Here is a 55,147-nt window from a genome sequence, read left to right as displayed (position 1 = left end):
CGAGGGGTGCGAACGGCCACGCGCTCGGCGCGGAGGACTCCACCTCCGGTCCTGCGGACGGGCGGGCGGGAGCAGGCTCGGGCGGGGGCGTGAAGGTGACGGGGATCACCGCATCCGGGTGCCCTGCCTGCTGATTGGCCTCCTGCGCCTGTTGCATGGCGCGCAGTTCGCGGCGCGTCAGCGTGCGCTCCGGCGACGGAGTCGGCGCGGCGGCCGGAACCGAAGCCGCCGGAACCGCCGCTGCCGGAACAGAGGGAGCGGCAGTCTCCTGCTTCACCACGGCGACAGGAACCGTCACAGGCTCCGACTGGGATGCGTCGGTCGACTGTTTGAACAGCGCGTCGTCCGCCTGCGCCTCCGCGACAGGCGCAGCAGGCGCAGCAGGCAGGTCGAAAGCGTTGCCGAACGTCGGCAGGTGCGGACGACTCGGCGGTGTGACGCCCGGCTCCTCGAACGCGGACGCGGGGATCGCGGGCGGCTCTGCGCCGTCCACTGTCTCTGCCGCGTCGCGACCGGACGAGAACGTGTACGGCGTCGTCATGGTCGGGATCTCCCCGGCCGGTGTCGGCTCTGCCGTGCCTGCACGACGGGACGCCTGACCGGCGGCCTGTGCCGCTGAACGCTCGTTCTCACGCGCCTGTCGCCGTGTCTGTGGCGGCGGGTCTTGCCACAAAGTCATGCCACACTCCGATACAGATGGTGTTTGGAGATGTATTGAACAACCCCGTCCGGCACCAAGTACCAGACCGGGAATCCCCTGCTCACCCGGGTCCGGCAGTCGGTTGACGAGATCGCCAAGGCCGGAACTTCCAACAAGCTTACGTCCTGCGCTGGCAATCCAGAAATACTCAAGTCATGTCCCGGACGACTCACAGCGACGAAGTGAGCGAGGTCCCAGAGCTCCTGCACATCCCGCCAACTGAGGATCTGCGCGATGGCGTCCGCCCCGGTGATGAAGAACAGCTCCGCGTCCGGCCGCGACTCGTGCAGGTCGCGGAGGGTGTCGATCGTGTACGTCGGACCCTCGCGGTCGATGTCGACGCGGCTCACGGTGAAGCGGGGATTCGAGGCGGTCGCGATCACCGTCATGAGGTAGCGGTGCTCCCCCGGGGTGACCTCGCCCTTCTGCCACGGGTGGCCGGTGGGGACGAAGATGACCTCATCCAGGTCGAACGACTGGGCGACCTCGCTGGCCGCGACCAGGTGACCGTGGTGGATGGGGTCGAACGTGCCGCCCATCACGCCGATGCGTGTGCGACGCTTCTCCGTCAACTGCATTCGTCGCGCAGAGGTCAGTGACCCTGGGTGGGGTGGCCGGAGCCGTGGTGCGTGGCGCCGGGTGCGCCCGCGTGCGATGCGGCACCGGGGCCCGCCTTGTGGCTGTGGCGGTTCGCGACGTCGCGGTACGACCAGATGACGAAACCGAGGACGGTGAAGATCACGATCGCGATCGCGCCGTACGCCCATGTCGGCATGGGGAGTTCAACGTGCGTTTCGGCCTCGGCCAGCAGCAGCGTCAGGTGAGTCATCGAGTTTCTTCCTTTCCGAAGGCGCGCGAACGCCTGCGAATCAGTCTAGTGGCGTGTCAGGCCCTGATCTGCCCTGACCCGCGGACGATCCACTTGGTGCTGGTCAGCTCCGGCAGTCCCATCGGGCCGCGGGCGTGCAGCTTCTGCGTCGAGATGCCGACCTCCGCCCCGAAGCCGAACTGGCCTCCGTCCGTGAACCGGGTGGATGCGTTCACCATCACCACCGCCGAGTCCACCTCGGCGAGGAACCGGTCGGCGTTGGCCAGGTCGTTCGTGATGATCGACTCCGTGTGCTGGGTCGAGTAGCGGCGGATGTGGTCGATCGCCTCGTCGAGGTCGTCGACGACCTTCACGGAGATGTCCAGGCTCATATGCTCCGTCGCCCAGTCCTCCTCCGTGACGGGAACGGCCGCTGCCGAGTATCCGATGGCGCGCTCGTCGGCGTGCACGGTGACACCGGACGCGGTCAGCGCGGCGAGCACGGGCGGCAGCAGCCGGTCGGCGGCGGCGCGGTGCACGAGCAGGGTCTCCACCGCGTTGCACACGCTCGGGCGCTGCACCTTGGCGTTCCGCACGATGTCGACGGCCCAGTCCTCGCGGGCCGACTCGTCGAGCACGATGTGCACGACGCCTGCGCCGGTCTCGATCACCGGAACGGTCGACTCCGTCACGACCGTGCGGATCAGGTCGGCACTCCCCCGCGGGATCAGCACGTCCACGTATCCGCGGGCCTTCATGAGCTGGGTGGCGCCGTCGCGGCCGAACTCGTCGATGGTCTGCACGGCGTCGGCAGAGAGGCCGACGGAGCCGAACGCATCCTGGATCACCTCGACCAGCACGCGGTTCGTGTTGATCGCTGCGCTCCCTCCGCGCAGCACGGCCGCGTTCCCGCTTTTGAGCGCCAGCGCTGCGATGTCGACTGTGACATTGGGGCGCGCCTCGTAGATCGCGCCGACGACGCCGAACGGCACCCGCACCTGCGTGATCGACACGCCGTTCGGCAGGTGGCTGCCGCGCACCGCCTCCCCGACGGGGTCGCTCAGCCCGACGACCTCGCGCACGGCGTCGGCCAGTGCGTCCAGGCGCGCCTCCGAGAGGGTCAGACGGTCGAGCAGCCCGGTGCTCAGCCCGTTCTCCCTGCCGTTGGCGAGATCGAGCTCATTCGCCTGCAGGATGCGCGGAGCCTGCGACCGCAGCCCGGCCGCGACGGCGAGCAGTGCCGCGTTCTTCGCATCCGTGTTCGCCGTGGCGAGCGCGATGGACGCCTGCTTGGCTGCTGCGAGCTTCTCGACAAGCGAGAGGGGTTCGGTGATGGTGTCGACCATGCGTCAAGTTTAGGACGCGGTGACCGCATCCCGTGCTGGTGCGAACCAGGTGCCGACGGCGACGCCTGCCAGCGCCTCGGAGACGTTGGCGGTGGCGGTCAGGATGACCGCCGTGCCGTTCTCCGCGGCCTGGCGGGCGGCGGACACCTTGGTGAGCGCGCCGCCGGTTCCGACGCCGGACAGCCCGGTCGAGCCGATCTCCACACCCTCCAGGGCGTCGTCGTACTCGACGACGTCGATGCGTTCCGCACCCGGCTCCTGCGGAGGCTTGGTGTATAGCGCATCCACGTCCGAGAGCAGCACGAGCAGGTCGGCGTCGACGAGCAGCGCGACCAGCGCCGCGAGCCTGTCGTTGTCACCGAACCGGATCTCGTGCGTCGCGACCGTGTCGTTCTCGTTGACGATGGGCAGGATGCGCAGGTCGAGCAGCCGTTCCATCGCCCGCTTGGCGTTGATGCGGTGCGTCGGCGTCTCCATGTCGCCCGCGGTCAGGAGCACCTGGCCGGCGACGATGTCGTACCGGTCGAGGCTGTCCTGGTAGCGGTAGATGAGCACGTTCTGCCCGACCGCCGCCGCCGCCTGCTGGGTCGCCAGGTCGGTCGGGCGCTCCTGCAGCGCCAGATACGGGATGCCCGTGGCGATCGCACCGGACGACACCAGGATCACCTGGGTGCCGCGCCCGTGCGCCTCGGCGAGAGCATCGACCAACGGACCGATCTGCCCGGCGTTCTCCCCGCTGATGGAGGACGAACCCACCTTGACGACGACGCGTCGCGCTGTGGGGACCTGGCTGCGGTCGTCGATGGTCATTCCGAATCGGTCTCCCTGTTCTGGTTGCCCTGCGCGCCGTCCGCACTGTCGAGCGCTTCCACAGCGTCGGCGTAGTCGTCATCCTGCCAGAGCCCTGCCTCGCGCTCGCGCAGCAGCTCTGCGCGGGCCTCCGCCTTGGCGTCCATGCGGTCGAAGTAGTCTTCGCGGCGCTGGTTGCGGGTGGGGCGGTCGTTGCCGTCGAGGCGCACGTCCGTTCCGCGCGGCGAGGTGATGAGCTCCGCGGTGGAGGTGAGCGTCGGCTCCCAGTCGAAGACGACGCCGTTGTTCCGGCCGATGACCACGGTGGAACCGGCGACGGCTCCCGCCTTGAACAGCCGGTCCTCGACGCCGAGCTTCGCCAGCCGGTCGGCGAGGAAGCCGACCGCTTCGTCGTTGGCGAAGTCGGTCTGCGCCACCCAGCGCTCCGGCTTCGCACCCAGGATGCGGTACACAGGGCCGTCGGAGCCGCCCTCGACCTTGACCACGAAACCGCCGTCGTCCACGGCCTGCGGGCGGATGACGATCCTCGGGCGCTCCGCTTCCGCGGCGGCCTGCGCGACGCGCGACTCCTCCACAAGCTCTGCCAGGGCGAAGGACAACTGGCGAAGACCCTCGTGGCTCACGGTCGAGATCTCGAACACGCGGTAGCCGCGGGCTTCGAGGTCTGGCCGGACGAACTCGGCGAGCTCGCGCGCCTCCGGAACGTCGATCTTGTTCAGCGCGATGAGCTGCGGACGGTCGAGCAGCGGCGTCTGACCCTCCGGGACCGGGTATGCGCCCAGCTCGCCCAGGATCACGTCGAGGTCGCTCAGCGGGTCGCGGCCGGGCTCCAGCGTCGCGCAGTCGAGGACGTGCAGCAGCGCGCTGCAGCGCTCGACGTGGCGCAGGAACTCCAGGCCGAGGCCCTTGCCCTCGCTCGCGCCCTCGATCAGACCGGGGACGTCGGCGATGGTGAACCGGGTGTCGCCGGCCTGGACGACACCGAGGTTCGGGTGCAGCGTGGTGAACGGATAGTCCGCGATCTTCGGCTTGGCGGCAGACAGCGCGGCGATCAGGCTCGACTTGCCGGCGGACGGGTAGCCGACGAGCGCGATGTCTGCGACCGTCTTGAGTTCGAGGAGGACATCGCCCTCCCAGCCCGGCGTGCCGAGCAGCGCGAAGCCGGGAGCCTTGCGCTTCGGGTTGGAGAGCGCTGCGTTCCCGAGACCGCCGATGCCGCCGGGGGCGACGACGTAGCGCATCCCCGGCTCGTTCATGTCGATGAGCTCGACGCCGGACGGGTCTTTGACCACGGTGCCGACGGGCACGGGGAGCTCGAGCTCCTCGCCCAGGTGCCCGCTGCGGTGGTCGCCCATGCCGAAGCCGCCGTTCTGGGACGAACGGTGCGGAGCGCGGTGGTAGGCCAGCAGCGTGGTGACCTGCGGGTCGGCCACGAGCACGATGTCGCCACCGTTGCCGCCGTTGCCGCCGTCCGGACCTGCCAGCGGCTTGAACTTCTCTCGCCGGACGGAGACGCACCCGTTGCCGCCGTTACCGGCGCGCAGGTGCAACGTCACGTGATCCACGAACGTTGCCATGGGGGTCCCTCGATTCCTGACTTCTCAGTCTGTAGACGACTTCTCAGTCTGTAAATGGAGAAAGGGCGGGCCGAAGCCCGCCCATCCTCGAATGCTGGTGCGTGGTGCGGGGCTTTACGCCTCGGCGGCCACGATGTTGACGACCTTGCGGCCGCCCTTGTTGCCGAACTCGACCGAGCCGGCAGCCAGAGCGAACAGGGTGTCGTCGCCGCCACGCCCGACGTTCACGCCGGGGTGGAAGTGGGTGCCGCGCTGGCGGACGATGATCTCGCCCGCTCCGACGACCTGGCCACCGAAGCGCTTCACGCCGAGGCGCTGTGCGTTCGAGTCACGACCGTTGCGAGTCGAGCTCGCTCCCTTTTTGTGTGCCATCTGCTTCTTCTCCTAAGCCTGAGGTCGATCGGCTACTTGATGCCGGTGATCTTGACGCGCGTGAGGTCCTGACGGTGCCCCTGGCGCTTCTTGTAGCCGGTCTTGTTCTTGAACTTCTGGATCACGATCTTCGGGCCACGGAGGTCGTTCAGGACCTCAGCGGTGACCTTGACCTTCGCCAGCGACCCGGCGTCGGACGTGATCTTGTCGCCGTCGACAAGCAGCACAGCAGCCAGCTCGACGTTGCCGTTCTTATCGGCCTTGATCCGGTCCATCGTCACGATGGTGCCGACCTCGACCTTTTCCTGCCGGCCTCCGGCGCGCACAACTGCGTAAACCACTTTTACGTACCTTTTCTTCGGGGAACAGCTCCCCTCGGCTCGATGAGCCGCGGACCTGGTCCTGTCTGTTTACTCTTCAGGAAGTTACTGGCGAGTCCGTCTCCGTCGCAGTGTGCAACGGATCGGCTCTCAGAAAACCATGATGGTCGAGCGGGATACGCCCGACACACACCAACGGTCAACTTTACCCGACGACCCATCGATCGTCAATTCAACGAGAGGGCTCCGGGACCGATCGGCGCCATCGACGGCGCCGGTTCCTACAATCATTGTATGACGGTCCTGATCGATCCCCCGGCATGGCCCGCCCACGGCATGTTGTGGTCGCACCTGGTCAGCGACGCGAGCCTGGACGAACTGCACGCCTTCGCGGCCGCCAACGGCATCGCACCGCGCGCTTTCGACCTCGACCACTACGACGTGCCGGACAAGCGCTACGACGAACTGGTGGCGGCAGGAGCGACGGCCGTGGACGGCAAGGAGCTCGTCATCCGGCTGCGCGCGAGCGGACTACGCGTGAAGGCGCGGGATCGAGTGCGCAAGCACTGACCCCGCGCCTTCGGACGCTCAGGGATGCGGTCGGTTACTCGGCCTGCTCCGAGCGGGTGATCTCCGGCGCGGTGTCGCCTCCGACGATCGCCGCGGTGCTGACCCTGCGGCTGCGGCCACGGCCCTGACCCGGCTGCTTCGGCTGCGGGAGCGCGTCGAGCACGGAGTCGAGCAGCAGCTCGGCTTCCTTGGTGGGCGTGCGGCGCGTCACGGGCGCCGCAGCGGGCTCCGGCAGCTCGATGATGGGCACGGCCGCCTCGGCGGGCTCGCGTCGCGCAGCGGGGCTCTCAGCGGCTGCTGAACGCTCGGGAGCTGCCTCCGCCGCAGGCGCTGCCGCCCGCTCGGCGGGCGCCGACTCGGCGGGCACGGACTCGCCGACCGACTGCTCTGCGTCAGCGGCCTTGGCCCTGTCGCGCTTGCCGTTCTTGCGGCGGGACTTCTTCGGCGCATCCTGCTGCTGCTCGTCGGCCACGTGCTTGCCGTGAGCCGCCTCGGTCGCCGCTGCGTCCGCATCCACCGGCTGCTGGTGCTCGTCGTGCGGGTGGGCGAGCGTCGACGCAGCGATCTGCGCGAGCGCGTTCTTGGCGTCGTCGGTGATCGCGTGCGTCACGCCGGTCGGCGTTCCGCCGTTCCCGTTCGAGCCGCCGTTGCCGTTCGAGGAGCCGTTGCCGTTTCCGTTGCCGTTCGACGAGCCGTTGCCCGAGCCACCGGACTGCTGGTTGCCCCGACCGCGACGGCGCTCGCTCTGCGGCTGCTGCTGCGGCGTCTGACGGTGCTTCACGACCGGGTCGTGGTGCACGATCACGCCGCGGCCTGCACAGACCTCGCAGGCCTCGCTGAACGTCTCGAGCAGTCCGAGGCCGAGCTTCTTCCTCGTCATCTGCACGAGGCCGAGCGAGGTGACCTCGGCGACCTGGTGCTTGGTGCGGTCGCGGCTCAGGCACTCGATCAGGCGACGGAGCACGAGGTCGCGGTTCGACTCGAGCACCATGTCGATGAAGTCGACGACGATGATGCCGCCGATGTCGCGCAGGCGGAGCTGGCGGACGATCTCCTCCGCAGCCTCCAGGTTGTTCTTGGTGACGGTCTCTTCGAGGTTGCCGCCTGACCCGACGAACTTGCCGGTGTTGACGTCGACCACGGTCATGGCCTCCGTGCGGTCGATCACCAGCGAGCCACCGGACGGCAGCCAGACCTTGCGGTCGAGCGCCTTCTCGATCTGCTCCGTGATGCGGAACTCGTCGAACGCATCCCGGTCGCCCGCATACGCCTCGACGCGGTCGAGGAGGTCGGGAGCCACCTGGCGCAGGTAGTTCTCGATGGTGCTCTGCGCATCCTGGCCGGCGATGATCAGCTTCTGGAAGTCCTCGTTGAAGACATCGCGGACGATCTTGATCAGCAGGTCCGGCTCGCTGTGCAGGAGCGCGGGAGCGCCGACGGTCTCGACCTGCCTGCTGATGTCCGCCCACTGCGCGGTGAGGCGCGTGACGTCGAGCGTCAACTGCTCCTCCGTCGCCCCCTCGGCGGCGGTGCGCACGATCACGCCGGTGTTCTCCGGAAGAACCTCCTTGAGGATCTTCTTGAGGCGAGCGCGCTCGGTGTCCGGAAGCTTGCGGCTGATGCCGTTCATCGAGCCGTTCGGAACGTAGACGAGGTAGCGGCCGGGAAGCGAGACCTGGCTGGTCAGGCGGGCGCCCTTGTGGCCGACAGGATCCTTGGTGACCTGGACGAGCACGCGGTCGCCCGGCTTGAGCGCCAGCTCGATGCGGCGGGGCTGGTTGCCGGTCTCCGCAGCATCCCAGTCGACCTCGCCGGAGTAGAGCACGGCGTTGCGGCCGCGCCCGATGTCGACGAACGCCGCCTCCATGCTGGGCAGCACGTTCTGCACGCGGCCGAGGTAGACGTTGCCGATCAGCGACGCCTCCTGCGACTTGGCGACATAGTGCTCCACGAGCACCTTGTCCTCGAGCACGCCGATCTGGATGCGGCCGCCCTTCTCGCGCACGATCATCTGGCGGTCGACGGACTCGCGCCTGGCGAGGAACTCCGCCTCGGTGATGACCGGGCGGCGGCGACCGGCGTCGCGACCGTCGCGGCGGCGCTGCTTCTTGGCTTCGAGACGGGTCGAGCCCTTGACCTTCTGTGGCTCGGTGATGAGTTCGGGCTCACGCGGCGCCCTGACCTTGACGACGGTGTTGGCCGGGTCGTTGGAGCCGGAGCGGTTCTCCTCGCCTGCGCGACGGCGCGAGCGGCGGCGGACCGTGCTCGGCTCGTCGTCGTACTCGTCGTGCGGGAGCGGGGGCAGCGGGATGATGTCCGGCGCCTGGAACAGCAGAGTCGTCGGCGGGAGGCCGGGAAGCGACGCGTCTGTGCTCGACGCGTCGGTGCTCAGCGCGTCGGTGCTCAGCGCGTCCGCGCCTTCGGCATCGGCGGCGGCAGTGGCCGCTGCGTCGGAAGCTGCCGGCACGGCGTCCGCGGCCGCATCCAGTGCGCTCTGCGTGGTCACGGCCGGCTGACCGGCGGGGAAGGGACCCGCGCCGATGATGTCGTCGTGGCCGTCGTGGGTGATGTTCTCGTCCATGGGTGTTCTCTCCTGGACGGCAGGCTCGGTCGAGGCGTGCCCGGCCACCGTCGGCGCGGAGGACGCAATGGCCTCACGCGAATCGTTCGCAGGCACGGCGGAGGCGCTCTTCTTGGCGCTCTTCCTGGAGCCGAAGAGGCGCGATCGCTTCCTGGGCCCCGCTTCCGATCCGTTGTTCTGCGTGTTGTCAGTATTTTCGTTTTCCACCATCGCTGGTGCACTCCTCGACCGGCGGCGGTCTCCCGCGCACCGGGTACTTTCATGAGGGCAGCGGACGCGTTGCGCCCGCCACCGCTAATCCTTCACGCGTGCGGTCGGCTCGTGGCGCGGTCCGCAGCGATCTCATTTCGTCTTACGTTCGTTGTGCGTCGACCACTTCGGCCGACCGTTCTGGGCGTCGCAACGCCCTCAAGCCTTCGCTGGCGTCTCTCCGGCACGTTGCCGGAGAACCAGTTGCAACGATTATCGCATGACCGTACCGGGAACGCGGTTGCCTCCCAGGTCGACACGCGAACGCTCATGCCATAATCCGACTGTGTCAGTCACTACAGCCGAGCGCCGCCCGACCGTACTCGCCATCTTCCTGATCGTCGCAGGGGCCGTCGGGCTCTGGGCGGCGTTCATGCTCACGATGGACAAGTTCCACCTCCTCGAGAACCCCGATGCGCAGTTGTCGTGCAACTTCAGCCTGCTCGTGGGGTGCACCAAGAACCTCAACTCCTGGCAGGGCTCGCTGTTCGGGTTCCCGAACCCGCTTCTCGGCCTGATCGGCTGGACGGCGACCATCGCCGTCGGCGTCGGCATCCTGGCCGGCGCACGTTTCGCCAAGTGGTTCTGGATGCTCTTCAACCTGGGCGTCATCGGTGCAATGGCCCTCGTGATCTTCCTCATCACGCAGTCGATCACTGTGCTCAACGTGCTCTGCCCCTGGTGCATGGTCACCTGGCTGGTCACCATCCCGACGTTCTGGGCGGTGACCCTCTACAACCTCAAGACGGGCAACATCCCCATCCCGGAGTCCGGGCGTGTCTTCTTCGGCAAGCTCTACTCCTGGGTGCCGCTCATCACGGTGATCTCGTACGCCATCGTCGCGATCCTCGCCCAGATCCAGCTCGACTGGATCAACAACGTCTTCGTCTAGCCCCTGACGCCATCGAGCCCAGGCTTTCTCACCGAAAGAACGCGTCTTACGGTGAAAAAGCCTGGGCTCGATTGCGTGGGGCGTGGGGGTCAGGCGAACCAGAGGGCGAGCTCGCGAGCGGCGGACTCGGGCGAGTCTGAGCCGTGCACGAGGTTCTGCTGCACCTTGAGTCCCCAGTCGCGGGCGAAGTCGCCGCGGATGGTTCCGGGGGCCGCGGTGGTGGGGTCGGTGGTGCCCGCGAGCGAGCGGAAGCCCTCGATCACGCGGTTGCCTGCGAGGCGGATCGCGACGATGGGGCCGGACTCCATGAACTCGACCAGCGGCTCGTAGAAGGGCTTGCCCTCGTGCTCCGCGTAGTGCGCGGCGAGCAGGTCGCGGTCGGCCTGCAGCATCCGGATGTCGACGAGCGAGTAGCCCTTCGCCTCGATGCGGCGCAGGATCTCGCCGGTGAGGTTGCGAGCGACGCCGTCCGGCTTGACGAGCACCAGGGTCTCTTCGACGGGGGTGGTCATGGATTCTCCGTTCCGTTTGCGGTCGCGTTCGCGGCCTTTTTGTTGCGGTCGATGCGGGCGCCGGCGATCATGCAGTACGCCCACATGGCCGTGAAGATGGCGCCGACGATGAAGAAGGCCGGCACGAGGAAACCGGCGGCGACGACCACCAGTTGCACGAACCAGCCGAGCACGATCCCCAGCGGGGAGCGCAGGGTGCCCATCGCGACGATCATCAGGACGACGACCACCGCTCCGCCGCCCAGAGCGACGGCGGCGGGAAGCGATCCGAGCCCGAACAGCACCAGGGCACCGAGGAAGACGACGAGCAGTTCGAAGCCGAGCACGATGGAGCCGAGCATTTCGCGGACGGTGCGCTCGCGCCGCGGCTTCCGCGCGGGAGCCGCCTTGTCGGCGGCGGGCCCGTCGGCGCCGTCCTGCTGCGCTCCGCTCACGCGCCTGCCTGCTTCCACTCGGCGGCGTCCGCGATGGCCATCGCGTCGCCGACGAGCACGATCGAGCCGGTGACGACCACGGCGCGCCTCGGTTCCTCTGCCGCCCATTCGCGGGCGGCGTCGAGCGCCTCGCCGAGGTCGCCGTAGACGATGGTCGCCTCGTCGCCGACCTCGTCGAGCACGATCTCCCCCAGTTCGTCGGCGGGCAGAGCACGGTCGGACCGCGGCTCCGTCACGTAGAACTGCGTGGCGACGGGCGCGAGGGCGCGAACGATGCCGCGCGCGTCCTTGTCGGCCAGCGACCCGAACACGAAGGTCAGCTCGTCGAAGTCGAAGTAGCGGCGCAGCGCGTCCGCGAGGGTCTGCGCGCCCGCCGGATTGTGGGCCGCATCCACCAGCACGGTCGGGTCGACGCCGATGAGCTGAAGCCGCCCCGGCGAGGTGGCCGTGGCGAAGCCCTCCTCCAGCAGGTCGGCTTTGAGCGGCTGGGTTCCCCTGCCGAGGAAGGTCTCGACGGCGGCGACGGCGACGGCCGCGTTCTGCGCCTGGTGGTCGCCGTAGAGCGGCAGGAACAGCTCGTCGTACGTCGCTGCCCTTCCCCGGATGCTCACCAACTGACCGCCGACGGCGACCGAGGTGGATGCGACGTCGAACGCGCCGGGCTGGGTCGAGATGGTGGACTCGGTGAGCTCTGCGGCGTTCTTCAGCTCGGCTAGTGCATCCGGCGTCTGCGCTGCGCTCACGACATCGGCCGCCGGCTTGATGATGCCCGACTTGGTGCGCGCGATCTCCGCGACCGTGTCGCCGAGCGCCTTCGTGTGGTCGAGCGAGATGGGCGTGAACACTGCCACCTGGCCGTCGCCGACGTTGGTGGAGTCCCACTCGCCGCCCATGCCGACCTCGATCACGGCGACGTCGACGGGCGCGTCGGCGAAGGCGGCGTATGCCAGCACGGTCAGCGCTTCGAAGAACGTGAGCGGTGGATGTCCGCCCTCGGCGAGCTCGCTGTCCACGATCTCGATGTACGGCTGGACATCCTCCCAGTTGCGCACCAGGTCTTCATCCGAGATGGGCTGACCGTCGATCACGATGCGCTCGTTGAAGCGCACCAGGTGCGGGCTGGTCAGCAGCCCCGTTCGCAGTCCGTACGCGCGCAGGATGCTCTCGATGATGCGGCTGGTCGACGTCTTGCCGTTCGTGCCGGTGATGTGGACGATCGGGTACGCGCGCTGCGGGTCGCCCAGCAGCTCGACAGCGCGCCTGGTCGCATCCAGTCGCCGCTCCGGCGCACCCTCTCCGATGCGCGCGAGCAGCGCCTGGTAGACGGCGTCTGCCGCGTCGCGGAACTCGTCCTCGGGAATGCTGTCGCTCATCAGACCGTCACCTCCGCTTTGGCCACGCCCACCGTGAATGCGCCCGCATTCGCGAACTGCCCGGCGGCGAAGCTCTTCCTGAACTCGCCGTCGACCTCGGCGACACCGCCGGACGCAATACCGACCACCGTGGCGAGCGTCTCCGCTCCGATGTCCACAGAGGCAGCGGCGCGTTCAACGGCGAGCCCGTCGCCCTGGTCGTCGAAGCTGAGCGACAGTTCGATCCTGTCGCTCACGTCGAGCCCAGCGGCCTTGCGGGTGTCCTGCACCGCCCGGACGATGTCGCGCGCCAGCCCCTCCGCCTGCAGCTCGGGCGTGGTCACCGTGTCCAGCAGCACGAAGCCGCCGTCCGGCAGCAGTGCGAGCGCCGCGGTGGACTCGCCGTCCGCCTGCGCCGTCTCCAGCACCAGCTCGTACTCGCCGTCGGCCAGCTCGAAACCGCCCGCGGTCACCACGCCGCCGCTCTCCGACCAGTCGCCGGAACGCGCGGCCTGGATGACCTTCTGCACGTCCTTGCCGAGGCGCGGCCCTGCCGCGCGGGCGTTGACGGTCAGCCTGCTGGTGATGCCGTATGCCGCCGCGCTGTCCTCGTGCAGCTCGACCAGCTCCACCGCCTTCACGTTGAGCTCGTCGCGCAGGATGCCCTCGAAGGGCCGCAGCGCATCCGCGTTCTCGGCGACGATGGTCAGCGAGGCGAGCGGAAGGCGGACGCGGAGCCCGGCCTGCTTGCGCAGCGACAGCGTGGTCGAGCTGATGCCCCGGATGCGGTCCATCGCATCCACCAGGGCGTCGTCTGCCGGGAACTCGGCGGCGTCGGGCCAGTCGGTGAGGTGCACGCTGCGTCCGCCGGTGAGCCCCTGCCAGACCCGCTCGGTGACGAGCGGGAGCAGCGGAGCCGCAACGCGCGCGACGGTCTCCAGGACGGTGTAGAGCGTGTCGAACGCTTCTGTGCCGCTGCCTGCCGCATCCACGCCCTGCCAGAACCGGTCGCGCGAACGACGCACGTACCAGTTGGTGAGGATGTCGGCGAAGTCGCGCAGCTTGGCCGCGGCGAGCGTGCTGTCGAGCGCCTCCAGGTCGGCGGTGACGTCCTCGACCAGGTCGCGGGTCTTCGCCAGCAGGTAGCGGTCGAGCACGTCCGTCGAGTCGGTGCGGCGCTTCGCCTCGTACCCGGTCGCGTTCGCGTAGAGGGAGAAGAAGTACCAGGTGCTCCACAGCGGAAGCAGCACCTGGCGAACGCCCTCGCGGATGCCCTCCTCCGTGACGATCAGGTTGCCGCCGCGCAGCACAGGGCTCGCCATCAGGAACCAGCGCATCGCATCCGAGCCGTCGCGGTCGAAGACCTCGTTGACGTCCGGGTAGTTGCGCAGCGACTTCGACATCTTCTGCCCGTCGCTGCCGAGCACGATGCCGTGGCTGATCACGTTCGTGAACGCCGGACGGTCGAACAGCGCCGTCGACAGCGTGTGCAGCATGTAGAACCAGCCGCGGGTCTGCCCGATGTACTCCACGATGAAGTCGGCCGGGTTGTGGCCGTCGAACCACTCGCGGTTCTCGAACGGGTAGTGCACCTGGGCGAACGGCATCGACCCCGAGTCGAACCACACGTCCAGCACGTCCGGGATGCGGCGCATGGTGGAGCGGCCGGTGGGGTCGTCCGGGTTCGGCCGGGTGAGGTCGTCGATGAACGGACGGTGCAGGTCTGGCTCCCCCGCCGCGTTCGTCGGCACCGTTCCGAAGTCGGCTTCGAGCTCGGCCAGCGAGCCGTACACGTCGATGCGCGGGTACGCGGGATCGTCGCTCTTCCACACCGGGATCGGCGAGCCGAAGTAGCGGTTGCGCGAGATCGACCAGTCGCGGGCGTTGCCCACCCACTTGCCGAACTGGCCGTCCTTGACGTTCTCCGGCACCCAGTTGATCTGCTGGTTGAGCTCGCCCATCCGGTCGCGGAAGTCGGTGACCCGCACGAACCAGCTCGACACCGCCTTGTAGATCAGTGGGTTGCGGCAGCGCCAGCAGTGCGGGTACGAGTGCTCGTAGCTCGCCTGGCGCAGCAGTCGCCCGTTCTCGCGGAGCAGCTTGGTGAGCGGCTTGTTCGCCTCGAAAACCTGCAGGCCGGCGACGTCCTCGACCACCGGCAGGAACCGGGCGCCGTCGTCCACCGAGATGATGACGGGGATGCCCGCCGCCTCGCAGACCCGCTGGTCGTCCTCGCCGTATGCCGGAGCCTGGTGCACGATGCCGGTGCCGTCTTCGGTGGTGACGTAATCGTCGACCAGGATGCGCCACGCGTTCTGCGTGCCGTACTCCTCGGTGTCCGCGTAGTAGTCCCAGAGCCGGTCGTACGTCACGCCCTCGAGCTCAGCACCGCGGATGCGGCGGCTCACGGCGGCCAGCGCATCCGTCGCCGACTCGTAGCCGAGGTCTTTGGCGTAGTTGCCGACGAGGTCGACCGCGAGCAGGTACTCGCCGCTCAGCACCTCGTCGTCCGGCTCGCCGTGCGCGTCCGCCGCCCCGTTGGGACCTGCGGGCACGACCGCGTACTCGATGTCGGGGCCGACGACCAGCGCCAGGTTGGTCGGCAGCGTCCATGGCGTCGTCGTCCAGGCGAGGGCGCGCACTGCTGTGAGGCCGAGCGCCTCCGCCTTCGCGCCGGTCAGCGGGAAGGTGACGGTGACCGTCTGGTCCTGACGCATCTTGTAGACGTCGTCGTCCATCCGGAGTTCGTGGTTGGACAGCGGGGTCTGGTCGCGCCAGCAGTACGGGAGCACGCGGTAGCCCTCGTAGGCGAGGCCCTTCTCGTGCAACTGCTTGAACGCCCAGATGACCGACTCCATGAAGGTGACGTCGAGCGTCTTGTAGTCGTTGTCGAAGTCGACCCAGCGCGCCTGGCGGGTGACGTACTCCTGCCACTCGCGGGTGTAGTGCAGCACCGAGTCCTTGGCGGCCTGGTTGAAGGCCGCGATGCCCATCTCCTCGATCTGGCTCTTGTCGGTGAGCCCGAGCTGCCGCTCAGCCTCCAGCTCTGCCGGCAGACCGTGGGTGTCCCAGCCGAACCGGCGCTCGACCTTCTTGCCGCGCATCGTCTGGAAGCGCGGGAAGACGTCCTTGGCGTACCCGGTCAGCAGGTGGCCGTAGTGCGGCAGGCCGTTGGCGAAGGGCGGGCCGTCGTAGAAGACCCACTCCGGCGCATCCCGCCGGTTGTCGACGGATGCGCGGAACGTGCCGTCCTCTTTCCAGAACGCGAGCACGTCGGTCTCGATGTCCGGGAAGCTCGGGCTCGGGCTGACGCCCGGCTGGGCATCACGCGCCGCCGATGCGCTCGCCGACGGTTCTTCCGGGGACTTGGGGTACGGCATCTCACTCCTGGCAGGTCGTTCGTCTGCACGAGGACGCCGGACGTGTGACTCGTCCGCCGCGGTACCACCCCGCTTGCCGCGGCCACTCTCGGTGTGGCTGCGACCGCTCTTTCGTTGGCTGTGACGGGCCAGACCCGTTCGGTTCTACTGGGCGCCCCTCGCGGTGCGCTGTTCTTCCGAAGACTCGCCGGTGATCGCCGGGTCGATGTCTGTACCCACGATTCTAACTGGTTTACGAGCGGATTTCGGGCTGTTCGTCGAGCGCGGACGCGTACCCGGCGCAGACGGGTCCGACCGCCGCTGCGATGACCGGCGCGAGCGGTCCCCGTCGCACACCGCTGCGCGCCCACACGGCCGCTGCGGCGCCGGCCGCTCCGATCACGGCGGTCGCGATGGCGCGCGGGAGGAGCGCGTCCCTGTGCTGGCCGAGGCGCGTCGCGAGGAACGCGCTCAACTGGCGCACGAGCGCGAGAAAGCGCGGGAGGGCGGACGCCTCCAGCTCGCCGTCGGTGCCCATCAGTTCGTACTGCGTCACAGCGAGCGGCAGACGCGCAGGGCCGAACTCGCCGGCCAGAGCGGTGACCGCATCCAGGACGGCCGTCATCGGCGGCGCATCCGGATCGGTCTCGGCCAGCATCCGGTCGAAGCCGCGCAGGCTCTCGTCCACCTCCAGCCAGAGCAGGTCGCTCTTGGCGCCGAAGTAGTTGAAGAAGGTGGCCCTGCTCACCCCTGCGCGCCGGGCGATGTCGTCGACGGTCGTGCCGTCGTATGTCCTTTCCAGGAACAGCTCGCCCGCCGCTTCGGCGATCATCAGCCGCGAGGATGCGCGGGGTCGCCCGGAGCGGGAATGGTCGCCCTGCGTCATGCGTTACCTCCTCACGCCTATTATTGGACCCGGTCCATATATTAACCCGACCGAACATCTCCCGTCAGAAGAGGAACCCCGTGACCACCGACACCATCGTCCGCAGCGAGACAGACCGCCCAGGCATCACCCCGGGCACCGCGCGCAGGGTGACCATCGCCTCGTTCGTCGGCACCTCGCTCGAGTCGTACGACTTCTACCTGTTCGCGTACTTCAGCGCGTTCTTCGTCGGCCCGCTGTTCTTCGCGCCGCTCGGCGTGTTCGGCGGCGTGCTCGCCGGGTTCCTCACCATCGCGGCCGGCTTCGTCATCCGGCCCATCGGCGCGATCGTCTTCGGCCACCTCGGCGACCGGATCGGCCGCCGCCCGACGCTGCTGATCACCATCCTGATGATGGGCATCGGCACCGGGCTCGTCGGCGTGCTGCCCACATACGCCACCGCCGGCTGGTTCGGAGCCATCGCCCTCGTCGTGCTCCGCCTCGTGCAGGGTCTCAGCCTCGGCGGCGAATGGGGAGGGTCGATCCTGCTCGCGACCGAGTACGCCAACCCGAAGCGGCGCGGCTTCTACGCCGCGCTCCCCCAGCTCGGCTCCCCGGTGGGCAGCATCCTGAGCGCTGTGGTCTTCATCCTGATGTCGACGCTGCTCAGCCAGGCGGACATCGCGGCCTGGGGCTGGCGCATCCCGTTCCTGACGGCCATCCCGCTGCTGCTCGTCTCGCTCTACCTGCGCTGGTCGATCGACGAGACGCCGGTGTTCAAGCAGCTCCTGGAGACGGGAAAGCGCGACCGCTTCCCTGTGCTGCAGGTCTTCCGCAAGGCCCCGACCGGCTTCGTGATCGCCATCGGCGCCGCGATCCTCGGCATCGGCTCGTACTCGCTGATGAACACCTACATGGTCGACTACGGCACCGCAGTGCTGAAGTTCAGCTTCTCCGACCTGCTCATCGCCACCACGGTCGGCGGCCTGCTGCAGCTCGTGACCATCCCGCTGTTCGGTGTCTGGGCCACCAGGATCGGCTCCGCCCGCGTCGTGGCGATCGGCGCTGTCGGCACGCTGATCATCGCCTTCCCGATGTACTTCCTGCTGCAGTACGCGACGTTCCCCATCCTGGTCGGCAGCATGATCGTCGGCGGGATTCTGCCCACGCTCTCCTGGGCGGGCCTCGGCGGACTCATGTCCGACCTGTTCCCGAGCGACGTGCGGTACAGCGGCCTGTCTGTCGCATACAGCATCGCCGCGCTGCTGACCGCGTTCGTGCCAGCGCTCACCCTGATCCTCGGAAACGCGACGGGCAACGCCTGGTGGCACCCGGGCATCGTGCTCGGCATCATGAGCGTCATCACGCTCGTCGCCGCCGTGTTCGCCGCCCGCCGCAGGCCGATCATCGACGAGGTCGCCGCGCCTGAGTGAGCCTCGGCTACCCTGGAAGGACTGCACACTCAGGCACCTCACCATCGACACGGTGCCGCATATAGCGAATCGGAGAACGATGAACGCCGCCAACCCGGTGCCGGAGAAGCCAGCCCTCGAGGGCCTCGAAGCCAAGTGGGGCGCCCACTGGCAGACCGCGGGAACCTACCTCTTCCCCCGGGATGCGGCCCTCGCCGCCGACCGTGAGTGCGTCTACTCGATCGACACGCCGCCGCCGACGGCGAGCGGTTCGCTCCACATCGGGCACGTCTTCAGCTACACGCACACCGACGTCGTCGCCCGCTACCACCGGATGCGCGGACAGCACGTCTTCTATCCGATGGGCTGGGACGACAACGGCCTGCCGACCGAGCGCCGCGTGCAGAACTACTACGGCGTCCGCTGCGACCCGACCCTGCCGTACGACGCGGACTTCGTCCCTCCGTTCGAAGGCGGAGACAACAAGAGCAGCAAGGCGGCAGACCAGAAGCCGATCTCGCGCCGCAACTTCATCGAGCTGTGCGAGCGCCTGACCGTCGAGGACGAGAAGCAGTTCGAGGCGCTCTGGCGCTCGCTCGGCCTCTCGGTCGACTGGAGCCAGACGTACCGCACCATCGGCCAGGAGGCGCTTCTCACCTCCCAGCTCGCGTTCCTCCGCAACATCGAGCGCGGCGAGGCGTACCAGGCCATGGCGCCGACGCTGTGGGACATCACGTTCCGCACCGCCGTCGCCCAGGCCGAGCTGGAGGACCGCGACCAGCCGAGCGCATACCACCGGGTGTCCTTCCACGGCGCGGACGGCCCGATCTGGATCGAGACCACCCGCCCAGAGTTGCTGCCCGCGTGTGTCGCCCTGGTCGCGCATCCGGATGACGAGCGGTACAAGCCGCTGTTCGGCACGACGGTCACCACGCCGGTGTTCGGCGTCGAGGTCCCCGTGCTCGCGCATCACCTCGCGCAGCCGGACAAGGGCTCCGGAATCGCGATGATCTGCACCTTCGGCGACATCACCGACGTCACCTGGTGGCGCGAGCTCGACCTGCCGAACCGCGCGATCATCGGCTTCGACGGCCGCATCGTGTCGGAGGCGCCGCTCGCCATCGAGACCGAGGCAGGCAAAACCGCGTACGCCGACCTGGCAGGCAAGACGGTGTTCTCGGCCAAGCAGGCCGTGGTCGAGCTGCTCCGGGCATCCGGCGACCTGGATGGCGACCCCAAGCCGATCCAGCACCCCGTCAAGTTCTTCGAGAAGGGCGACAAGCCGCTCGAGATCGTGTCGACCCGTCAGTGGTACGTGAAGAACGGCGCCCGCGACGAGGTGCTGCGCGCCCGGCTGATCGAGCTCGGCCGGAGCATCGACTGGCACCCCGACTTCATGCGCGTGCGCTACGAGAACTGGGTCGGCGGCCTCACCGGGGACTGGCTCATCTCGCGCCAGCGCTTCTTCGGCGTTCCCATCCCGGTCTGGTACCCGCTCGATGCGGACGGCAACCCGCTGTTCGACGAGCCGATCCTCCCGGCGCACGACCAGCTTCCCGTCGACCCGTCCTCGGATGCGGCCCCCGGGTTCGACGAGGCGCAGCGCAACCAGCCGGGCGGCTTCGTCGGCGAGCACGACGTGATGGACACCTGGATGACCTCCTCGCTCACTCCGCAGCTCGCCGGAGGCTGGAAGCGTGACGACGCGCTCTTCGACGCCGTCTACCCGTTCGACCTGCGTCCACAGGGCCAGGACATCATCCGCACCTGGCTCTTCTCGACCATGCTGCGCTCCGAGCTGGAGAACCAGGTCGCACCGTGGGCGCACACCGCGCTCTCCGGCTTCATCGTGGACCCTGACCGCAAGAAGATGTCCAAGTCCAAGGGCAACGTCGTCACCCCCGCCGACATCCTGGAGAAGCACGGATCGGATGCTGTGCGCTACTGGGCGGCGTCGTCCCGGCTCGGCACCGACGCAGCCTTCGACCCGCAGAACCCGACGCAGATCAAGATCGGGCGCCGGCTGGCGATCAAGATCCTGAACGCGGCGAAGTTCATCCTGGGCTTCGAGGCGACGGGAGCGGACGACATCGCGCTCGTCACCAGCCCGCTCGACCGGAGCATGCTGCAGAACCTGTCGACGGTGGTCTCCGACGCCACCACGGCGCTCGACGGCTATGACCACGCACGTGCGCTCGAAATCGCCGAGACCTACTTCTGGACCTTCTGCGACGACTATCTCGAGCTGGTCAAGGAGCGTGCGTACGGCGAGCCGAGCGCCGAGCAGACCTCCGCGGTCGTCGCCCTGCGCATCGCCCTGTCGGCCTTCCTGCGCCTGTTCGCACCGGTGGTGCCGTTCGCCACGGAGGAAGCGTGGAGCTGGTTCAACGACGGATCGGTGCACACCGCGGCGTGGCCGGCCGCCTCGGAGGTCGCGGGAGACTGGAGCGCAGACGCTGCCGTCCTCGGCATCGTCGGACGCGCGCTGACCGCCATCCGCGGCGCGAAGACCACCGCCAAGGCGTCCCAGCGCACGGCGGTCGACTCGGCCGTCATCGCGGGTCCTGAGACCGAGATCGCCGCCATCGAGAGCGCGGCAGGCGATCTGCGTTCGGTGGGCAAGATCGCCGAACTGCGTTTCGCAGCAGCCGATGAACTATCAGTGACCGATATCCTGCTGGCCCAGGCCCCGAGCGAGGAGGAACGATGACCGTGACGGTCCGACGTGTGGAAGACAATGAGTTCTTCACCTGGCTCGACCTCTACGCGGGGTACGGCGAGTTCTACGAGCAGCCGCTGACGGATGAGAAGGCTCTGCTGGTGTGGAGCTGGATCACCGACGCCGACAATGAGCTGGAGGCGTACTTCGCCGTCAACGAGGAGGGCACCCCGATCGGGCTCGCGCACGTCCGCGAGTTCGTGCGGCCCCTCGACGGCAGCCGCGGCCTCTACCTCGACGACCTGTTCGTCGCGAAGGATGCGCGCGGAGACGGCGCGGGAACAGCGCTCCTCGAAGCGCTGCGCGACCGCGCTCGCGAGCATGGCCTGTCCGTCGTGCGGTGGATCACCGCCAAGGACAACGAGACGGCTCGGCGCGTCTATGATCGCGTCGCCGAGAAGACCAAGTGGGTCACGTACGACCTCGTACCGTGAAGCGCTCGTGCGCATCCCGAACCCCCGGCGGCATCGACCGCTCGGGATGCGCGCGATAAGGTCGAAACACGCACAGAGACACAGCCGTGCGGGGAAGGCGAACGGAGGCACCCATGTCGATTGAGATCCGACCGGTCGCAGACGGCGATTTCTTCGCCTGGCTGGACCTGTACGAGAAGTACGCGGCGTTCTACGAGACCACGCTCACCGACCAGAAGGCTCTGCTGCTCTGGTCCTGGCTGACCGCCCCCGATCACGAGGAGGACGGCCTCGTCGCCGTCGACGACGGCCGCATCGTCGGCCTGGCGCACATGCGCGAGTTCGCCCGGCCCTTGGAGGGCGACCGCGGCCTGTTCCTCGACGACCTGTTCGTGGCGGAGGATCAGCGCGGAAAGGGCGTCGGACGCTCTCTGATCGCTGCGACGCGCGATCGCGCTCAGGAACGCGGGCTCGGCGTCGTGCAGTGGATCACCGCCCGCGACAACACCGAGGCCCAGCAGGTCTACGACTCGGTCGCGAGCCGCACGTCGTGGGTCACCTACGAGATCGACCTTCTCGCAGCGCAGGCGAGCGCCTGATGCAGTTGGGCACGCGCTGGTCGGTCGGCGCCGACGCTCCGAGCACGCTCCCCGAGGTGGTCGCGTACGCGGTCACCACCGTGGAGGAAGAGCTCGTGGCGACGGATGTGGTGACCGACGGCTGGAAATGGACGCTCACCTGGCTGGAGGGCAGCCCGGTGGTCGAGCTGGACGACGGAACGGTCATCCGGTTCAACCGCCAGGAGGACTCGGCGACCATCACGCAGCCGGTCCAGCAGGAGCCGGACGAGTTCGACCTCGAAGGCTGAGCCCGACCGGCACGGCCTGCGACTGCGGCTGCGACTGCGGCCTCGCGGCGGCTAGCGCGGAAGCTGCGGCAGGGCGCGGGCGGCGCCATCGCGCGTGCGCTCGACCGCTGCGAGCTGGTCGGCGTAGTGCGGCGCGGTGCGGAGCATCGCGCTGCGCACGCCCCACGCGGTGAGGGCGCTGCCGAACCTGATGGCGGTGCGCTGGGTCCAGGTGGCCTGGTGGATGCTGGGGACGGTGACTGCGAAGGCGGTCATGATCCGGTTCCTTCCGTTGCTGTTTCGGGCGCTGGCACGTGTGAGCCGGCGGAGAGCAGGAGCCGCACTGCGATGAGCGTCAGTGCGATGACGACGGCGCCGCCGATGACGAACGGCAGCCGGAGATCGATGCGGGCGACGAAGCCGCCGAGCACCGTGGCGATCGGGGTGAGTCCCCAGCCGATGGTGCGCACGATCCCCATCGCGCGGCCGAGCATGTCGTTCGGCACGATGGCCTGACGCAGCGCGCCCCACGGCACGTTCCAGACGGCGACCCCGAAGGCTCCCACCGCGTACGCGCCGATGGCGAAGACGACGTTCCCGGTCACGCCGACGCAGAGGATGCCTGTGCCGCTGACGAGCATCGAGCAGAACATCACGCGCCCCCGGCCGAACCGTTCGACCAGGCGGCTGGAGATGAGCGCACCGACCAGCGCGCCGACGCCGACGGCCGCCGTCACCACACCGATGAGCGCGGCGGGGACGGAGAACGTCTGGAGCAGGAGCAGGACGACACTGCCCTGCGCGAACGCGAGCGCGGATGCCGTGATCGAGGTGAGGACAATCATGGTCCGCAGGAACCGGTGGTGTACGAGGAACGAGACGACGGCGCGGAAGGTCGGACGGTCGGCAACGGCCTCGCCGTCGACCTCCGCACCCCTCCGGTATGCGCTGGCAGCGGCGGCGGGGATCGTGAGCGCGAGGAGACCGGCGATCAGGAATCCGCCTCCGGTGAGCCAGACCGGCAACACGATGGCCGCGGCGAACAGGAAGCCGGCGATCGGGGTCGCGATGAAGTTCTGCACGACGATCTCGGCCGACTGCATCCGCCCGTTCGCCCTGTCGAGCTGATCGCGGGTGACCAGACTCGGGACGACCGTGGTGGTCGCGTTGTCGAACACGGTCTCCCCCAGCCCGAACAGCAGCACGCAGCCGTAGAGCAGCCAGATCGTGAGCGCGTCTGTGGAGATGAGGACGGCGAGCAGGGCGGCGACGGCGAACCGCAGCGAGTTGGCGACCGCCATCGCGATCCGCCTGTCCACCCGGTCGAGCAGCATACCGGCCGGGATGCCGAACAGCAGCCAGGGCAGGAACGTCACGGCGCTGAGCCCCGCGATCAGGGCGGGGTCGCGGGTGAGTGTCGTCGCGATCAGCGGAACGGCCGTGCGGCCGATGCCGTCGGCGAGGTTGCTGGCGATGGCCGCCGTCCAGAGCCGGTTGAACCCGGCGCTCATGGGCGCGCGCGCGATCTTCTGCTCCGTCGCGGTGGTCATCGCTCACTCGCCTCCACAAGCGGGAAGGCGTTGAACTGCACCTGGACGCGCAGGCTGCCCTCCGGGCTCTCGCCGCCGCCGCTCGTGTCTGCGCCGCCGGTCGCGCGCCACTTCTCGCGCAGCCTGGCCTGCATGTCGTAGTACTCGCGGCCGAACTCGGCGAGCTGGTCGATGGTGAGCTGGAGGTGCGAGGTGGAGAGGGTGCTGGCCTGCATCCACTCGGTGCCGTAGACGTCGAGGCCGCGGCGCAGGAACGCGGTGAGGCGGCGTTCGTTGTTCTGCTGCCACTCGCGCGAGATCAGCTCGTTGGCCTCGCGGCCGGCCGGGGTGGCCAGCGTCTCCAGCGAACCGATGGTGACGCCGCCCGGCGCCATCTTCCACCAGCGCTCGCGGCCTGACCCTTTCTCGGCGTCCTCCACGATGATGCTGTGCTTGGCGAGCTGGCGCAGGTGGTAGCTGGTGGAGCCGCTCGACTCCCCCAGCCGCTCGGCGAGGCCGCTCGCGGTGGCGGGGCCGAAGTCGGAGAGTTCGTTCATGATCTCGACCCGCAGGGGATGCGCGAGCGCCCGCAGTGCCTCCATGCCCAGTGCGTCGTGCATGGGGTGGGAGATCGCCGGGGGCTTCTCCGTCTGCTGGGCTGCGTTCTCTTCGTCGGTGGCCATGGTGAGAGACTAGCAATGCAAAGACTTCTTTGCAAGCACTTCTTTGCAACCGTAGTTTTGCAACAGTTTGTTTGCATAGAGTTCTTTGCACGCCGGGCTTCGGCGGCCCTAGGCTGGATCAATGGCAGACACGAACCCGTTCCTCTCCCCCAGCACCCTCCCGTACCAGTTGCCGCCGTTCGCGGAGATCCGCGACGAGCACTACCGGCCCGCCTTCGACCGAGGTTTCGAGGAGCAGTTGACCGAGGTGGCGGCGATCACCGCATCCACCGCGGAACCCACCTTCGAGAACACACTCATCCCGCTGGAGCGGTCCGGTCAGACCCTGCAGCGCGTCGCCGAGGTCTTCTTCAACAAGAGCTCGTCCGACTCCAGCGACTTCACCAACGCACTCGAGGAAGAGATCGCTCCCCTGCTGGCGGCCCACCAGGATGCGATCCGCCTCGACCCCGTGCTCTACGGCCGCATCACGGCCGTCCACAACAGCCTGGATGCGCTGGACCTCGACGCCGAGTCCCGCTACCTGGTCGAGCGATACTACGACGAGTTCACGCTGGCCGGGGCAGGGCTCAGCGATGAGGACAAGGAGAAGCTGCGCGCGTACAACCAGCAGCTCTCCACCCTCACCACCCGGTTCGAGAAGAACCTGCTCGCCGACACGAACGACCTCGCCGTTGTCTTCGACGACCCTTCAGAGCTGGACGGCCTGGGCGACGGCGCGATCTCCGCTGCCGCCGAGGCGGCGAAGGAGCGGGGCCTGGACGGCAAGTACGTCGTCACCCTCGTGCTCCCCACCGGGCACCCGTTCCTCGCCGGGCTGACGAACCGCGACGTGCGCGAGCGCATCATGACCGCATCCCGTTCCCGCGGCATCCGCGGCGGCGAGAACGACAACAGGCAGCTCGTGCTCGACATCACCCGGCTGCGCGCCGAACGCGCCCGCCTGCTCGGCTTCGAGACGCACGCGGCGTACGTCACGGCCGACCAGACGGCCAAAACGCCGGAGGCCGTCGCCGCGATGCTCGGCCGCCTTGCGCCCGCCGCCGCCCGCAACGCGCTCACCGAGCAGGCCGACCTGCAGCGGCAGCTCGGCGACGGCAGCGAGCTGGCCGCCTGGGACTGGGCCTACTACACCGAGAAGGTGCGCCAGGCGACGTACGACATCGACGTCGCGGCCATGCGCCCGTACTTCGAGGCGGAGCGCGTGCTGCGCGACGGCGTCTTCTACGCCGCGACGAAGCTCTACGGCATCACCTTCGAGGAGCGGCCGGACCTGGTCGCGTACCACCCGGAGGCGCGCGTCTTCGAAGTTCGCAACGAGGACGGCTCGGAGCTCGGCCTGTACATCCTCGACCTCTACACGCGCGACTCCAAGCGCGGTGGAGCGTGGATGAATCCCCTGATCTCCCAGTCGGCACTGCTCGACTACCCGACGATCGTCGTCAACAACCTGAACGTGCCGAAGCCGGCGGCCGGCGAGCCGACCCTGCTCAGCTACGACGAGACGAACACGCTGTTCCACGAGTTCGGCCACGCCCTGCACGGGCTGTTCGCCCGGGTCACGTATCCGAAGTTCGCCGGCACCAACGTATACCGCGACTTCGTCGAGTTCCCCAGCCAGGTCAACGAGATGTGGATGCTCTGGCCGGAGATCCTGGAGAACTACGCAGTGCACAATGTCACAGGCGAGAGGATGCCGCAGGAGCTCGTCGACAAGCTGCACGAGTCCGAGGCGTTCAACGAGGGCTTCCAGACCAGCGAATACCTCGCCGCCGCCCTGCTCGACCAGGCCTGGCACGCGATCACCGCAGACGACACCGTCGACGACGTCGCCGCCTTCGAGGCGAAGGCCCTCGCGGCCGTCGGCCTCGACAACCCGGCCGTGCCGCCGCGCTACGCGAGCACGTACTTCGCGCACACGTTCTCCGGCGGCTACGACGCCGGGTACTACTCCTACATCTGGAGCGAGGTGCTGGATGCGGACACGGTCGCCTGGTTCACCGAGAACGGCGGCCTCAGCCGCGAGAACGGCGACCGCTTCCGTCAGCGCCTGCTGGGCGTCGGCGGCTCGAAGGACCCGCTGGAGGCCTACCGCGACTTCCGCGGACGGGACGCGGTGATCGAGCCGCTGCTCGAGCGCCGGGGGCTCGCCGGCTGATTTTCCGGCCCTAGTCCTCTCCCCGCGCTCTGCCATACGCTGAGGCCAGCGCGGGGAGGGGTACCGGATGACGTCGACTGTTCCTGAGCGGGAGGAGTCGCCGCTGCGGCTGCTGCTGGCGTTCAGCATCCCGGCCCTGCTGATCGGCGTGGTGTCTGCGCTGGTGCTCTGGGCCCTGGACGAGGCGGCCGCTCTGCTGCAGACCGGCCTGTGGTCCTGGCTGCCGTCGCTGCTGCACCTCGACGCGGACTCCGGCTGGTGGATCTTCACGGTCCTGACGTTCACGGGCGTGGCCGTCGGGCTCGCGGTCTGGCTGCTGCCCGGGCACGCGGGGCCAGACTCCGCGACCACGGAGCTCGTCTCGACGCCCATGAAGCTCACCGCTCTCCCCTCGCTGATGCTGGCGACCGTGCTCTCGCTCGCCGGTGGCGTCAGCCTGGGACCGGAGAACCCGATCATCGCCATCAACGCGAGTCTGCTGGTCGCCGTCGTCGCACGGCTCTGGAAGACGGTGCCTGCCCAGGTCGTGCTGCTGGTCGCCGCGGCGGGCACGATCGGCGCGATGTTCGGCACGCCCGTCGCGGCTGCTCTGGTGTTCACCGGGGTGGTCGCCGCGGCCAAGGGTCCCGGTGTGCTGTGGGACCGGCTGTTCCTCCCGTTGGTCGCCGCAGGGAGCGGGTCGCTCACGATGCAGCTCCTGCAGCATCCGCAGTTCGGCATCCCGTTGCCCGCCTACGGCGCCCTCACACCGCCGGACGTGCTCGCCGCGCTGGTGGTCGCGATCCTGGCCACGGGGATCGGCCTGCTCGGCGCGTGGGTGTTCCCGACCGTGCACCGCCTGTTCCACACGCTCCGGCATCCGCTGCTGATGACGGCGGCGGGCGGCATCGTCCTCGGGCTGCTCGGCGCGCTCGGCGGCCCGATCACGCTGTTCAAGGGCCTGGAGCAGATGGGCGAGCTGGTGTCCCATCGCAGCGAGTACTCGGCGTCGGCGCTGCTCGGGATCCTCGCCGTGAAGCTCGTCGCGTTGCTGGTCTCGGCGGGCTCCGGCTTCCGCGGCGGCCGCATCTTCCCCGCGGTGTTCCTCGGCGCGGCGGTGGGGCTGCTGGCGACGGCCGTCGTCCCGAGCATCCCGCCGGTGATCGCGGTGGGCGCCGGCGTCTTCGGCTTCACGTTCGCGATCTCACGCGACGGGTGGATCGCGATCTTCATCGCCCTCGCCGTCACCCAGAACGCGACCATTCTGCCGCTGCTCTGCCTGCTCATCCTGCCCACCTGGCTGATGATCACCAAGGCGCCCCAGATGCTCATCCGCACTCCGAACGAACCAGCAGCGCAGGCCGGAGTCGGCTAGTCACGTCGCTCCGGAATCTCCGTCCGAACGGAGAAACCGTCGCACGGCAGCCGAAACACCGTCCGAACGGAGAATCGGCGCGGCGTGTCGCCAGAATCTCCTCCGCAACGGAACCGGCTGTTACGCCGACTTCTCCTCGCGCCGCGGGCGGTGCGGGACGATCGTCGGCGCCGCGTTCTCGAGCACCGCTTCGCGGGTCACGACGACACGGGCGACCTCAGCGCTCGACGGCACCTCGAACATGATGGGCCCGAGGACCTCTTCCATGATCGCGCGCAGTCCGCGGGCGCCGGTCTTGCGGAGGACCGCGAGGTCGGCGATCGCTTCGAGGGCGGGCTGCTCGAAGTCGAGCTGAACTCCGTCGAGTTCGAACATGCGCTGGTACTGCCGCACCAGGGCGTTCTTCGGCACCGTGAGGATCTGCATCAGCGCATCCTGGTCCAGCGGCGTGACCGTGGTCACGACAGGCAGACGGCCGATGAACTCCGGGATGAGCCCGAACTTGTGCAGGTCTTCCGGCAGCACCTCGCTGAACAGGTTGACGTCGTCGCCCTTCGAGTGCAGTGGGGCGCCGAAGCCGATGCCCTTCTTGCCCGCACGCTGGGAGATGATGTCTTCCAGTCCGGCGAACGCACCGGCCACGATGAAGAGCACATTCGTGGTGTCGATCTGGATGAACTCCTGATGCGGGTGCTTGCGGCCGCCCTGCGGCGGGACGGAAGCCACCGTGCCCTCGAGGATCTTGAGCAGCGCCTGCTGCACGCCCTCTCCTGACACGTCGCGCGTGATCGACGGGTTCTCGGCCTTGCGGGCGATCTTGTCGACCTCGTCGATGTAGATGATGCCCGTCTCTGCCCGCTTGACGTCGTAGTCCGCGGCCTGGATGAGCTTCAGCAGGATGTTCTCGACGTCCTCGCCGACATAGCCCGCCTCAGTGAGGGCTGTCGCGTCGGCGACGGCGAACGGCACGTTGAGCCGCTTCGCCAGCGTCTGTGCCAGATAGGTCTTGCCGCAGCCCGTCGGGCCGATCAGCAGGATGTTGCTCTTGGCGATCTCGACGTCGTCCATCGCGTCCGCCGAGGTGATCGACGACTTGGCGCGAACGCGCTTGTAGTGGTTGTAGACAGCCACCGCCAGTGCGCGCTTCGCGGCCTCCTGGCCGATGACGTACTCCTCGAGGAACCCGAAGATCTCCTTGGGCTTCGGCAGGTCGAACTCGCCCGCCGCCTCTTCGCCTGCTTCGGCGAGTCGCTCTTCGATGATCTCGTTGCACAGCTCGACGCACTCGTCGCAGATGTACACGCCCGGTCCGGCGATCAGTTGCTGGACCTGCTTCTGGCTCTTGCCGCAGAAGGAACACTTGAGCAGATCGGCGCTTTCCCCGATGCGTGCCATCCCTCTCCCCTCCTTCTCAGGGTCTTTCCCGTCGAGCCTAACCTGTGGAAGCGACATTGGCGCGCACCTGGCCGCATTTGGTCACGCGCGCCACGCGCATCCCGTTCTGCTTACAGCAGATGGCGGAAGTAGCGCCCTGGCGCGTCGAGGAACGACCGCCAGTGCTGCACGATCTCCAGCTTCTCCCAGGTGCTCGTCCTCATGCCCCACTCGCCCACTTCCAGGATGCGCGCCCCCGGCAGCGCGGCGAGGATCGGCGAGTGTGTCGCGCACAGCACCTGCGTGCCGCGATCGACCATCTCGTTGAGGTTCGCCAGCCAGCGCAGCGACGACTCGAATGACAGCGCGGCCTCCGGCTCGTCGAGGCAGACCAGCCCGGCGACGTACTGCGGGTGGTTGAGCTTGTTCTCCAGCAGGTCGTTGAACGACTCGCCGTGGCTCAGGGAGTGCAGGTGCCTGTCCGGGCTGTCCGGCAGCGCTTCGAGGTAGGAGTAGTAGCCGTGCATGGTCTCCGCTCGCAGGAAGAACCCCCAGCGCGGCGCCGACGGGCTGCGCTCGACCATCAGCCAGTCGCCGAGCGGCGACTCGCTCGGGCGCGTCGAGTGCGATCCCTGGTTGCTCCCGCCCTCCGGCGGCAGGCCGTACGCGGCCGCGATGCCCTCCACGATGGTGGACTTGCCGCTGCCGTTCTCCCCCACCAGGAACGTCACGCCGGGCGCGAGTTCCAGACCGGTGCGGAGGAGCTGCGCGACCGCCGGGATGTTCGCCGGCCACGCATCCGGATCGTATGCGGCGTCGGCGTATGCCCTGACACGGCGAACGGGGCGACCGTCGTCCAGACGATCGCCCCATTCGTTCATCGCAGCAGGCTCGGGATGCTGTCTTACTTGACCAGCGCCGGGAGCGTCTTGCGGCTCGTCAGCACCTGGTCGATCAGGCCGTACTCCAGGGCCTCGGCCGCCGACAGGATCTTGTCGCGGTCGATGTCCTTGTTGACCTGCTCCTGCGAACGGTTCGAGTGGCGCGCGAGCGTCTCCTCGAGCCAGACGCGCATCCGCATGATCTCGTTCGCCTGGATCTCGATGTCGGACGCCTGCCCCTGACCGGCCTCGCCGACGGCGGGCTGGTGGATGAGGATACGGGCGTTGGGCAGCGCGAGACGCTTTCCCGGGCTTCCCGCGGCCGTCAGCACGGCCGCGGCGGATGCCGCCTGACCGAGCACGACCGTCTGGATCTGCGGGCGGATGTACTGCATCGTGTCGTAGATCGCCGTCATCGCGGTGAACGAGCCACCGGGCGAGTTGATGTACATGACGATGTCGCGGTCCGGGTCCTGGCTCTCGAGCACGAGGAGCTGGGCCATGATGTCGTCGGCCGATGCGTCGTCCACCTGCACGCCGAGGAAGATGATGCGGTCCTCGAACAGCTTGGCGTACGGGTCCTGGCGCTTGTAGCCGTACGCCGTGCGCTCTTCGAAGCTCGGGAGGATGTAGCGCGAGCCGGGAGCCTGGACCCCGTTGAACGCTTGACCGCCGAAGTTGGGGATGTTCATGTCGATTCCTATTCCTTCCGAGGTCTTACTTCTCGTCCGCGGTTCCGCCGCCGCCGACGACCTCGGTCGCCGTCTCACGGATGTGGTCGACGAAACCGTACTCGAGGGCCTCCTGCGCGGTGAACCAGCGGTCGCGGTCACCGTCCGCGTTGATCTGCTCGACGCTCTTGCCCGTCTGGGCCGCCGTGATCTCCGCGAGGCGCTTCTTCATGTCGAGGATGAGCTGCGCCTGAGTCTGGATGTCGCTCGCGGTGCCGCCGAAGCCGCCGTGCGGCTGGTGCAGCAGGACGCGTGCGTTCGGGGTGATGTACCGCTTGCCCTTGGTGCCTGCGGTGAGGAGCAACTGCCCCATCGATGCCGCCATGCCGATGCCGACGGTGACGATGTCGTTCGGGACGAACTGCATGGTGTCGTAGATGGCCATGCCGGCCGTGATCGACCCACCGGGCGAGTTGATGTAGAGGTAGATGTCGCGCTGAGCGTCCTCCGCGGCGAGGAGAAGCAGCTTTGCGGCGATCTCGTTCGCGTTCTCATCCCGGACCTCGGACCCGAGCCAGATGATGCGGTCCTTCAGCAGTCGGTCAAAAACACTGGGTTGCATGCCCATGTCGGCCATGTGTCGCTCCATTTCCTTGTCGCTTCGAACATGAATCTATCGGAGCCCGTGATGCATTTCCGGCCTGTTCGCCGTGGGCAGACGAGTGCGGCGTGTGTCGGGCGGTGCGTGCAGGTCTGTGCGTGCCGGGCGGCGCGCCGATCAACTCAGGGCGAGCATCGCCACGCCGCCGAGCACCACGACGGCTCCCGCCATCCGCTGTGCGGGCTTCGGTTCGCGGAGGATCAGCCACCCGGCCAGGCTCACGAGCACAACGCTGAGCTCCCGCGCAGGGGCGACGAGCGACACCGGAGCGAGCTGCACAGCGCTCAGCACCAGGATGTACGACAACGGAGACAGCACGCCGACGACGACCACCTGCCAGCGGAACCGCCGCCACACCGCCACGACCTCCGCGCTGCGCCGGAGGAGCACGGGCGCGAGCAGCACCACCTCGCCGAGGCTGCAGCCCACCATGAACGCGACCGGCGAGACGCCGAGGTCGTTGACCGTGAACGCATCCCACAGCGTGTAGACGGCGATCGTGACGCCGGTGAGCAGGCCGTAGAGGATGCCGGGTCCGAGCATCCCGCGCATTCCGAGCATCCCGCGCATCCCGCGCATCCCCGCACCGTGCATCCCGCGCAGGCCCGGCCGTCCCGTGCTGAGCCCGATGCCGACGATGCCGGCCACCACCACGGCCGCCCCCGCCAGGGCGAGCGCCGATGGATGCTCGTGGAACAGCACGATCGCGAACACCACGGACAGCAGCGGCCCCGTCCCCCGCGCCATCGGGTACACCACCGAGATGTCGCCGTGCGCATACCCGCGCTGCAGCACCCACATGTACCCGACGTGGATGACCGCGGACACGCCGGAGCCGAGGAGCATCCAGCGCAGATCGGCGCCGTTGATCGCAAGGTCGACCCCCGCGATCGGCAGCCACAGCACCGTGGATGCGATGGCGCCGAGCAGGATGAACGGCAACCCGCTGGCGCTCGCCCGCTTGGAGGCGAGATTCCAGGTGGCGTGCGCGAAAGCGGCGATCACGACGAGGGACAGGGCGACGGGCGACACAGGATCCTTTCGTTCGCCGCGATGGCACGGCGAAGGGATCCTCCGGGCTTTTGTCCTGTCAGATGACGGCGGCGCTGTGCGCTGCCGTGGTGCCGCTCGGACCAGACCTCCCGCGAACTCCTCCGGGGAACGGAACCCTAGGCACTGTCGAGGTCAACGCTACCGGGTGGTGAGGTCGCGCGCATAGTTCGCGACCGCGCGTCGGTACAGCGGGAGGTGTGGCGCGAGGGCGCCGACCGCCACCGCCTCGTCGTGCTTGCCCAGGTCGTGCAGGGCGAGGGCGAGGAATGCGCGTGCCGCATCCGCCAGTTCGTGCTCGGGATGCGCGGCCAGCTCCGCGCGCAGCAGTTCCACGCTCTCCCCCGCCCTACCGAGGTTGCGGAGGGTGCTCGCGAGCTGGATGACGGCTCGAGCCCGCTGCGGGTCGGCGAGACCGCCGGCGATGGATGCGCGGTAGAGCGGCTCGGCGTCGGCCTCGCGCCCGGCGTAATCGCGCGCGCCGGCGGCCTCGAAGAGCGCGGAGGGGTCGCCTGTCGGACGCGCGGCGACCAGTGCGTCGATGCGCGCGACGGTCTCCTCGTCGGAGGTCTCGGCCGCCGCATCCCACACCGCGTCGACCCTGTGCTGCCACTCGTCCATGGTTCCTCCCTCGGCCGTCACATCTAATGGACCATCTGCTGGTCCCGAATTGCCGCGTATCCACGCGTTGGTGCGGCAATTCGGGACCACTCGCTCGCGGGTACGCGAAAGGCCGGGCACTGTGTGCCCGGCCCGCGCGTGTGGTGCTACTTCTTCTCGGTAGCTGCCTTCTTCTTGGGAGCAGCCTTCTTCTTGGGCTTCTCGTCGGCCGGAGCCTCGTCAGCAGCGGCAGCCTCGTCGGCGGCCTCGTCAGCAGCGGCGGTCTCGGTCTCGGCGTCGGTCTCGGCGTCTTCCGGCGTGATGGTGAACTCGCTGAGGTCGACCTTCTTGCCGTTCGAGTCGACGACCTCGGCGCGGCTGAGGACGATGGTGAGGGCCTTGTTGCGGGCGACCTCTCCGACCATCGACGGGATCTGGCCGTTCTCGCTGAGGATCTTCACGAACTCGTTCGGGTCCATGCCGTACTGGGCGGCGCCCTGGATGAGGTACTGGCTCAGCTCGTCCTGATTGACCTTGACGTCTTCGACGCGGGCGATCTCGTCGAGCAGGATCTGGGTGCGGAAGGTCTTCTCGCTGGACTCGGCGACCTCTGCGCGGTGCACGTCGTCTTCGAGGCGGTTCTCCTGCTCGAGGTGGCGGTGCACCTCGTCCTCGACGAGCTGGGTCGGGACGGGGATCTCGACGAGGCCGAGAAGCTGCTCCAGAAGCTGGTCGCGTGCGGCGGTGCCCTGACCGAAGGTCTTGGAGCGCTCGACCTGCTCGCGCACGCTCTCGCGCAGCTCGGCGATCGTGTCGAACTCGCTGGCGATCTGCGCGAAGTCGTCGTCCGCTTCCGGAAGCTCGCGCTCCTTCACGGCGGTGAGGGTCACGGTGATCTGCGCGTTCTCACCCTCGTGGTCTCCACCCATGAGCGGAGCCTCGAACGTGGTGGTCTCACCGGCGGTGAGCGTGTCGAGCGCCTCGTCGATGCCCTCGATGAGCTCGCCGGAGCCGATCTCGTAGGAAATGCTGTTGGCGGTGTCGACCTCTTCGTCACCGATCACGGCGACGAGGTCGATCTGCGCGAAGTCGCCCTTCTTGGCGGGACGGTCGACGGTGACGAGCGTGCCGAAGCGGCTGCGCAGGCTGTCGAGCTCCTGGTCGACGTCCGCGTCGGAGATGTCTGCTGCGTCGACCGTGATCTTCAGGTCGTTGTAGGGCGGGAGCTCGATCTCGGGGCGCACATCCACCTCGATGGTGAGCAGCAGGTCGCCCGAGAAGTCCTTCTCGTTGGGCCACTCGGTGATGTCGGCCTCCGGGCGTCCGAGCGGACGAACGTCGTTCTCGTCCACGGCCTGACGGTAGAACCCGTCGAGCCCCTCGTTGACGGCGTGCTCGAGGACGGCGGCCTTGCCGACCCGCTGGTCGATGATCGCCGGCGGAACCTTGCCCTTGCGGAAGCCCGGGATGTTGACCTGCTCAGCGATGTGCTCGTAAGCGTGCTTGATAGACGGCTTGAGCTCCTCCGGCGTCACCGAGATGGTGAGCTTGGTGCGAGTGGGGCTCAGCTTTTCGACCGTGGTCTTCACGTTGTTGGCTTCTCCTGATAATTGAAACGATGTTCTCGTCGGACATGACTGGTCGGGGCGACAGGATTCGAACCTGCGACCTCCCGCTCCCAAAGCGGGCGCTCTAGCCAAGCTGAGCTACGCCCCGGGTTCGTTGCCACAACCCGCCCGGTCCGTTACCACGACGCGAACAAACGCGCCGGGGGCGAAAGACCACGCACGAGTCTACTGCACGCGCGTACATCGCCGCGCGCCGCCACCGTGACCACCGCGCGGCGCTGGCGTGGCGGTCGGAACCGGGCCCGAACCTGTACTACGATGTTCTGGTGCCCATCGCGAGATGGGAACGGGGATGTAGCTCAATGGTAGAGCCTCAGTCTTCCAAACTGATTACGCGGGTTCGATTCCCGTCATCCCCTCTCTAGAGGCGTTCTGACTGAGTTCACGCCGTCGTGTCCACACGGTTCTCCACAGCCAGCGCGCCTCGCGTCCACGAGACGCCAGTATCTGCGTCGCGAATCACGGTTTAGCCGCAGTTACTGGTATCTCGTCGTGGGCGGGGCCGCATCCACGCACGTGCGAAGCGGCCGGTCCCTGTAAAGGGAACCGACCGCTTCGCACGTGCACAGCGCGGCGGGACTACTCCGTCCCCACCGCCTTGTCGGCCGCGTCGCGGGCTCCATCGATCTGCGACTCGAACTTGCCTCCCGTGACCTTGTTGGCCGCGTCGGCGACGCCGTCGAGGAGCTTGTCGCTGATGTCTTCGGCCTGCTCGCTCTTCAGAGCGTTCTTGACCTGGTCGCTGTCGAGGAACTCTTTCGCCTTGTTGGTGATGTCGTCCAGTCCGGCCATGGGGCACCTACTTTCATCCGAGGGATCGAAGTGCCTTCATTCTGGTGCCGCTGTCCGCGCACGGCAAGCGTCAGCGCCGCCTCCGCGCCGCGTCAGCGCTGCAGGAACGCCAGCACCGCCAGCACCCGGCGGTGGTCGTCTCCCGAATCCTCCAGGGCGAGCTTCTGGAAGATCGACGTCACGTTCTTCTCCACCGCTCCCACGCCGATCACCAGCCGCTGGGCGATTCCCGCGTTCGTCCTGCCCTCGGCCATCAACTGCAGCACCTCGCGTTCGCGCGGTGTCAGCGACTCCAGCGGGTTGGTGCGCCGCACGAGAAGTTCCCGCACCACCTGGGGGTCGAGGACCGTGCCTCCGTCTGCGACGCGGGTGACCGCATCCCGCAGCTCGTCAAGGGAGGCGATGCGGTCTTTCAGCAGGTAGCCTGTGCCGCCCTGGCCGCTCGCGAGGAGTTCCTGGGCGTATGTGCCCTCGACGTACTGACTGAGCAACAGCACGCCGATCTCCGGATGCGTGGCCCGCAGCGCGAGCGCGGCGCGCACGCCCTCGTCGCGGAAGGTCGGCGGCATCCGCACGTCGAGCACCGCCACGTCCGGGGCGAGCGAGCCGACAGCCGCGAGGAGCGCATCCGCGTCTCCGTAGGCGCCGACCGTCTCGAAACCGGCCTCGTCGAACAGGCGCACCAGGCCTTCGCGCAGCAGCACGGAGTCGTCGGCGATGACCAGGCGAAGGCTGGTGCGGTCACTCGGAGTCACCCCACCAGCCTAGAGCCGGCAAGTGGGGCGGCGGCAAGCGGGGCGGCGGGAAAGCGCGGCGGCGGCAAGCGCGGCGGCGGCAAGCGCGGCGGCGGCGCGCACCCAGTGGATGCACGCCGCCGCCAGCACGTCGCTCCCTACACCGGGATGCGGGCCCCGATCCGCGTCGGCCCGCCCGCCGGGCTGTCCACCACGAACTCGCCGCGCAGCCCGCGCACCCGCTCGTCGAGGCCCGCGAGCCCGTGGCCTGCGACCGCGGACGCTCCCCCGGAGCCGTTGTCCGTCAGCCACACGCTCAGCCACGCCGCCCCGGTCGCCTGGTCGACCGTGCGGTCGAGGAACAGCCGCGCCTCCGTCGCACCGGAGTGCTTCGCGAGGTTCGCGGACAGTTCGGCGGCAACGAAGTACACGCTGCGTTCCAGCTCGGGCGAGAACCGTGTGCCAGGCTGCAGCGTCGACTCCACCCGCAGCGGGATGGGGCTGCGCGCTGCGAGCGAGTCGACCGCGGCGACGAGTCCCCTGTCCTGCAGGATCGGCGGGGCGAAGCCGCGGGACAGCGCACGCAGCTCCTCCAGGGTGTCGTGCGCCTGCTGGCCGGCCTCCGCGAGGATGGCGCGGGCAGCGTCCGGGTCGTCGTCGAGTTTGCGCTCTGCGGCCGCGATGTCCATCTGCAGCCGGACGAGCCGCTGCTGCGGGCCGTCGTGGAGGTCCCGTTCCAGCCGGCGCAGGGCCTGGTCCTCGGCGACGACGGCTGCACCACGGGATGCGGACAGGTCTGCCACCTCTCGCTGCAGCGCCTCGGAACGCCACGCCCCGAGCATCCCCTGAGCGATGACCCCGTGCAGCGCGGTCAGGCCGCGGGTGACGAAGGGCAGGGTGACGGCGAAGACGACACCGACGATGAGTTCGAGGATCGCGTCGCCGACGCGCGGGTCGAAGGTCGAGTGGATGCCGAACGTCCAGTCGGCGACGACGCGGGAGAGGAAGAAGTCGCGGTCGCCGTTCGGGATGAACCGCTCCCAGAACCACGCCGTCAGTCCGCCGAGGGCGATAGACGCCCAGACGACGGTGAGCGTCCACGAGACGATGCTGACGATCGGGTTGATGATCAGGGTGTGCAGCAGGTACAGCCAGTAGTGGCCATTGACGAACGGCCCGAACATCGCGCGCCAGAAGGTCTGCGGCCGGTTCGGCTCCGTCCACTGCGGCTCGGCGATCGCCGGGCGACCGGCCCAGCGCAGGCGCACGATCTCCAGCGTTCCGAAGGCGCGGACGACGTAGAAGGCGGCGATCAGCACGAACAGCCCGACATAGATGACGATGGTGCCGACGCCGGTCCAGAACAGGGTCAGGCCGACGGACATGCCGACGATCGCGATGGGCATGGTCAGCAGCAGGAATCCCAGCTCGCGCGGAACGCCGCGCCAGAGGGCGCCGTAGCCCCGCCGGGGAGCTGTGGATGCGGTCGGCCGCAGGTCGGGGGTGCTCACAGCATCCAGAGTGCCAGATGTCGCGGCGGCGCGGACGGGAGGGGTGTCGGTGCTCATGGTGTGGTCTCCTTCGTGTTCCTCCAGCCTCCCGAAGCCGCGCCGTCGCAGGTATCGGGCGGCCGCCCGAACCGGTGCGGGGGTTATCCCACCCTTAGTTAGCGGAGGCTCAGCTTCGTTGCGGAATTCTCGTGGACGCGTAGCGTTGTCACCAGTCAGCAGAAAGGACGCCAACCCATGACGGACATCGCCGCAACCCAGAGTGTTTCGAACCCCGACGTCGCCGCCGGAGTCGCCCAGTTCCTGAGCCCCGTGGTCATCGACCTCACCGCCCTCGTCGTCAACGGCAAGCAGGCCCACTGGCATGTGCGCGGAGCCAACTTCATCGGCGTGCACGAGCTGCTCGACGTCATCGTCGACCACGCCCAGGAGTGGGCGGACCTCGCCGCGGAGCGCATCGTCGCTCTCGGCCTTCCCGTCGACGCCCGCCTCGGCACGGTCGCTGCCAAGACAAGCACGACCGAGCTCACCGCGGGCTTCCGCCAGTCGAACGACACCATCGCCGAGGTCATCGGCCAGATCGATGCGGCTCTCGCCAATGTGAACGCCGCCGTCAAGGAGCTCGACGAACTCGACCAGACCAGCCAGGACATCGCCATCGAGATCGCGCGCGGCCTCGACAAGGACCGCTGGTTCCTGTTCGCGCACATCAGCAAGTAGCGCGAAGCCGCCCGCGGCTCACGCGCACGGAACGGCCCTGGATCGCCCGACGATCCGGGGCCGTTCCGCGTCCCGGGATGCGACGGCACGACGAGATGCCAGGAACTGCGAGCGCGCGCGGCGTGGTGGCCGCAGTTGCCGGCATCTCGTGACCGGCGCCGTGCGTGACGCAACCGGCCGGCTACGCCCAGGCGAGCGTGTCGTGCGTGAAGCGCCCGGCCAGCAGCGTCGCCACCACGGGCATCCCGCGCAGCTCGGCGGCCAGGCAGGTGAACGGGTCGGCGTCGAGCACGGCGATGTCGGCGGGCTCGCCCACGCGGATGCTCGACCGGGTGGATGCGCGAAGTGCCGCCTCCCTGGACAGCGCCTGCTCCGGGTGCCACGGCGCCCTGCCGTCGCGTGAGCGGGTGACGGCGGCCGACAGCGCGATCCACGGGTCGAGCGGCGCGACGGGCGCGTCGGAGCCGAACGCGATGGCGGCGCCGGAGGCGTGCAGCTCTGCCAGCGGGAACGCGCGGTCGGTGCGACCAGCCCAGAGGGCGTCCGCGACGTCACGGTCATCCATCGCGTGCTCCGGCTGGACGCTCGCCGTGACGCCGAGCCGGGCGAAGCGCGGAACGTCGGCGACCGAGACCAGTTGCGCGTGCTCGATCCGTCCACGGCAGCCGACCGCCTCGAAAGCGTCCAGCGCCAGCGTGTTCGCGCGGTCGCCGATGGCGTGAACGGTCGGCTCGATGCCGCTGGAGGATGCGCGGCGCATCCACTGGACGAGTTCGGCGTTGGTGAGGTTGGCGACGCCGTGGCCGCCATCCGGGTACGCGTCCACGCACAGCGCGGTGCGCGTGTTGAGAGAGCCGTCGCTGATGATCTTCGCCGGACCCACCGTGAGCAGGCCATCGGTGCCGTCGACGATGTCGCCCGTGCGCAGACCGGCCGCGATGGCGCGCTCCAGGTCGTCCGGGTAGGTCCCGAACTCGACCCGCAGCGCCGCGCCCGAACCGGTGGATGCGCCCGAACCGGTGGATGCGGACCACGCCGCCATCCTGCGCTGCCAGACCTCGAGGTTCCAGCCGTACTCGAGGTCGACGATCCCCACCACGCCGCGCGCCGCGGCCTCAGCAGCCGCCTCGGCGGCCCACCGGTCGACGGTGGCGTCGTCGGCCGCGGCGAGCATGGTGGTGACGGCGAAGCTCGCGTCCTCGCGCAACACGGCCGCGGACGGGTCGTCTGCGGTGCCGGGCGCGAACCGGCGTGCCGCCGCCGTGCTCAGCCACGAGCAGTGCAGGTCGCCGGCGATCAGGACCACAGCGCGGCCGTCCGCCGCCGCATCCAGGAGCTCGCGGGTGGGCTGATCGGTCCAGAGCGCGTCGTGGAACCCGAAGCCGACCAGCGGCTCCGCCTGCGCGCGCTCCGCGTCCTCCGCCGCGATGCGGGCGCGCACGAGGTCGGCCGCCTCCGCCGCCGACCTCGCACGCGACAGGTCGAGCCGCCTGGCGGTCTGCGCCCACTGGGTGAAGTGCACGTGCTGGTCCCACAGCCCGGGCACGATCCACCTGCCGTCGAGTCGCACCCGCCGAACGGCCTCCCCGGAACCTGCTTCCCGCACAGGCGCAGTGCCGACGTCGCCGACGGCCGCGATCGCCCCGTCGCGCAGCAGCACGTCGTGCTCGCCGTCCACGCCGGGCAGGCGTGCGCCGGAGAGGAGCAGCGGTTCCTGTCCCGGAGCCCGCGCCGCGCGCCGCGACCCCGGCGGGCTCGTCGGCACGCTCCCCTGCCGCGTCACCGCGCCGCGCGCATCCGGTCGTGCACCCTGCGCATCTCCGCGGCCAGGTCGCGGCTGGCGTAGACGCCGTCGCCTTCGAGCTCTCCGATGATCCTGTCGACCGTATCGGCCGGCTTGTTCTGGCTGAGCTTGCTCTTCGCGACGATCTTCGATGGCGTCAGGCGCATCCCGACCGTGCCGGAGGAGATGCGCTGCGCGTACGCCGCATCGCCCGGTGCGGCGAGCATCCGGCGCGGTTCTGGCACCCTGTCCTCGAAGTGGTCGACCAGTCTGCCGAGCACCTCGAAGTTCTCCTCGTCGCTGAGGATCTCCGGCACGCCGCTCAGGTGCGCCGCCGTGAAGTTCCAGGTGGGCACGGCGGGGTTCGCGTCGTACCAGCCGGGCGAGATGTAGCCGTGCGGACCCTGCACCACCACGAGGATCTCGTGCTGCCCGAGCTCGTGCAGCAGATCGTCCGGGCGCCCGACGTGCGTGACGATGGACAGCTCGTCGCGCGTCTCGTCCACCAGGATCGGGTAGTGCGAGGCGACCAGCCCCTCCGCGGTGTCGCTCACGATCGTCGCCCACGGGTTCAGGCGGATCAGCCGCTTGATCTCCTCCACGTCGGCGAGGGCGAAGCTCGGGTTCTGTCTCATCGTCGGTCTCCGGTCGGGGTCAGCGGGATCAGCGCGGCCGGCACTGTCAGCGGGGTCAGGCCTGGTCCTTCGGGCACCAGTACAGTTTGCGCCCTCCCAGCAGCTCCATCACGATGTGCGTTCCGCACACCCGGCACGGCAGGCCCTCGCGCTTGTACACCCAGTGCCGGTCTTCGCGGCTCGCCATCGCCTTGCGATAGCTCTCGGGGTCGAGGTCGTCCATGGTCATCATCTGACCGGTCTCGACGCCGATCCGCAGCAGCGTCGCCCAGTCGCGCCAGAGGGCCCGGGCCGTGTCCTCCTGCACCAGCTTGCCCGGGGTGTGCGGGTTGAGGCGGGCGCGGAACAGCAACTCTGCCCGGTAGACGTTGCCGATGCCGGCCACGACGTTCTGGTCCATCAGCAGCAGAGCGATCGAGGTCTGCTTCTTCCGGACGGCCGAGACGAAACGGTCCTCCGCCGCCTGGTCGTGCTGCAGGAGAGGATCGGGGCCGAGTTTGGCGATCACCGCATCCACCTGCGCAGGGTCGAGGACTTCGCACGCGGTCGGTCCGCGCAGGTCGGCGACAGCGGTGTCGCTCAGGAGGCGCACCCGCACCTGCCCGATGGGCTCCGGCGGGAACGTGGTGATCTCGTCCTCCACCTTCTCCGACTCCGCCATGCGCAGCCGCGTGCGCCTCGGAGCTCCGATGCTCTGCAGGGAGTTCTCGCCCGCGTCGTCGAGCACCGTTCCGCGCTGGTTGGTCTGCCCCATCCGGCCGTTCGCCGCCGCGATGGTCGGGTCGACGCTGATGTCGCCCGCGAAGTCCCACGCCCCGTAGATGCCCAGGTGGATGCGCAGCCAGAGCCCGTTGTCGAACTCCAGGAACATCTGCTTGCCCACCGCGCGGGCGTCGGTCATCACCTGACCGTCGATACGCGAAGCCCCCTCGGCGAACCGCCCCTGCGGCGACGACACGGCGATGCGGTGCCCGACGAAGTTGGTGGCGAACTGGCGGGCGATGCGATGGACGGAGTGACCCTCGGGCATCAGTGATCCACGTTCTTGCCCGCGATGTCTCCCGTCGCCTCGAACTCGGCGAGCTGGGCGATGCGTCGGACGTGCCGCTCCTCCAGCGAGAAGGGCTCGGCGATGAACACGTCGATGAAGCGCGTCGCCTCCTCGACCGTGTGCTGCCTGGCGCCGATGGAGATGACGTTGGCGTCGTTGTGCTGACGGGCGAGCTGCGCCGTGCTCTCGTTCCAGACGAGGGCGGCACGGGCGCCGATCACCTTGTTGGCCGCGATCTGCTCGCCGTTGCCAGAGCCGCCGAAGACCACGCCGAGCGCCTCGACGCCCGCCTGCTGGTCGGCGACGACCGCCTTGGCCGCGTTGATGCAGAACGCGGGGTAGTCGTCGATCGGGTCGTAGCTCTGCGGGCCGTGGTCGACGACGTCGTGACCGGCCTCCGCGAGGTGGGCCTGAAGGTGGGTGCTGAAGTCCAGACCGGCGTGGTCGGTGGCGATGTGGATGCGCATGGGACCAGTTTAGGGAGAGCCACCGACGCCGCAGGACCCTCCGCCGCCGATGCGTCTAGGGTTGTCCACGGACACAATCCGTCGAATCTTCAAGGAGTCAGCGTTGCCAGGAGAAAACCTCACCCGCGTCGAAGCCCAGGAGCGTGCATCGCTCGTCAGCACCAACTCGTACGAGGTCGCCCTCGACCTGACGACGGGGCCGGAGACGTTCCTCAGCACCACCACCGTGCGCTTCGACGCAGAAGAGGGATCGTCGACGTTCATCGACGCGATCACCCGCACGGTCCACTCTGTGACGCTCAACGGCGTCGAGCTCGACCCTGCACAGGTCAGTGACGGCGTGCGCATCCAGTTGGACGGCCTCGAGGCGCAGAACGAGCTGACCGTCGTCGCCGACGCGATCTACACCAACACCGGCGAGGGACTGCACCGCTTCGTCGACCCCGTCGACGGCGAGGTGTACCTCTACAGCCAGTTCGAGGTGCCGGACTCGCGCCGCATGTTCGCCGTGTTCGAGCAGCCCGACCTCAAGGCGGAGTTCACCTTCACCGTCACCGCTCCGGCGCACTGGGCCGTCGTGAGCAACTCCCCCACCCCGGAGCCCACCGACGCCGGCGACGGCACGAAGACCTGGGCGTTCGCGCCCACCAGCCGCATCTCCTCGTACATCACCGCGCTCATCGCGGGCCCGTACGAGTCGGTGCACAGCGAGCTCACCAGCCGCGACGGCCGCGTCATCCCGCTCGGCGTCTACGCCCGCAAGTCGCTGGCCGAGTACCTGGATGCCGACTACATCTTCGAGAAGACCCGCCAGGGCTTCGCGTTCTACGAGGAGAAGTTCGACTACGCGTACCCGTTCGAGAAGTACGACCAGCTCTTCGTCCCCGAGTTCAACGCCGGCGCGATGGAGAACGCGGGAGCGATCACGTTCACCGAGACCTATGTCTTCCGCTCGAAGGTGACCGACGCCATCAAGGAGCGCCGCGTCGTCACGATCCTGCACGAGCTCGCCCACATGTGGTTCGGCGACCTGGTCACGATGAAGTGGTGGAACGACCTCTGGCTGAACGAGTCGTTCGCCGAGTACGCATCCACTCTGGCCACCGCTGAGGCCACCGAGTGGCACGAGGCGTGGACGACGTTCGCCGCGATGGAGAAGAGCTGGGCGTACAAGCAGGACCAGCTTCCGTCGACGCACCCGATCGTCGCGACCATCAACGACCTCGAAGACGTGCAGGTCAACTTCGACGGCATCACGTACGCCAAGGGCGCATCCGTGCTCAAGCAGCTCGTGGCGTGGGTCGGCCAGGACGACTTCCTCGCCGGTGTCGCCCAGTACTTCAAGAAGCACGCGCACTCGAACACCGAGCTGCGCGACCTGCTCGTCGAGCTGGAGGCCACGAGCGGCCGCGACCTGACCGACTGGTCGGAGAAGTGGCTGGAGACCGCCGGCGTCAACACCCTCCGACCGGAGATCCAGGTGGATGCCGACGGCGTCATCACCTCGTTCGCCGTGCTGCAGACCGCGGCGGCCGACTACCCCACCATCCGCCCGCACCGCCTCGCCATCGGGTTCTACAATCTGTTCGACGGCCGTCTGGTGCGCGACCACCGCGTCGAACTCGACGTCGACGGTGAGCGCACCGACGTCGCCGAGCTCGTCGGCCTCGCCCGCCCCGCCCTCGTGCTGCTGAACGACGACGACCTCGCATACGCGAAGATCCGTCTCGACGAGCAGTCCCTGCAGGTTGCGATCGAGCACCTCTCGTCCATCGAGAACCCGCTCGCCCGCTCGCTCGTCTGGGGCGCAGCCTGGGATGCGACCCGGGATGCGGAGACCCCGGCCGGCGACTACGTGCGCCTCGTGCTCGGCAACATCGCGCCGGAGACCGAGTCGACCACGATCCGCACGACGCTCAGCCAGTTGCTGCTCGCCGCCGGCTCGTACGTCGCGCCGGAGCGTCAGCAGGCCACCGTGGAGGAGGTCGCATCCACCCTGTGGACGCTGGCCTCTCAGGCGGAGGCGGGAAGCGACGCGCAGTTCCAGTTCGTCAAGTTCTTCGCAGCCGCCTCCTCGACCGACGAGCAGCTCGCGACCGTCGCAGCGCTGCGCGACGGCACCGTGACGCTGCCGGGCCTCGAGGTCGACACCGACCTGGCCTGGGAGCTGCTCATCGCCCTCGCCGCCGGCGGCAAGGCAGGCACCGCGGAGATCGATGCTGCGCTCGCCGCCGACAACACGGCCAACGGCGCGCAGTTCGCCGCCCAGGCCGCCGCGAGCATCCCGACGAAGCAGGGCAAGCAGGCCGCGTGGGACTCGGTCTTCGCCACGGACACCGCGCCGAACACGATCGTGCGCTTCACCGGGCTCGGCTTCCAGCGCGCGGCGGACAAGAGCGTGCTGGCCGCGTTCGTCGAGCCGTACTTCGCGTCGCTGCAGAGCGTGTGGGAGTCGCGCAGCTACAAGATCGCCGAGTACCTGGTGACGGGTATGTACCCGGCCCCGCTGGCGAATGCCGAGCTGCGGGACGCGACCCGCGCGTGGCTGGACGCGAACGCAGAGCCCGCCGCGCTTCGTCGCCTGGTCGTCGAGAACCTGGCCGGTGTCGAGCGCGCCCTGGCAGCCCAGGAACGCGACGCCCGCTAGCCCTGCCGCCCGGCCGCACCCCATCGAGTGGTCCCGACTCGCCGTATGCGCCCCGTGCGCACGGCGAGCCGGGACCACTCGTTCGTGCGGGGACATTCACCTCGTACCGGGGTACGACGGGCCCCGGATGCGGGACCAGACCACGCGCCGATGTTGCAAACGCCGCTCGTTCAATAGGGTCGTAGCATGATTCAACTCGAGCGCCTCACGAAGACGTACGGTTCCAAGACCGCCGTCAACGACATCTCGGCGACCATCCAACCGGGCAAGGTCACCGGCTTCCTTGGCCCGAACGGCGCAGGAAAGTCCACCACCATGCGCATGATCATGGGACTCGACCGGCCGACGCACGGCACGGCCATCGTCAACGGCAAGCGCTACGTCGACCACAAGTCCCCTCTCACCGAGGTGGGCGCCCTGCTCGATGCGAAGGCCGTGCACACCGGCCGAAGCGCATACAACCACCTGCTGGCGATGGCGGCGACGCACGGCATCCCCAAGCGGCGCGTGCACGAGGTCATCGGCCTCGCCGGACTCGAAGCGGTCGCAGGCAAGCGCGTCGGCGGCTTCTCGCTCGGAATGGGGCAGCGCCTCGGCATCGCGGCGGCCATGCTCGGCGACCCTGCCACCCTCATCCTGGACGAGCCGGTCAACGGCCTCGACCCGGAGGGCGTGCTCTGGGTGCGTCAGTTCGCCAGGCACCTCGCCTCCGAGGGACGCACCGTGTTCCTGTCCTCGCACCTGATGAGCGAGATGGCGCAGACCGCCGACCACATCATCGTGCTCGGCCGCGGCCGCATCCTCGCGGACGCTCCCGTCGCCGACATCCTCGCCGGAGCCACCCGCAACGCCGTGCGCGTGCGCACCCCGCAGGCGGAGCAGCTCGCTCGCGCCATCGCGGGAGCCGACGTGACGATCACCGGCATCGAGGCCAGCCTGCTCGAGGTCTCCGGTCTCACCAGCGCCCAGGTCGGAGAGGCGGCCGCGCAGTTCGGCATCGTCCTCCACGAGCTCACCCCCCTCAACGCCTCGCTCGAAGAGGCCTACCTCGAACTGACACAGGACGAGGTCGAATACCGCACGGAGGTCTCCCGATGAGCACCGCAACAGCAACCATGCCCGTCAGGCACACCTCGCTCGGGCACCTGAACTTCGCCCGCGTCATCCGCTCGGAGTGGATCAAGCTGCGCTCGCTGCGATCCACGTTCTGGACGTACGCGATCGTCGTTATCCTCGGACTCGGCATGACCAGCCTGGTCGCCTTCTCGATCCCGGACACGATCGCGAAGCAGATCCCGGCCGCCCAGCACTCCGCCTTCGTGGTCAACACCGCGTCGTTCGGCGTGACCTTCGGCCAGCTCGCCGTCGCCGTCCTCGGCGTGCTCGCCATCAGCGGCGAGTACTCCACGGGCATGATCCGCTCCTCGTTCGCCGCCGTGCCGAAGCGGCTTCCCGTGCTCGCCGCCAAGGCGATCGTGCTGTTCATCTCCTCGTTCGTCGTCGGCGTCGTGACCGTGGCCGGCTCGTGGGCCATCGCGGCTCCTGTGCTCTCCGGCAAGGGCTTCACAGCCGACTTCTGGTCGTCCGACACTCTCTGGGCGATCGTCGGCGCCGGCGCATACCTCGGCCTGGTGTCGGTGTTCGCGCTCGGCCTCGGCACGATCCTCCGCGCGGGCGCCGGCGGCATCGCTGCGGCGCTCGGCGTGGTCTTTCTGCTGCCGATCATCGTCAACCTCGTGCACTCGCTGACCAACATCGAGTGGATCGGCAAGGCGAGCAACTACCTGATCAGCGCGGCGGGTGCCGGGATGGCCGGGTCGGACAACGGCGGATTCGAGCCGTGGGCGAACGTGCTCATCGTGCTCGGCTGGACCGCGGTGGCGTTCATCGTCGGCGCGATCATCCTGAAGCGCCGCGACGCGTAGCCGCGCCACCACCATCGGCAACGCGACCACATGACAGACGAACAGCTCACCCCCGGCCGGACCACTCCGGCCGGGGGTGATCTGCAGCTCCCCCGGCCTCCCGGCGTCATCCGGCGCACGATGGCCGCGCATCCCGTGGCGGTGGATGCGGTGGTGGCCGGCACCTACCTCGTCCCGTCGCTCGTCGCCGGGGTCGTGGGGATGGTGGTCGAGCCGAGCTGGCAGCTCGGCGTGTGCGTCGGACTCGCCGCGATCGCCGGTGCCGCGCTGTTCCTGCGCAGACACAACCCCGTCGCCGTGTTCGCGGTCGGCGCCGTCGTCATGGCGATCAGCGTCTTCCTCGGCCACGACGTGGATGTGGTCCCAGCGCTCTACGCGCTCTATGCCCTCGCGGTCTACCGCTCCGCACGAGCGGCCTGGATCGCGTTCGGGGTGCTCTCGGCTGTCGCCATCGCGACCCTCAGCGTCTCCGTGGTCGTCGACCACGCCGCCCTGTTCTCTCCCCTGGAGACGGCGGTGGTGCCATCGGCGTTCACCGTGATCTCGTTCGCACTGTTCTTCGTGCTGATCGGCAACAACATCGGCAACCGGCGCCGCTACCTGGTGGCCCTCATCGACAGGGCGCAGCAGCTCGCCCGCGAGCGCGACCAGCAGGCGGTCATCGCGGCCACGGCCGAGCGCAACAGGATCGCCAGGGAGATGCACGACATCGTCTCGCACAGCCTCACCGTGATGATCACGCTCGCAGACGGCTCTGCCGGGCTCGCGGCGATTTCGCCCGAACGCTCCGCCGAGGCGATGCGGATGGTCGCAGAGACCGGGCGAGGCGCGCTCGGCGACATGCGCAGGCTCCTCGGCGTGCTGCGCGCGACCGACGGCGACGGCGAGGAGCGCGCCCCGCAGCCGGGCGTGAGCGAGCTGAGCGAACTGGTGGAGCGTTTCCGCGCCGCTGGGCTCCCCGTGCGCGTGACGGTCGACGGCATCCCGCCGACCGACACCGGGCAGCAGCTCACGATCTTCCGCGTCGTCCAGGAGGCACTGACGAACGCGCTGCGCTACGCGGCGCTCGCGACCGTGGTGGAGGTGCGCATCCGGTTCGGGACGGACACCATCGAGATCACGGTCGAGGACGACGCGGCCGTGCACGGCGCGACCGGCCAGGGCTCCGGTCGCGGGCTGCTCGGACTCACCGAGCGTGTGGCGCTCTACGGCGGCAGACTGGAGGCGGGCCCGAAGCACGGAGGCGGGTGGCGGCTCCGGGCGGTGTTCGACGCCATCCCGCCGGCGCCGGTGGCTCCGAAGGCCACGCCTGTGACCACCCCGACCACCCCGACCACCCCGACCAGCCCGACCGAGGAGAACACTCCGTGACCGACGACAACCCGATCCGCGTCCTGCTGGTCGACGACCAGGCGCTCGTGCGTCTCGGCTTCCGCATGGTGCTCGAAGCCGACAGCGGCCTGAACGTCGTCGGGGAGGCGTCCGACGGGCTCGAGGCCGTGCGCCTCGCCGTCGAGACCAGGCCAGACGTGATCCTGATGGACGTGCGTATGCCGTCGCTCGACGGCATCGAGGCCACCAGGCGCATCGTCGCGGCCAACCCGGCGGCGCGCATCATCATCCTCACCACGTTCGATCTCGACGAGTACGCCTTCGGCGGCCTGCGCGCGGGCGCGAGCGGCTTCCTGCTCAAAGACGCCAGGCCCAGCGAGCTCACGGATGCGATCAGAGCGGTCGCAGCCGGTGACGCGGCGGTGTCGGGGAGGGTGACCAGGTCGATGCTGGAGCTGTTCGCCGACCGGCTGCCCGCCGCATCCACTGCCCAGAGCGGCGGAGCGGACCCGACAGCGGCGCTGACCCCGCGGGAACGCGAGATCCTGCTCGCCATCGCTGACGGCCTGTCCAACGGGGAGATCGGCACGAAGTTCTTCCTCACCGAGTCGACGGTCAAGACGCACGTCGGCCGGGTGCTGGCCAAGCTGCACCTGCGCGACAGAGTGCACGCGGTGATCTTCGCCTACGACAACGGGCTCGTGGAGCGCTGACGCAGCGGAGGTCCAGGGGGCGCCAAGGCGCTGCTCGGTAGGCTTGCATTCCTATGGTGAAGATGGATTTCTGGACGAACATCGGTACGTGGGCCGTCGAGAGCGGCTGGGTGCTACTGCGGGTGGCAGCCATCATCGTTGGCGCTTTCGTGCTGAGCTGGATTCTGCGCGTGGTCATCCGTCGGGTTGTCCGGCAGATCGTCACCGGTGTGAAGAAGAATCAGAACGTCACGGACACGCAGGCGCTCCCCGCCTCTCCGCTCGCCGCCGTGCGTGTGGTGCAGCGCACGCGGACGCTCGGCTCCGTGCTGAGCAACATCGTCAACGTGACGATCGGCATCATCGCGATCGTCCTGGTGATCGGCGAGCTCGCCCCCAACGCTCTCACCTCGTTCGCGCTGCTGTCGGCGGCGATCGGCGCCGGCCTCGGTTTCGGCGCGCAGAACATCGTGAAGGATGTGCTCAACGGCCTGTTCATGGTGATGGAGGACCAGCTCGGCGTCGGCGACGTCGTCGACCTGGGATCGGCGACCGGAGTCGTGGAGGCGGTCGGCATCCGCATCACGCAGGTTCGCGACGTCAACGGAACCCTTTGGTTCGTGCGCAACGGCGAGATCCTGCGCGTCGGCAACATGTCCCAGGGCTGGTCGCGGGTCATCATCGACCTCGCCGTGCCGTACGACGTGGATGTGGATGCGGTCGAGGCGAAGATGATGGAGACCGCGACGGCGCTGGCCACCAGCCCGAAGTGGCGGTCGCGCATCCTGGAGAAGCCCGAGCTGTGGGGGCTCGAATCGATCTCGGCGGACGCGATGGTGATCCGCATCGTCATCAAGACCAGGACCACGGCGAAGGACGACGTGTCCCGCGAACTGCGCGTACGCCTCAAGAACGCTCTGGACGAGATGGAGGTGAAGCTTCCGTCGCTCAACGCCATCGTGCTGAGCGGCTTCGACAGCGCGGCGAGCGTCACGGGAGCGCACCCTCCGCGCACGCGCCCGACACCGGTGGTGCCGGAGGCACCGGCGCTCAAGGGCCGCAAGGCGCGAGCGGCTGCGAAGCGCTCCGGCGTCGCTCCAGCCGACCCGAGGGCGCTGCGGATCGCTGGCGTGAAGACCACGCCAGAGGCGAAGACCACGCCAGACGCGAAGGCGTCCAAGCCCACCACCGGCCAGACGCCGAAGGCGACCGGCGCCACCACGACACGGGGCGCCGCGAAGCCCGCCACCGGCGAGACGCCAACGGCCCCACGTGCCGCCAAGCCTGCCACCGGCCAGACGCCCAAGACCCCCGGCGCCGCCAGGCCGCAAGCGGCCACAGACGACGACGCCCCCAAGACGAAGCCACCGGCGGAGTGACATGACCATCCCCATCCAGCCGACGCCCCCTCGTCCCACCTCGGACCCTGGCGCGGAGACCGCATCCACGTTCTACGAGCAGGTGGGCGGGCGCGACACGTTCCGTCGCCTGGTCGACGCCTTCTACCGCGGCGTCGCCGACGACCCTGTGCTGAAGCCGATGTACCCGGAGGACGACCTCGGCCCTGCCGCCGAACGGCTCACGATGTTCCTGGAGCAGTACTGGGGCGGCCCTGGCACGTACAGCGAGCAGCGCGGGCATCCCCGGCTCCGGATGCGGCACATGCCGTTCACGGTCAATCCGGATGCGCGCGACCGCTGGCTGCTGCACATGCGCGCGGCCGTGGACGAGCTCGAACTGCCTCCGCTGGCCGAAGAGACCCTGTGGTCGTACCTGGAGCGCGCCGCACACGCGATGGTGAACACCTTCGAGGACTGAATTCGGTACTCTCGGAACAATCGTGCCGAAGGAGACACAGGATGACCCGAACCCCGTCGCAGCCGGACGCCATCATCGTGGGAGCCGGCCTCGCCGGGCTCGTCGCCGCCGGTGAGCTCCTCGACGCCGGCAAGACCGTCACCATCGTGGAGCAGGAGCCCGCAGCCTCCCTCGGCGGGCAGGCCTGGTGGTCGTTCGGCGGCCTCTTCCTGGTCGACTCGCCCGAGCAGCGCAGGATGGGCGTGCACGACTCGCTCGCCCTCGCGAGGCAGGACTGGTTCGGCAGCGCGGGCTTCGACCGCGACGAGGATCACTGGCCGCGCCGCTGGGCCGAGGCGTACCTGCAGTTCGCCGCAGGAGAGAAGCGGGCGTGGCTGCACGAGAAGGGCGTCCGCTTCTTCCCCGTAGTCGGCTGGGCGGAGCGCGGCTCGGGTGGCGCCGGTGGCCACGGCAACTCGGTCCCGCGATTCCACATTACCTGGGGAACCGGTCCAGGAGTGGTCGCGCCGTTCGCCGCGCGCCTTGCGGACGGTGTGGCGACAGGAGCCGCCACGGTTCTGCACCGGCACCGCGTGGACGAGCTGATCGTCGAGGACGGCAGAGTCACCGGCGTCCGCGGCGCCGTGCTCGCGGACGACAGCGCCGCGCGCGGCGCGGCGAGCAACCGCGACCAGGTGGGCGACTTCGAGCTGCGCGCCGGATCGGTGATCGTCACCAGCGGCGGCATCGGCGGCAACCACGACCTCGTCCGCGCCGCGTGGCCGGAGCGGCTCGGAACCCCGCCGGGGCACATGCTCTCCGGCGTGCCCGCGCACGTCGACGGGAGGATGCTCGGGATCGCGGAGAAGGCAGGCGCCCACCTCATCAACGGCGACAGGATGTGGCACTACACCGAGGGCATCCAGAACTGGGACCCGGTGTGGGCGCAGCACGGCATCCGCATCCTGCCGGGCCCGTCGTCGCTGTGGCTGGACGCCCGCGGCGACCGCCTTCCCGTGCCGCTGTTCCCCGGATTCGACACGCTCGGCACGCTCGAACACCTCCGCAAGACCGGCTCGGACTATAGCTGGTTCGTGCTCACCCAGAAGATCATCGAGAAGGAGTTCGCGCTCTCCGGCAGCGAGCAGAACCCCGACCTCACCGGCAAAGACGTTCGGCTGCTCGCCAAGCGTGTCGGGCCGGGCGCACCTGGCCCGGTGGAGGCGTTCAAGGAGAAGGGCGCCGACTTCGTGGTCGCGGACACCATCGACGAGCTCCTGGCCGGGATGCAGAAGCTCGCCGATGTTCCGCTCGACCTCGACCTGGTGGCCAAGCACATCAGGGAGCGCGACCGCGAACTCGACAACGACTTCGGAAAAGACCTGCAGCTCGCCGCGATCCGCGGCGCCAGGGAGTACAGAGGCGACAAGCTCATCCGGGTCGCCAGTCCGCACAAACTCCTCGACCCGAAGGCGGGGCCGCTGATCGCGGTCAAGCTGCACATCCTCACCAGGAAGAGCCTCGGCGGCATCGAGACCGACCTGGATGCGCGCGTCCTCGGCTCGGACGGCTCCCCCATCCCCGGGCTGTACGCGGCGGGCGAGGCCAGCGGTTTCGGCGGGGGCGGCGTGCACGGCTACCGCGCGCTGGAGGGCACGTTCCTCGGCGGCTGCCTGTTCAGCGGCCGTCAGGCAGGGCGCGCCGCAGCCGCGGCATAGCCGCGCCCCTCTCCGTTCGCCAGGACTTCCCACCCGACACGCCGCCAACTCCTCCTTCCGAACGGAGAACAGCGGCGTCCCGCCCCGAATCCCCTTCCGAACGGAGACGCGCAGCCGTCCACCGAGTCTCCTTCCGAACGGAGAACGGCCGCCGATTCGGACGTATCTCCTTCCGAACGGAGGAGTGCGCGGCGTGTCGGGCGGGAACTCCTGCCGAACCGCGATGGGCGCCTCAGGCGCGCAGGCTCCAGGCCTGGCGGCGCACCAGGGTGTGTCCGCGCTTGGTCGTCAGACGCGTCCACGGACCCGTCTCGAGGATGCTCACCGGCTCGCCGTCCGCGAGGAAGCCGAGGCTCTCCGCGGCGAACGCGGCACCGGCCGGGACGTACTCCAGCGTGTCGATCGGGCGTCCCCACACCTCGGCACGCACCCGCTGCACGAGCTGCTCGCCCGTACCGGTCGGGATGGACTCCGCCACCTCGGCGATGCCGTCCCGCGCCGTGCGCTGCAGCAGCTCGAACGTGGTCTCCCCCACCGGACGCCAGCCGCCGCGCGGCGGAGAGATGCCGGCCCAGGTCACCGTGGAGACCTCGAGCGGCATCCGGATCTCCACCGGCCCCACGCCCGGCGCAGGCTCGATCGCCTCCGCGATGCGCGCCAACCGGTCGAGCAGCGACCGGATCGGAACGACGGCGTCGAAGTCGGCGCCCTGCACGATCGCGAAGGTGCGGAGGCCGAGAACGGTCGGGGTCTGGTCGAGCAGACCGCGCGGATACAGGATCGCCGAATAGACGGCGAGCACCCCCGATCCACCGATCAGACGCACCGACCCTTCCTCGACTCTGGCCGCCCTGGACAGGTATGTCTGCAGGTCGGCGACGGCGAGGGAATCCACGAGAGAAAATGACTGGCTCATTCTGCTGTCTAAACTACCAAGAGAGAACTCGATGGAGGCACTGTGACCGAGCCCCTGGCATCCCTTTTGACCGCGCTCGATCTGACCGACACCGGAGCGAGGACCAGTGAGGACATCTTCACCGGCCCCTCCCAGTGGATGCCCCTCGGCCGCGTCTTCGGCGGGCAGGTGCTCGCACAGTCGATCGTGGCCGCATCCAGGACCGTCGCCGACGAGCGCGCCATCCACTCGATGCACGGATATTTCCTCCGCCCGGGAGACGTGAACCTGCCGATCACGTTCTCGGTGGACCGCATCCACGACGGCCGGTCGTTCTCGACTCGCCGCACCCAGGCGTACCAGGGCGGTCAGCCGATCCTGTCGATGATCGCGTCGTTCCAGGACGAGGACGAGGGCCTCGACCACCAGGTGGAGATGCCCGCCGACATCCCCGATCCTGACACGCTGCCGAACTCGGCGGACACGCTGGAGGACGTCGAGCATCCGGTGGCCCAGTACTGGGCGAGCAAACGGCCGTTCGACATCCGCCACATCACGTCGCCGATCTACCTGAAGGTGGAGGGCGAACACGTCGCCCATCAGGCGGTGTGGTTCCGGTCGATCGGCTCGCTGCCGGACGACCCCGACCTGCACCGTGCCGCCCTGGCGTACGCGAGCGACTACACGATCATGGAGTCCGTGATGCGCAGGCATGGCGTCGCCTGGGCCACCCCGGGGCTCAAGGCGGCGAGCCTCGACCACGCGATGTGGTGGCACCGCCCCGCCAGGGTCGACGACTGGCTGCTCTATGTGCAGGAGTCCCCGAGCGCGAGCGGAGGGCGCGGACTCGCGCTCGGCCGCATCTACAGCCGCGACGGCCGACTGGTGGCGAGCGTGGCGCAGGAGGCGATGGTGCGGGTGCCGACGCCGTAGGGCGCCGCTACCCGAACGTGCTCCTCAGCAGCACCGTCCCATCGGTCGCCGACCGGATGTCGATGGATGCGATGTCCGCCTTCTCCACGCTCGTCGTGCCGGTCGGCTCGACCGTGCTTCCTGACTCGGCGTTCCAGGTGGCGACCTGCGTCTGTTTGCCGGAGCGGTCGGTGACGACCATCGCGTACGCCCAGGTCTTGTCCTCGCTGCCGCTCACCTCGGCGTAGCTGCAGCGCGACTCGATCCGCGTGCCCCACGGCTCCGTGACCAGGGTGAGGTCGGCGGACAGCGCACTCGGCTCCACCTGCGACATGGTCACGCTCGTGCCGTGTGCGGCACCGGGCGCGAACAGTGCGGGCAGGGCGAACACCGCGACGGCCACGATCGCGGCCGCGACGGCGAAGGACCCGGCCGTCCACCAGCGGGTGCGCGTGCGGCGGCGGCGTGCGGCGCTCAGGAGCGCCGGCAGCACATCCGGAGCCGTCTCGTCCGGCGCGGACGGTCGCTCGGCAGATGGGGCGGTGTCGAGCAGCGCGAAGGCTTCCTCCGCCGTCACCTGGCGCAGCAGCCCGGGCAGCCCTGCGAGCTCGGAGACGGAGCCGGTGCACAGCGGACACGTGCGCAGGTGCTCCTCGTACGCTCGCCTGTCAGCCGGCGACAGCGCGCCGAGCACGTACGCGCCGTCCCAGGTGGCGAACTCCTCGTGATTCGTCATCGCTCCGTCACTCCCCTCTCCTGCAGGGCGAGACGAAGCGCTCGCAGACCATAGTGGATGCGCGACTTGACCGTCC

At 68.9% G+C, this 55,147-nt stretch carries 53 protein-coding genes and 2 tRNA genes (2 of these 55 running past the window's edge); 20 read left to right on the top strand and 35 right to left on the bottom strand.

Annotated elements, in window-relative coordinates:
* The 8 genes from ACYVGI_RS06140 to rplU all read right to left on the bottom strand — a co-directional run.
* A protein-coding gene (locus tag ACYVGI_RS06140; protein ID WP_460631760.1) for a hypothetical protein crosses the window boundary here: on the bottom strand, positions 1–679 show its 5' portion. It extends 599 nt beyond the left edge of the window; the window shows 679 of its 1,278 coding nt (coding positions 1–679); its start codon is at positions 677–679; its stop codon lies beyond the left edge, outside the window.
* Positions 676–1,278, bottom strand: a complete 603-nt coding sequence (nadD, locus tag ACYVGI_RS06135; RefSeq protein ID WP_055893497.1) for a nicotinate-nucleotide adenylyltransferase — start codon at positions 1,276–1,278, stop codon at positions 676–678. The genes ACYVGI_RS06140 and nadD overlap by 4 nt, the downstream gene beginning before the upstream one ends.
* A 14-nt stretch (positions 1,279–1,292) precedes the next feature.
* On the bottom strand, positions 1,293–1,529 hold the full coding sequence (locus ACYVGI_RS06130; RefSeq protein ID WP_460631759.1) for a hypothetical protein: 237 nt from the start codon (positions 1,527–1,529) through the stop codon (positions 1,293–1,295).
* Between the two features lie 56 nt (positions 1,530–1,585).
* The gene (locus ACYVGI_RS06125) at positions 1,586–2,854 is read right to left on the bottom strand and encodes a glutamate-5-semialdehyde dehydrogenase (RefSeq protein ID WP_460631758.1); all 1,269 of its coding nucleotides are present in this window, start codon (positions 2,852–2,854) and stop codon (positions 1,586–1,588) included.
* Between the two features lie 9 nt (positions 2,855–2,863).
* Positions 2,864–3,664: a glutamate 5-kinase gene (proB, locus tag ACYVGI_RS06120; RefSeq protein ID WP_460631757.1), complete on the bottom strand. Its 801-nt coding sequence runs from the start codon at positions 3,662–3,664 to the stop codon at positions 2,864–2,866.
* Positions 3,661–5,241, bottom strand: coding sequence for a GTPase ObgE (gene obgE, locus ACYVGI_RS06115; RefSeq protein ID WP_460631756.1), 1,581 nt, complete (start codon positions 5,239–5,241; stop codon positions 3,661–3,663). Before obgE ends, proB begins: the two co-directional genes overlap by 4 nt.
* A 114-nt stretch (positions 5,242–5,355) precedes the next feature.
* The gene (gene rpmA, locus ACYVGI_RS06110; RefSeq protein WP_055893481.1) at positions 5,356–5,613 is read right to left on the bottom strand and encodes a 50S ribosomal protein L27; all 258 of its coding nucleotides are present in this window, start codon (positions 5,611–5,613) and stop codon (positions 5,356–5,358) included.
* A 32-nt stretch (positions 5,614–5,645) separates the two neighbouring features.
* Positions 5,646–5,954: a 50S ribosomal protein L21 gene (gene rplU, locus ACYVGI_RS06105; RefSeq protein ID WP_055893478.1), complete on the bottom strand. Its 309-nt coding sequence runs from the start codon at positions 5,952–5,954 to the stop codon at positions 5,646–5,648.
* A 273-nt stretch (positions 5,955–6,227) separates the two neighbouring features.
* Between rplU and ACYVGI_RS06100 the strand changes: the two genes are divergently transcribed.
* A complete protein-coding gene (locus ACYVGI_RS06100) occupies positions 6,228–6,503 on the top strand; it encodes a DUF4031 domain-containing protein (protein ID WP_055893475.1) in 276 nt (91 codons plus the stop codon).
* A 34-nt stretch (positions 6,504–6,537) separates the two neighbouring features.
* On the opposite strand, the gene ACYVGI_RS06095 is transcribed toward ACYVGI_RS06100, so the two are convergent.
* Positions 6,538–9,294, bottom strand: a complete 2,757-nt coding sequence (locus ACYVGI_RS06095; RefSeq protein ID WP_460631755.1) for an Rne/Rng family ribonuclease — start codon at positions 9,292–9,294, stop codon at positions 6,538–6,540.
* Between the two features lie 325 nt (positions 9,295–9,619).
* Between ACYVGI_RS06095 and ACYVGI_RS06090 the strand changes: the two genes are divergently transcribed.
* On the top strand, positions 9,620–10,225 hold the full coding sequence (locus tag ACYVGI_RS06090) for a vitamin K epoxide reductase family protein (protein ID WP_460631754.1): 606 nt from the start codon (positions 9,620–9,622) through the stop codon (positions 10,223–10,225).
* 89 nt (positions 10,226–10,314) lie between these two features.
* On the opposite strand, the gene ndk is transcribed toward ACYVGI_RS06090, so the two are convergent.
* The 5 genes from ndk to ACYVGI_RS06065 all read right to left on the bottom strand — a co-directional run bounded on the left by ndk (position 10,315) and on the right by ACYVGI_RS06065 (position 16,768).
* Positions 10,315–10,737, bottom strand: a complete 423-nt coding sequence (gene ndk, locus ACYVGI_RS06085) for a nucleoside-diphosphate kinase (RefSeq protein ID WP_055893466.1) — start codon at positions 10,735–10,737, stop codon at positions 10,315–10,317.
* Positions 10,734–11,171 (bottom strand): DUF4233 domain-containing protein, encoded by a 438-nt coding sequence (locus ACYVGI_RS06080; RefSeq protein WP_460631753.1) that lies wholly within the window; start codon positions 11,169–11,171, stop codon positions 10,734–10,736. The genes ndk and ACYVGI_RS06080 overlap by 4 nt, the downstream gene beginning before the upstream one ends.
* Complete coding sequence (locus ACYVGI_RS06075) at positions 11,168–12,544, bottom strand: bifunctional folylpolyglutamate synthase/dihydrofolate synthase (protein ID WP_460631752.1); 1,377 nt, start codon at positions 12,542–12,544, stop codon at positions 11,168–11,170. The genes ACYVGI_RS06080 and ACYVGI_RS06075 overlap by 4 nt, the downstream gene beginning before the upstream one ends.
* Positions 12,544–15,903: an isoleucine--tRNA ligase gene (ileS, locus tag ACYVGI_RS06070; RefSeq protein WP_460631751.1), complete on the bottom strand. Its 3,360-nt coding sequence runs from the start codon at positions 15,901–15,903 to the stop codon at positions 12,544–12,546. Before ileS ends, ACYVGI_RS06075 begins: the two co-directional genes overlap by 1 nt.
* A 232-nt stretch (positions 15,904–16,135) precedes the next feature.
* On the bottom strand, positions 16,136–16,768 hold the full coding sequence (locus ACYVGI_RS06065) for a TetR/AcrR family transcriptional regulator (protein ID WP_460631750.1): 633 nt from the start codon (positions 16,766–16,768) through the stop codon (positions 16,136–16,138).
* A gap of 80 nt (positions 16,769–16,848) precedes the next feature.
* On the opposite strand from ACYVGI_RS06065, the gene ACYVGI_RS06060 reads away from it, so the two are divergent.
* From ACYVGI_RS06060 to ACYVGI_RS06040, 5 genes are all read left to right on the top strand, one after another.
* Positions 16,849–18,180: an MFS transporter gene (locus tag ACYVGI_RS06060; protein WP_460631749.1), complete on the top strand. Its 1,332-nt coding sequence runs from the start codon at positions 16,849–16,851 to the stop codon at positions 18,178–18,180.
* A gap of 79 nt (positions 18,181–18,259) precedes the next feature.
* Entirely contained in the window at positions 18,260–20,869 is a 2,610-nt protein-coding gene (gene valS, locus ACYVGI_RS06055) for a valine--tRNA ligase (RefSeq protein ID WP_460631748.1), read from the top strand.
* Positions 20,866–21,312, top strand: coding sequence for a GNAT family N-acetyltransferase (locus tag ACYVGI_RS06050; RefSeq protein WP_460631747.1), 447 nt, complete (start codon positions 20,866–20,868; stop codon positions 21,310–21,312). The genes valS and ACYVGI_RS06050 overlap by 4 nt, the downstream gene beginning before the upstream one ends.
* Before the next feature lie 113 nt (positions 21,313–21,425).
* Positions 21,426–21,890: a GNAT family N-acetyltransferase gene (locus ACYVGI_RS06045; RefSeq protein WP_460631746.1), complete on the top strand. Its 465-nt coding sequence runs from the start codon at positions 21,426–21,428 to the stop codon at positions 21,888–21,890.
* Entirely contained in the window at positions 21,890–22,159 is a 270-nt protein-coding gene (locus tag ACYVGI_RS06040) for a hypothetical protein (RefSeq protein WP_460631745.1), read from the top strand. Before ACYVGI_RS06045 ends, ACYVGI_RS06040 begins: the two co-directional genes overlap by 1 nt.
* A 51-nt stretch (positions 22,160–22,210) precedes the next feature.
* Here the strand turns inward: ACYVGI_RS06040 and ACYVGI_RS06035 are convergent, their stop codons facing one another.
* From ACYVGI_RS06035 to ACYVGI_RS06025, 3 genes are read right to left on the bottom strand one after another with little or no spacing between them, the layout of a single operon-like run.
* Complete coding sequence (locus ACYVGI_RS06035) at positions 22,211–22,414, bottom strand: hypothetical protein (protein WP_460631744.1); 204 nt, start codon at positions 22,412–22,414, stop codon at positions 22,211–22,213.
* The gene (locus tag ACYVGI_RS06030; protein ID WP_460631743.1) at positions 22,411–23,688 is read right to left on the bottom strand and encodes an MFS transporter; all 1,278 of its coding nucleotides are present in this window, start codon (positions 23,686–23,688) and stop codon (positions 22,411–22,413) included. The genes ACYVGI_RS06035 and ACYVGI_RS06030 overlap by 4 nt, the downstream gene beginning before the upstream one ends.
* Positions 23,685–24,350 carry a helix-turn-helix domain-containing protein gene (locus ACYVGI_RS06025; RefSeq protein WP_460631742.1) on the bottom strand — a complete coding sequence of 222 codons (666 nt, stop codon included), beginning with the start codon at positions 24,348–24,350 and terminating at the stop codon, positions 23,685–23,687. The genes ACYVGI_RS06030 and ACYVGI_RS06025 overlap by 4 nt, the downstream gene beginning before the upstream one ends.
* 121 nt (positions 24,351–24,471) lie before the next feature.
* Between ACYVGI_RS06025 and ACYVGI_RS06020 the strand changes: the two genes are divergently transcribed.
* Both ACYVGI_RS06020 and ACYVGI_RS06015 read left to right on the top strand, forming a co-directional pair.
* The gene (locus ACYVGI_RS06020; protein ID WP_460631741.1) at positions 24,472–26,508 is read left to right on the top strand and encodes a M3 family metallopeptidase; all 2,037 of its coding nucleotides are present in this window, start codon (positions 24,472–24,474) and stop codon (positions 26,506–26,508) included.
* Positions 26,509–26,575: 67 nt separating this feature from the next.
* Positions 26,576–27,862: an ion channel protein gene (locus ACYVGI_RS06015; protein ID WP_460631740.1), complete on the top strand. Its 1,287-nt coding sequence runs from the start codon at positions 26,576–26,578 to the stop codon at positions 27,860–27,862.
* A 120-nt stretch (positions 27,863–27,982) separates the two neighbouring features.
* Here the strand turns inward: ACYVGI_RS06015 and clpX are convergent, their stop codons facing one another.
* The 8 genes from clpX to ACYVGI_RS05975 form a co-directional block, all read right to left on the bottom strand.
* On the bottom strand, positions 27,983–29,257 hold the full coding sequence (clpX, locus tag ACYVGI_RS06010) for an ATP-dependent Clp protease ATP-binding subunit ClpX (protein WP_460631739.1): 1,275 nt from the start codon (positions 29,255–29,257) through the stop codon (positions 27,983–27,985).
* A 110-nt stretch (positions 29,258–29,367) separates the two neighbouring features.
* The gene (locus ACYVGI_RS06005; RefSeq protein ID WP_460631738.1) at positions 29,368–30,117 is read right to left on the bottom strand and encodes an AAA family ATPase; all 750 of its coding nucleotides are present in this window, start codon (positions 30,115–30,117) and stop codon (positions 29,368–29,370) included.
* A 23-nt stretch (positions 30,118–30,140) separates the two neighbouring features.
* Positions 30,141–30,809: an ATP-dependent Clp protease proteolytic subunit gene (locus tag ACYVGI_RS06000; RefSeq protein ID WP_460631737.1), complete on the bottom strand. Its 669-nt coding sequence runs from the start codon at positions 30,807–30,809 to the stop codon at positions 30,141–30,143.
* 25 nt (positions 30,810–30,834) lie between these two features.
* The gene (locus ACYVGI_RS05995) at positions 30,835–31,425 is read right to left on the bottom strand and encodes an ATP-dependent Clp protease proteolytic subunit (protein ID WP_055893424.1); all 591 of its coding nucleotides are present in this window, start codon (positions 31,423–31,425) and stop codon (positions 30,835–30,837) included.
* Between the two features lie 141 nt (positions 31,426–31,566).
* Entirely contained in the window at positions 31,567–32,481 is a 915-nt protein-coding gene (locus ACYVGI_RS05990; protein ID WP_460631736.1) for a DMT family transporter, read from the bottom strand.
* A 159-nt stretch (positions 32,482–32,640) separates the two neighbouring features.
* The gene (locus ACYVGI_RS05985; protein ID WP_460631735.1) at positions 32,641–33,120 is read right to left on the bottom strand and encodes a tetratricopeptide repeat protein; all 480 of its coding nucleotides are present in this window, start codon (positions 33,118–33,120) and stop codon (positions 32,641–32,643) included.
* A 146-nt stretch (positions 33,121–33,266) separates the two neighbouring features.
* On the bottom strand, positions 33,267–34,688 hold the full coding sequence (gene tig / locus ACYVGI_RS05980; protein WP_460631734.1) for a trigger factor: 1,422 nt from the start codon (positions 34,686–34,688) through the stop codon (positions 33,267–33,269).
* Positions 34,689–34,737: 49 nt separating this feature from the next.
* A tRNA-Pro gene (locus ACYVGI_RS05975) sits at positions 34,738–34,815 on the bottom strand.
* A 200-nt stretch (positions 34,816–35,015) separates the two neighbouring features.
* On the opposite strand from ACYVGI_RS05975, the gene ACYVGI_RS05970 reads away from it, so the two are divergent.
* Positions 35,016–35,086 (top strand) — tRNA-Gly (locus ACYVGI_RS05970).
* A 220-nt stretch (positions 35,087–35,306) separates the two neighbouring features.
* Here ACYVGI_RS05970 and ACYVGI_RS05965 read toward each other — a convergent pair.
* The 3 genes from ACYVGI_RS05965 to ACYVGI_RS05955 all read right to left on the bottom strand — a co-directional run bounded on the left by ACYVGI_RS05965 (position 35,307) and on the right by ACYVGI_RS05955 (position 37,821).
* Positions 35,307–35,519 (bottom strand): antitoxin, encoded by a 213-nt coding sequence (locus ACYVGI_RS05965; RefSeq protein WP_055893386.1) that lies wholly within the window; start codon positions 35,517–35,519, stop codon positions 35,307–35,309.
* Between the two features lie 92 nt (positions 35,520–35,611).
* On the bottom strand, positions 35,612–36,274 hold the full coding sequence (locus tag ACYVGI_RS05960; RefSeq protein WP_460631733.1) for a response regulator transcription factor: 663 nt from the start codon (positions 36,272–36,274) through the stop codon (positions 35,612–35,614).
* Positions 36,275–36,411: 137 nt separating this feature from the next.
* Complete coding sequence (locus tag ACYVGI_RS05955) at positions 36,412–37,821, bottom strand: sensor histidine kinase (RefSeq protein ID WP_460631732.1); 1,410 nt, start codon at positions 37,819–37,821, stop codon at positions 36,412–36,414.
* Between the two features lie 177 nt (positions 37,822–37,998).
* On the opposite strand from ACYVGI_RS05955, the gene ACYVGI_RS05950 reads away from it, so the two are divergent.
* A complete protein-coding gene (locus ACYVGI_RS05950) occupies positions 37,999–38,481 on the top strand; it encodes a Dps family protein (RefSeq protein WP_055893379.1) in 483 nt (160 codons plus the stop codon).
* Positions 38,482–38,662: 181 nt separating this feature from the next.
* On the opposite strand, the gene ACYVGI_RS05945 is transcribed toward ACYVGI_RS05950, so the two are convergent.
* The 4 genes from ACYVGI_RS05945 to ACYVGI_RS05930 are packed head-to-tail and all read right to left on the bottom strand — an operon-like array spanning position 38,663 to position 42,417.
* Positions 38,663–40,246 (bottom strand): amidohydrolase, encoded by a 1,584-nt coding sequence (locus tag ACYVGI_RS05945; protein WP_460631731.1) that lies wholly within the window; start codon positions 40,244–40,246, stop codon positions 38,663–38,665.
* 14 nt (positions 40,247–40,260) lie between these two features.
* Positions 40,261–40,899: an FMN-binding negative transcriptional regulator gene (locus ACYVGI_RS05940; RefSeq protein ID WP_460631730.1), complete on the bottom strand. Its 639-nt coding sequence runs from the start codon at positions 40,897–40,899 to the stop codon at positions 40,261–40,263.
* Between the two features lie 55 nt (positions 40,900–40,954).
* On the bottom strand, positions 40,955–41,929 hold the full coding sequence (locus tag ACYVGI_RS05935; RefSeq protein ID WP_460631729.1) for an Fpg/Nei family DNA glycosylase: 975 nt from the start codon (positions 41,927–41,929) through the stop codon (positions 40,955–40,957).
* A complete protein-coding gene (locus tag ACYVGI_RS05930; protein WP_055893362.1) occupies positions 41,929–42,417 on the bottom strand; it encodes a ribose-5-phosphate isomerase in 489 nt (162 codons plus the stop codon). Before ACYVGI_RS05930 ends, ACYVGI_RS05935 begins: the two co-directional genes overlap by 1 nt.
* A 103-nt stretch (positions 42,418–42,520) precedes the next feature.
* On the opposite strand from ACYVGI_RS05930, the gene pepN reads away from it, so the two are divergent.
* The 8 genes from pepN to ACYVGI_RS05890 all read left to right on the top strand — a co-directional run bounded on the left by pepN (position 42,521) and on the right by ACYVGI_RS05890 (position 52,528).
* Positions 42,521–45,064 (top strand): aminopeptidase N, encoded by a 2,544-nt coding sequence (gene pepN / locus ACYVGI_RS05925; protein WP_460631728.1) that lies wholly within the window; start codon positions 42,521–42,523, stop codon positions 45,062–45,064.
* A 186-nt stretch (positions 45,065–45,250) separates the two neighbouring features.
* Positions 45,251–46,162 carry an ATP-binding cassette domain-containing protein gene (locus ACYVGI_RS05920; RefSeq protein ID WP_460631727.1) on the top strand — a complete coding sequence of 304 codons (912 nt, stop codon included), beginning with the start codon at positions 45,251–45,253 and terminating at the stop codon, positions 46,160–46,162.
* Positions 46,159–46,989 carry an ABC transporter permease subunit gene (locus ACYVGI_RS05915; protein WP_460631726.1) on the top strand — a complete coding sequence of 277 codons (831 nt, stop codon included), beginning with the start codon at positions 46,159–46,161 and terminating at the stop codon, positions 46,987–46,989. Before ACYVGI_RS05920 ends, ACYVGI_RS05915 begins: the two co-directional genes overlap by 4 nt.
* 30 nt (positions 46,990–47,019) lie before the next feature.
* Positions 47,020–48,360 carry a sensor histidine kinase gene (locus ACYVGI_RS05910; RefSeq protein ID WP_460631725.1) on the top strand — a complete coding sequence of 447 codons (1,341 nt, stop codon included), beginning with the start codon at positions 47,020–47,022 and terminating at the stop codon, positions 48,358–48,360.
* Positions 48,357–49,034 (top strand): response regulator, encoded by a 678-nt coding sequence (locus ACYVGI_RS05905; protein WP_460631724.1) that lies wholly within the window; start codon positions 48,357–48,359, stop codon positions 49,032–49,034. The genes ACYVGI_RS05910 and ACYVGI_RS05905 overlap by 4 nt, the downstream gene beginning before the upstream one ends.
* 53 nt (positions 49,035–49,087) lie before the next feature.
* A complete protein-coding gene (locus ACYVGI_RS05900) occupies positions 49,088–50,392 on the top strand; it encodes a mechanosensitive ion channel family protein (protein ID WP_460631723.1) in 1,305 nt (434 codons plus the stop codon).
* 1 nt (position 50,393) lies between these two features.
* Positions 50,394–50,831: a globin gene (locus ACYVGI_RS05895; protein WP_460631722.1), complete on the top strand. Its 438-nt coding sequence runs from the start codon at positions 50,394–50,396 to the stop codon at positions 50,829–50,831.
* Between the two features lie 41 nt (positions 50,832–50,872).
* Positions 50,873–52,528, top strand: a complete 1,656-nt coding sequence (locus ACYVGI_RS05890; RefSeq protein WP_460631721.1) for an FAD-binding dehydrogenase — start codon at positions 50,873–50,875, stop codon at positions 52,526–52,528.
* A gap of 232 nt (positions 52,529–52,760) precedes the next feature.
* Here the strand turns inward: ACYVGI_RS05890 and ACYVGI_RS05885 are convergent, their stop codons facing one another.
* Entirely contained in the window at positions 52,761–53,444 is a 684-nt protein-coding gene (locus ACYVGI_RS05885) for a hypothetical protein (RefSeq protein ID WP_460631720.1), read from the bottom strand.
* Positions 53,445–53,486: 42 nt separating this feature from the next.
* Between ACYVGI_RS05885 and ACYVGI_RS05880 the strand changes: the two genes are divergently transcribed.
* A complete protein-coding gene (locus ACYVGI_RS05880) occupies positions 53,487–54,356 on the top strand; it encodes an acyl-CoA thioesterase (RefSeq protein ID WP_460631719.1) in 870 nt (289 codons plus the stop codon).
* Between the two features lie 7 nt (positions 54,357–54,363).
* On the opposite strand, the gene ACYVGI_RS05875 is transcribed toward ACYVGI_RS05880, so the two are convergent.
* Positions 54,364–55,071, bottom strand: coding sequence for an anti-sigma factor family protein (locus ACYVGI_RS05875; RefSeq protein WP_460631718.1), 708 nt, complete (start codon positions 55,069–55,071; stop codon positions 54,364–54,366).
* Positions 55,068–55,147, bottom strand: partial view of a sigma-70 family RNA polymerase sigma factor gene (locus tag ACYVGI_RS05870; RefSeq protein ID WP_460631717.1) — the 3' end only. The gene runs 439 nt beyond the window's last position; only the last 80 of its 519 coding nucleotides appear in the window; the start codon falls outside the window, past its right edge; it ends in the stop codon at positions 55,068–55,070. Before ACYVGI_RS05870 ends, ACYVGI_RS05875 begins: the two co-directional genes overlap by 4 nt.

The sequence above is a fragment of the Leifsonia lichenia genome (genome assembly GCF_054780215.1).
Note: the sequence above shows the minus strand (reverse complement) of the source record. Positions and strands in the feature narration are given on the sequence as shown.

Bases quoted from the DNA above. Each gene is read 5' to 3' on its own strand.
- nadD (WP_055893497.1), bottom strand. From the start codon at position 1,278: ATGCAGTTGACGGAGAAGCGTCGCACACGCATCGGCGTGATGGGCGGC.
- ACYVGI_RS06130 (WP_460631759.1), bottom strand. From the start codon at position 1,529: ATGACTCACCTGACGCTGCTGCTGGCCGAGGCCGAAACGCACGTTGAA.
- ACYVGI_RS06125 (WP_460631758.1), bottom strand. From the start codon at position 2,854: ATGGTCGACACCATCACCGAACCCCTCTCGCTTGTCGAGAAGCTCGCA.
- proB (WP_460631757.1), bottom strand. From the start codon at position 3,664: ATGACCATCGACGACCGCAGCCAGGTCCCCACAGCGCGACGCGTCGTC.
- obgE (WP_460631756.1), bottom strand. From the start codon at position 5,241: ATGGCAACGTTCGTGGATCACGTGACGTTGCACCTGCGCGCCGGTAAC.
- rpmA (WP_055893481.1), bottom strand. From the start codon at position 5,613: ATGGCACACAAAAAGGGAGCGAGCTCGACTCGCAACGGTCGTGACTCG.
- ACYVGI_RS06100 (WP_055893475.1), top strand. From the start codon at position 6,228: ATGACGGTCCTGATCGATCCCCCGGCATGGCCCGCCCACGGCATGTTG.
- ACYVGI_RS06095 (WP_460631755.1), bottom strand. From the start codon at position 9,294: ATGGTGGAAAACGAAAATACTGACAACACGCAGAACAACGGATCGGAA.
- ndk (WP_055893466.1), bottom strand. From the start codon at position 10,737: ATGACCACCCCCGTCGAAGAGACCCTGGTGCTCGTCAAGCCGGACGGC.
- ACYVGI_RS06075 (WP_460631752.1), bottom strand. From the start codon at position 12,544: ATGAGCGACAGCATTCCCGAGGACGAGTTCCGCGACGCGGCAGACGCC.
- ileS (WP_460631751.1), bottom strand. From the start codon at position 15,903: ATGCCGTACCCCAAGTCCCCGGAAGAACCGTCGGCGAGCGCATCGGCG.
- ACYVGI_RS06065 (WP_460631750.1), bottom strand. From the start codon at position 16,768: ATGACGCAGGGCGACCATTCCCGCTCCGGGCGACCCCGCGCATCCTCG.
- valS (WP_460631748.1), top strand. From the start codon at position 18,260: ATGAACGCCGCCAACCCGGTGCCGGAGAAGCCAGCCCTCGAGGGCCTC.
- ACYVGI_RS06050 (WP_460631747.1), top strand. From the start codon at position 20,866: ATGACCGTGACGGTCCGACGTGTGGAAGACAATGAGTTCTTCACCTGG.
- ACYVGI_RS06045 (WP_460631746.1), top strand. From the start codon at position 21,426: ATGTCGATTGAGATCCGACCGGTCGCAGACGGCGATTTCTTCGCCTGG.
- ACYVGI_RS06040 (WP_460631745.1), top strand. From the start codon at position 21,890: ATGCAGTTGGGCACGCGCTGGTCGGTCGGCGCCGACGCTCCGAGCACG.
- ACYVGI_RS06035 (WP_460631744.1), bottom strand. From the start codon at position 22,414: ATGACCGCCTTCGCAGTCACCGTCCCCAGCATCCACCAGGCCACCTGG.
- ACYVGI_RS06030 (WP_460631743.1), bottom strand. From the start codon at position 23,688: ATGACCACCGCGACGGAGCAGAAGATCGCGCGCGCGCCCATGAGCGCC.
- ACYVGI_RS06025 (WP_460631742.1), bottom strand. From the start codon at position 24,350: ATGGCCACCGACGAAGAGAACGCAGCCCAGCAGACGGAGAAGCCCCCG.
- ACYVGI_RS06020 (WP_460631741.1), top strand. From the start codon at position 24,472: ATGGCAGACACGAACCCGTTCCTCTCCCCCAGCACCCTCCCGTACCAG.
- ACYVGI_RS06015 (WP_460631740.1), top strand. From the start codon at position 26,576: ATGACGTCGACTGTTCCTGAGCGGGAGGAGTCGCCGCTGCGGCTGCTG.
- clpX (WP_460631739.1), bottom strand. From the start codon at position 29,257: ATGGCACGCATCGGGGAAAGCGCCGATCTGCTCAAGTGTTCCTTCTGC.
- ACYVGI_RS06005 (WP_460631738.1), bottom strand. From the start codon at position 30,117: ATGAACGAATGGGGCGATCGTCTGGACGACGGTCGCCCCGTTCGCCGT.
- ACYVGI_RS06000 (WP_460631737.1), bottom strand. From the start codon at position 30,809: ATGAACATCCCCAACTTCGGCGGTCAAGCGTTCAACGGGGTCCAGGCT.
- ACYVGI_RS05995 (WP_055893424.1), bottom strand. From the start codon at position 31,425: ATGGCCGACATGGGCATGCAACCCAGTGTTTTTGACCGACTGCTGAAG.
- ACYVGI_RS05985 (WP_460631735.1), bottom strand. From the start codon at position 33,120: ATGGACGAGTGGCAGCACAGGGTCGACGCGGTGTGGGATGCGGCGGCC.
- ACYVGI_RS05965 (WP_055893386.1), bottom strand. From the start codon at position 35,519: ATGGCCGGACTGGACGACATCACCAACAAGGCGAAAGAGTTCCTCGAC.
- ACYVGI_RS05955 (WP_460631732.1), bottom strand. From the start codon at position 37,821: ATGAGCACCGACACCCCTCCCGTCCGCGCCGCCGCGACATCTGGCACT.
- ACYVGI_RS05950 (WP_055893379.1), top strand. From the start codon at position 37,999: ATGACGGACATCGCCGCAACCCAGAGTGTTTCGAACCCCGACGTCGCC.
- ACYVGI_RS05940 (WP_460631730.1), bottom strand. From the start codon at position 40,899: ATGAGACAGAACCCGAGCTTCGCCCTCGCCGACGTGGAGGAGATCAAG.
- ACYVGI_RS05935 (WP_460631729.1), bottom strand. From the start codon at position 41,929: ATGCCCGAGGGTCACTCCGTCCATCGCATCGCCCGCCAGTTCGCCACC.
- ACYVGI_RS05930 (WP_055893362.1), bottom strand. From the start codon at position 42,417: ATGCGCATCCACATCGCCACCGACCACGCCGGTCTGGACTTCAGCACC.
- ACYVGI_RS05920 (WP_460631727.1), top strand. From the start codon at position 45,251: ATGATTCAACTCGAGCGCCTCACGAAGACGTACGGTTCCAAGACCGCC.
- ACYVGI_RS05915 (WP_460631726.1), top strand. From the start codon at position 46,159: ATGAGCACCGCAACAGCAACCATGCCCGTCAGGCACACCTCGCTCGGG.
- ACYVGI_RS05910 (WP_460631725.1), top strand. From the start codon at position 47,020: ATGACAGACGAACAGCTCACCCCCGGCCGGACCACTCCGGCCGGGGGT.
- ACYVGI_RS05900 (WP_460631723.1), top strand. From the start codon at position 49,088: ATGGTGAAGATGGATTTCTGGACGAACATCGGTACGTGGGCCGTCGAG.
- ACYVGI_RS05895 (WP_460631722.1), top strand. From the start codon at position 50,394: ATGACCATCCCCATCCAGCCGACGCCCCCTCGTCCCACCTCGGACCCT.
- ACYVGI_RS05890 (WP_460631721.1), top strand. From the start codon at position 50,873: ATGACCCGAACCCCGTCGCAGCCGGACGCCATCATCGTGGGAGCCGGC.
- ACYVGI_RS05885 (WP_460631720.1), bottom strand. From the start codon at position 53,444: ATGAGCCAGTCATTTTCTCTCGTGGATTCCCTCGCCGTCGCCGACCTG.
- ACYVGI_RS05875 (WP_460631718.1), bottom strand. From the start codon at position 55,071: ATGACGAATCACGAGGAGTTCGCCACCTGGGACGGCGCGTACGTGCTC.